32 protein-coding genes and 1 pseudogene are annotated in these 41,855 nt (G+C 72.4%); 23 read left to right on the forward strand and 10 right to left on the reverse strand.

What is annotated here, in order from left to right:
- A pseudogene (locus IEY71_RS00040) lies at positions 1-418 on the forward strand (hypothetical protein); the annotation flags it as partial.
- Entirely contained in the window at positions 415-2,676 is a 2,262-nt protein-coding gene (locus IEY71_RS00045; protein WP_189083283.1) for a glycoside hydrolase family 31 protein, read from the forward strand. The pseudogene IEY71_RS00040 and the gene IEY71_RS00045, both read left to right, overlap by 4 nt.
- 13 nt (positions 2,677-2,689) lie before the next feature.
- On the opposite strand, the gene IEY71_RS00050 is transcribed toward IEY71_RS00045, so the two are convergent.
- Entirely contained in the window at positions 2,690-3,124 is a 435-nt protein-coding gene (locus IEY71_RS00050; protein WP_189083284.1) for a PaaI family thioesterase, read from the reverse strand.
- A gap of 370 nt (positions 3,125-3,494) precedes the next feature.
- Here IEY71_RS00050 and IEY71_RS00055 point away from each other — a divergent pair, with 370 nt between their 5' ends.
- The 3 genes from IEY71_RS00055 to IEY71_RS00065 all read left to right on the forward strand — a co-directional run bounded on the left by IEY71_RS00055 (position 3,495) and on the right by IEY71_RS00065 (position 13,611).
- The gene (locus IEY71_RS00055) at positions 3,495-6,497 is read left to right on the forward strand and encodes a LamG-like jellyroll fold domain-containing protein (protein WP_189083285.1); all 3,003 of its coding nucleotides are present in this window, start codon (positions 3,495-3,497) and stop codon (positions 6,495-6,497) included.
- A gap of 62 nt (positions 6,498-6,559) precedes the next feature.
- Complete coding sequence (locus tag IEY71_RS00060; protein WP_189083286.1) at positions 6,560-13,162, forward strand: RHS repeat-associated core domain-containing protein; 6,603 nt, start codon at positions 6,560-6,562, stop codon at positions 13,160-13,162.
- 17 nt (positions 13,163-13,179) lie between these two features.
- The gene (locus IEY71_RS00065; RefSeq protein WP_189083287.1) at positions 13,180-13,611 is read left to right on the forward strand and encodes a type 2 periplasmic-binding domain-containing protein; all 432 of its coding nucleotides are present in this window, start codon (positions 13,180-13,182) and stop codon (positions 13,609-13,611) included.
- Between the two features lie 86 nt (positions 13,612-13,697).
- Here the strand turns inward: IEY71_RS00065 and IEY71_RS00070 are convergent, their stop codons facing one another.
- Positions 13,698-14,024 (reverse strand): hypothetical protein, encoded by a 327-nt coding sequence (locus tag IEY71_RS00070; protein WP_189083288.1) that lies wholly within the window; start codon positions 14,022-14,024, stop codon positions 13,698-13,700.
- A 797-nt stretch (positions 14,025-14,821) separates the two neighbouring features.
- A complete protein-coding gene (locus IEY71_RS00075) occupies positions 14,822-15,427 on the reverse strand; it encodes a zinc-binding alcohol dehydrogenase (RefSeq protein WP_189083289.1) in 606 nt (201 codons plus the stop codon).
- A gap of 40 nt (positions 15,428-15,467) precedes the next feature.
- Here IEY71_RS00075 and purM point away from each other — a divergent pair, with 40 nt between their 5' ends.
- The 7 genes from purM (at position 15,468) to IEY71_RS00110 (ending at position 25,745) form a co-directional block, all read left to right on the forward strand.
- Positions 15,468-16,571, forward strand: a complete 1,104-nt coding sequence (gene purM, locus IEY71_RS00080) for a phosphoribosylformylglycinamidine cyclo-ligase (RefSeq protein ID WP_189083290.1) — start codon at positions 15,468-15,470, stop codon at positions 16,569-16,571.
- Positions 16,572-16,578: 7 nt separating this feature from the next.
- On the forward strand, positions 16,579-17,337 hold the full coding sequence (locus IEY71_RS00085; RefSeq protein ID WP_189083291.1) for an LLM class flavin-dependent oxidoreductase: 759 nt from the start codon (positions 16,579-16,581) through the stop codon (positions 17,335-17,337).
- The gene (locus tag IEY71_RS00090; RefSeq protein WP_189085006.1) at positions 17,334-18,818 is read left to right on the forward strand and encodes an SDR family oxidoreductase; all 1,485 of its coding nucleotides are present in this window, start codon (positions 17,334-17,336) and stop codon (positions 18,816-18,818) included. The genes IEY71_RS00085 and IEY71_RS00090 overlap by 4 nt, the downstream gene beginning before the upstream one ends.
- A complete protein-coding gene (locus tag IEY71_RS00095) occupies positions 18,815-20,149 on the forward strand; it encodes a cryptochrome/photolyase family protein (RefSeq protein WP_189083292.1) in 1,335 nt (444 codons plus the stop codon). Before IEY71_RS00090 ends, IEY71_RS00095 begins: the two co-directional genes overlap by 4 nt.
- Before the next feature lie 237 nt (positions 20,150-20,386).
- Positions 20,387-23,776 (forward strand): fibronectin type III domain-containing protein, encoded by a 3,390-nt coding sequence (locus tag IEY71_RS00100; protein ID WP_189083293.1) that lies wholly within the window; start codon positions 20,387-20,389, stop codon positions 23,774-23,776.
- 86 nt (positions 23,777-23,862) lie between these two features.
- Positions 23,863-24,537 (forward strand): response regulator, encoded by a 675-nt coding sequence (locus IEY71_RS00105; RefSeq protein WP_189083294.1) that lies wholly within the window; start codon positions 23,863-23,865, stop codon positions 24,535-24,537.
- Complete coding sequence (locus IEY71_RS00110; protein ID WP_189083295.1) at positions 24,534-25,745, forward strand: sensor histidine kinase; 1,212 nt, start codon at positions 24,534-24,536, stop codon at positions 25,743-25,745. The genes IEY71_RS00105 and IEY71_RS00110 overlap by 4 nt, the downstream gene beginning before the upstream one ends.
- Here the strand turns inward: IEY71_RS00110 and IEY71_RS00115 are convergent.
- The 6 genes from IEY71_RS00115 to IEY71_RS00140 all read right to left on the reverse strand — a co-directional run bounded on the left by IEY71_RS00115 (position 25,735) and on the right by IEY71_RS00140 (position 29,778).
- Positions 25,735-26,115 (reverse strand): META domain-containing protein, encoded by a 381-nt coding sequence (locus tag IEY71_RS00115; RefSeq protein WP_189083296.1) that lies wholly within the window; start codon positions 26,113-26,115, stop codon positions 25,735-25,737. The genes IEY71_RS00110 and IEY71_RS00115 overlap by 11 nt on opposite strands.
- 103 nt (positions 26,116-26,218) lie before the next feature.
- A complete protein-coding gene (locus IEY71_RS00120) occupies positions 26,219-26,653 on the reverse strand; it encodes a GbsR/MarR family transcriptional regulator (protein ID WP_189083297.1) in 435 nt (144 codons plus the stop codon).
- Positions 26,650-27,492, reverse strand: a complete 843-nt coding sequence (locus IEY71_RS00125; protein ID WP_189083298.1) for an alpha/beta fold hydrolase — start codon at positions 27,490-27,492, stop codon at positions 26,650-26,652. The genes IEY71_RS00120 and IEY71_RS00125 overlap by 4 nt, the downstream gene beginning before the upstream one ends.
- Before the next feature lie 62 nt (positions 27,493-27,554).
- Entirely contained in the window at positions 27,555-28,541 is a 987-nt protein-coding gene (locus IEY71_RS00130) for a carbohydrate kinase family protein (protein WP_189083299.1), read from the reverse strand.
- On the reverse strand, positions 28,523-28,870 hold the full coding sequence (locus IEY71_RS00135; RefSeq protein WP_189083300.1) for a hypothetical protein: 348 nt from the start codon (positions 28,868-28,870) through the stop codon (positions 28,523-28,525). The genes IEY71_RS00130 and IEY71_RS00135 overlap by 19 nt, the downstream gene beginning before the upstream one ends.
- Positions 28,870-29,778, reverse strand: a complete 909-nt coding sequence (locus IEY71_RS00140) for an SIS domain-containing protein (protein WP_189083301.1) — start codon at positions 29,776-29,778, stop codon at positions 28,870-28,872. The genes IEY71_RS00135 and IEY71_RS00140 overlap by 1 nt, the downstream gene beginning before the upstream one ends.
- Before the next feature lie 232 nt (positions 29,779-30,010).
- Here IEY71_RS00140 and IEY71_RS00145 point away from each other — a divergent pair, with 232 nt between their 5' ends.
- Genes IEY71_RS00145 through IEY71_RS00180 form a run of 8 tightly spaced genes read left to right on the forward strand, consistent with a single transcriptional unit; the run spans position 30,011 to position 36,831 of the window.
- Positions 30,011-31,309 carry an ABC transporter substrate-binding protein gene (locus IEY71_RS00145; RefSeq protein WP_189083302.1) on the forward strand — a complete coding sequence of 433 codons (1,299 nt, stop codon included), beginning with the start codon at positions 30,011-30,013 and terminating at the stop codon, positions 31,307-31,309.
- Positions 31,309-32,250, forward strand: a complete 942-nt coding sequence (locus IEY71_RS00150) for a carbohydrate ABC transporter permease (protein WP_189083303.1) — start codon at positions 31,309-31,311, stop codon at positions 32,248-32,250. The genes IEY71_RS00145 and IEY71_RS00150 overlap by 1 nt, the downstream gene beginning before the upstream one ends.
- A gap of 9 nt (positions 32,251-32,259) precedes the next feature.
- Positions 32,260-33,168, forward strand: coding sequence for a carbohydrate ABC transporter permease (locus IEY71_RS00155; RefSeq protein ID WP_229781462.1), 909 nt, complete (start codon positions 32,260-32,262; stop codon positions 33,166-33,168).
- Complete coding sequence (locus IEY71_RS00160; RefSeq protein WP_189083304.1) at positions 33,165-34,172, forward strand: D-2-hydroxyacid dehydrogenase; 1,008 nt, start codon at positions 33,165-33,167, stop codon at positions 34,170-34,172. Before IEY71_RS00155 ends, IEY71_RS00160 begins: the two co-directional genes overlap by 4 nt.
- The gene (locus tag IEY71_RS00165) at positions 34,156-34,935 is read left to right on the forward strand and encodes a DeoR/GlpR family DNA-binding transcription regulator (protein WP_189083305.1); all 780 of its coding nucleotides are present in this window, start codon (positions 34,156-34,158) and stop codon (positions 34,933-34,935) included. Before IEY71_RS00160 ends, IEY71_RS00165 begins: the two co-directional genes overlap by 17 nt.
- Positions 34,929-35,768 carry a class II fructose-bisphosphate aldolase gene (locus tag IEY71_RS00170; protein WP_189083306.1) on the forward strand — a complete coding sequence of 280 codons (840 nt, stop codon included), beginning with the start codon at positions 34,929-34,931 and terminating at the stop codon, positions 35,766-35,768. Before IEY71_RS00165 ends, IEY71_RS00170 begins: the two co-directional genes overlap by 7 nt.
- 8 nt (positions 35,769-35,776) lie before the next feature.
- Positions 35,777-36,154 (forward strand): hypothetical protein, encoded by a 378-nt coding sequence (locus IEY71_RS00175; protein ID WP_189083307.1) that lies wholly within the window; start codon positions 35,777-35,779, stop codon positions 36,152-36,154.
- On the forward strand, positions 36,151-36,831 hold the full coding sequence (locus tag IEY71_RS00180) for a polysaccharide deacetylase family protein (RefSeq protein ID WP_189083308.1): 681 nt from the start codon (positions 36,151-36,153) through the stop codon (positions 36,829-36,831). Before IEY71_RS00175 ends, IEY71_RS00180 begins: the two co-directional genes overlap by 4 nt.
- A gap of 99 nt (positions 36,832-36,930) precedes the next feature.
- Here the strand turns inward: IEY71_RS00180 and IEY71_RS00185 are convergent, their stop codons facing one another.
- The gene (locus IEY71_RS00185; RefSeq protein ID WP_189083309.1) at positions 36,931-37,608 is read right to left on the reverse strand and encodes a hypothetical protein; all 678 of its coding nucleotides are present in this window, start codon (positions 37,606-37,608) and stop codon (positions 36,931-36,933) included.
- An 80-nt stretch (positions 37,609-37,688) separates the two neighbouring features.
- Between IEY71_RS00185 and IEY71_RS00190 the strand changes: the two genes are divergently transcribed.
- The 3 genes from IEY71_RS00190 to IEY71_RS00200 are packed head-to-tail and all read left to right on the forward strand — an operon-like array spanning position 37,689 to position 41,777.
- Positions 37,689-38,528 carry a fumarylacetoacetate hydrolase family protein gene (locus tag IEY71_RS00190; RefSeq protein WP_189083310.1) on the forward strand — a complete coding sequence of 280 codons (840 nt, stop codon included), beginning with the start codon at positions 37,689-37,691 and terminating at the stop codon, positions 38,526-38,528.
- A 28-nt stretch (positions 38,529-38,556) separates the two neighbouring features.
- Complete coding sequence (locus IEY71_RS00195; RefSeq protein WP_189083311.1) at positions 38,557-39,924, forward strand: family 4 glycosyl hydrolase; 1,368 nt, start codon at positions 38,557-38,559, stop codon at positions 39,922-39,924.
- Positions 39,921-41,777 carry an IlvD/Edd family dehydratase gene (locus IEY71_RS00200; RefSeq protein ID WP_189083312.1) on the forward strand — a complete coding sequence of 619 codons (1,857 nt, stop codon included), beginning with the start codon at positions 39,921-39,923 and terminating at the stop codon, positions 41,775-41,777. The genes IEY71_RS00195 and IEY71_RS00200 overlap by 4 nt, the downstream gene beginning before the upstream one ends.
- Positions 41,778-41,855: the final 78 nt, after the last annotated feature.

Genomic DNA, 41,855 nt, shown 5'->3' on the forward strand with positions numbered 1-41,855 from the left:
TGCGAGCCTCGGCGCGGTCGTGGGCCTGCTCGACGTGGTGCCGGCGGGCTCCCCGCTCGGCCGGGCCACGATCGAGCGCCTCGAACGGGAGCTCACGGTCGGCGACGGCGTGCACCGCTATCTCGACGACACCTTCTACGGCGGCGGGCAGTGGCCGCTGCTGTCGTGCTTCCTCGGGATCGCGCATGCCCGTGCGGGCGAGCTCGCGCGGGCCCGCGAGCTGCTCGCCTGGGCCGCTTCGACGGCGGACGCCGACGGCGCGATGCCCGAGCAGGTGGGGCAGCACCTGCTCGCCCCCGAGCGGGTGGCCGAGTGGGTCGAACGCTGGGGGCCGGTGGCGCGGCCCCTGCTGTGGAGCCACGCGATGCTGCTGCGGCTCGCGGTCGAGCTCGGCGACGACGAGGGGGTGCGCGCGTGATCCGGCACCGCCCGTTCGGCTCGGGGCATCCGTACTCCGAGGACACCGAGCAGCGCCGCCCGGCGCTGCCGCTCGCGGGCGAGCCGCTCGCCCTGGGCGTGCGCGCGAGCGCCGAGATCGAGTCGGTCGAGCTCGAGCTCGTCGTGACCGACGCCGACGGCGTCGAGTCCGCCGAGGCCATCGCCCTCGGCCGGGTGCCGCGGAGCTCGCGCGGCCAGCTCGTCGACGGCGGCCACCTCGCCTCCGCCCAGGCCCGGCTCGCCCGCGCGGCCGGCGGCTGGGCGACGACGATCGCGGCGCCGCCGGCCGGTTCGCGCCTGCGCTACCGCTTCACCGGGCTGGATGCCGCGGGGCGGGCGCAGCGCACCCGCTGGTTCGACGTCGCCCCGGCGAGCTGGCGGGCCGCCCCCGACGCACTCGTCCGGGTGCTCGGCCACGACCGGCTCGTGCCCGGCAGCGTGCGCCTCCTCGCCGACGGCGAACGGGTGCACCGGGTGCGCTTCGACCTGCCGCTGGAACCGGGCGAGCACGTCACCGGCTTCGGCGAGCGCTTCGACGCGCTCGACCACCGCGGGCGCAGCCTCGACGCGGTCGTCTTCGAGCAGTACAAGAGCCAGGGCGCCGAGCGGAAGACGTATCTGCCGATGCCGTTCGCGCACGTCGTGGGCGGCGCCGGCTGGGGCTTCCACGTGCGCACCTCGCGGCGCAGCTGGTACGACCTCGGCGAGTCCCGGGCCGATCGCCTCGTCGTCGAGGTCGAGGTGGACGCGGCGGACGCCCCGGCCGGGAGTGCGCAGGAGCCGGTCGTCGAGCTCGCCGTGTACGACGGCGCGCCCGCCGAGGTGCTGGGCGCGTTCCTCGACGAGGTCGGCCGCCCGGAGGAGCTGCCCGACTGGGTGTTCCGGCTCTGGGCGAGCGGCAACGAGTGGAACACGCAGGCCGAGGTGATGCGCCAGCTCGATCTGCACCGCGAGCACGACGTGCCCGTCGGCTCCGTGGTCATCGAGGCGTGGAGCGACGAGCGCACCTTCACCGCGTTCCGCGACGCGCGCTACGAGGTGCGCGCCGACGGTGCGCCGCACCGGCTCGCGGACTTCGAGTTCCCCGCCGAGGGCGCCTGGCCCGACCCGAAGGGCATGGTCGACGAGCTGCACGCCCGAGGCATCCGGGTGCACCTCTGGCAGATCCCGCTGATGAAGCTGCGCCCGCACCCCGAGGGGCAGGCGAAGGCCGACGCCGAGGCGGCGATCCGCGAGGGCGTGCTGCTGCGCGAGCCCGACGGGCGCGGCGGACTGCGTCCGTACCGCAACCGGGGCTGGTGGTTCCCGCTGTCGCTGATGCCCGACCTCGCCGATCCGCGCGCCGCCCGCTGGTGGACCGAGAAACGCCGCTACCTCGTCGAAGAGCTCGGCATCGACGGCTTCAAGACCGACGGCGGCGAGCACGCCTGGGGTCGCGAGCTCGTCTCCCTCGACGGCAGCCGCGGCGACGAGGCGAACAACCGCTTCCCCGTCGCCTACGCGGCGGCGTACGGGGAGCTGCTGCGCTCGGCCGGCAAGTCGCCGGTGACCTTCAGCCGCGCCGGCTTCACGGGCTCGCAGGCGCACGGCGCGTTCTGGGCGGGCGACGAGAACTCGACGTGGGAGGCGTTCCGCTGGTCGATGTTCGCGGGGCTGTCCTCGGCGGCGAGCGGCATCCTCTACTGGGGCTGGGACCTCGCGGGCTTCTCGGGCCCGGTGCCGGGCGCGGAGCTGTACCTGCGGGCGACGGCCGCCTCGGTGTTCGTGCCGATCATGCAATACCACTCGGAGTTCAACCACCATCGGGCGCCGTCGCGCGACCGCACGCCGTGGAACATCGCCGAGCAGTCCGGCGACGAGCGGGTCCTGCCCGTGTTCCGCGAGCTCGCGCAGCTGCGCGAGCGGCTGGTGCCATACCTCGCCGCGGAGGCGCGCGAGTCGATCCGCAGCTCGGTGCCGCTCATGCGGCCGGTGTACTTCGACCACCCCGGGCTCGAGAGCGCGTGGACGCATCCGCTGCAGTGGTTCCTCGGTCGTGAGCTGTTCGTCTCGCCGGTCGTGACGGAGGGCGAGTCGCGCCACGAGGTGGCGCTGCCGCCGGGGGACTGGGTGGATGCCTGGACAGGCGAACCGGTGGCCGGCGACCGGGTGTTCGAGGTCGAGGTGCCGATCGACCGGGTGCCGGTCTACGTGCGCGCCGCCGCCTGGCCCGGACTGCGGGAGGTCTTCGCCGGCTGAGGCCGGCCTCGGATCAGTACTTCGACGGAATGGGCAGCACCGCCATGGTGCAGCGCGAGATGCAGACCGGCCGGCCCTGCTCGTCGGTGATGCGGATATCCCAGACCTGGGTGGTGCGGCCGCGCGTGAGCGGCCGCGCTTCCCCGTAGACCCAGCCGTCGGCGACGGGGCGCACGTGGTTCGCATTGATCTCCATGCCGACGCAGTAGAACTGCTCGGGGTCGACGGTCATGCTGGCGCCCCAGCTCGCGAGCGTCTCGGCGAGGGCGACGGATGCCCCGCCGTGCAGCACCCCGCCGGGCTGGCGCGTGCGGCCGTCGACCGGCATGCGCCCCTTCAGCGAGTCCTCGGTGAGCTCGGTCATCTCGATGCCGAGGCTCCTGATCGCGGTGCCGTCGCTGCGGGAGTTGGCCCACTCAAGGGAGGGCTCGCCGAACCAGATGCTCATGCGTTCGAGTCTCGCACGGGCTGGTGACTGGATGGGATTCATGCATTGCCGCCGGAGAACTGGAATCCCATCTGGGCCGCTCGAATGTGCGACGCCCGCGTCCGGGGCGCCGGGGCGGGGATGCGCTCGCGAAACGCGGGCCGGAATGGTCGCCTATGCCGATTCGATCGGAGAAGCGGAGAGGTGACCCCCCTTTCGGGGGTCTTGTTTGCGTACCGCGCGTTCTGGTTCGGTTGCGCGTACATGCTCAGCATCGGGGGACCTACCGGGTGGATGTGAAGGTGTGGGGCCGCGGGCACCGCGGTTCGTTCCATCTCGACTCGGAGGGGCAACGCGTTTGCGTGCTGGGGGGCGCCGTCGTGCACGGCGGATGAAGTGGTGGGTCGCGGGCGCGACCGCGTTCGCGGTCGTCGTGTCCGGGACGGTCGTCGTCTCGCTGGGCCTGCAGCGCGGGACGGACGATGAGGCCGGCGGCGCCGATTGCTCGGTGCCGTCGGCCGAGACCGTCGACGCGGCGGCGGCACTCGCCGACGCCTGCGGCATCGACGTCGAGGTCGCCGACGCGCGGACGCCGTGGGAGCGCACCTGGGCGACGGCGGACGGGGCCGCCCGGACCGACTTCTCGGTCATGCCGAACCAGGTGCAGCGCGACGGCGAGTGGGTCGACCTCGACCGCACCCTCGTCGTCGCGGAGGGCGGCGAGTCGATCGAGGTCGCCGCGCCCGTCTACGATCTCTCGCTGAGCGCGGGCGACGAGCCGGCGCGCGAGCCTCGACCGCTCGGCGTCATCGAGTACGGCGGCGAACGCCTCGAGGTGTGGTTCCCGCTCGAGCTGCCCGAGCCGGAGCTCGATGGGGCCCGGGCGACGTACCAGCTCGAAGCGGGTGTCCGACTCGAGGTGACGGTCAGCCCGGACGCCACGGGCTTCACCCCGATCGTCGTGCTCGACTCCCCGGCGGCAGCCGCGCGGTTCGAGGCGGCGCTCGTCGCCGCTCGCGAGGCGAGCGGCGACGCCGGCGAGGGGATCGACGTCGCGTTCCGAACGGTCGTCTCCGAGGGGCTCCGCGTCGCCACCACCGCGGAGGGCGGGATCGAGGTGCTCGACGAGCGCGACGAGGTGCGATTCTCGTCGCCGCCCTCGGTGATGTGGGATGCCTCGGGCGACGAGCCGGCCGACGGCGGCGCCGCCGCGACGAACGGGCCCGACCGTGAGAGCGGGCTCGGCGACCCGGAGCTCGCAGCGGCCGAGCGCGGCCTGAACCCCATGCCGGGCGATCGCGTCGCGACCATGCCGGTCACCGCCGTCGACGGGCGGGTCATCGTAAGCCCCGACCCGGTGATGCTCGCCGATCCGGCGACCGTGTGGCCCGTGCGGATCGACCCCAGCTTCAGCGGGAAGGGGCCGGCCGACTGGATCCTGGTGCGGACCGGCGGCTTCTCGAGCTCGATCTACAAGTGGACCGATCCGATCGACGGAGGCAACGGGCGTTGCACCGACTCGTCGTGCAACGCGAACTTCACCGCTCGACTGGCCTGGCAGTTCACCGGCATGGAGACGATCGGCGCGATGGTCGGCGGCGACGTGATCAATGCGCAGTTCCGTGTGAACGGGGTGCACTCGTACAACTGCAACGCGGCGACGACGGACCTGTTCGTGTCCGGGTGGATCAACTCCTCGACCACGTGGGGGTCGCTCGGTGTCGGCCTGTACTCCGGCTCGGTCACCGGCTCGCAGCGGAGCAGCTGCGGAACCGCGGGGTGGAAGGAGTTCGACGCCACGGCGGCGATCCGGCAACTCGCCGACCAGAACTGGACCGCGATCACGCTGGGACTCAAGGCGAGCGACGAGTCGTCCATGGCGGGGTGGAAGCGCTTCGCGCACGATGCCACGCTCGCGGTGAGCTACAACCGGGCACCGAACAAAGCGACGAACGTGAAGCTCGCCTCGCCCGCGAGCGCGTGCGTGGCCGGAGCCGGCCGACCGATGATCGCCACGACGACGCCGACCATCTCGGCGGTGGCGACCGATCCTGACGGCGGCAACGTGCAAGCCGAGTTCTCGGTGGTGGATCAGGGCACCACGAACGAGGTCTGGAACAGCCGCCCGATCGCGGCGAAGGCCTCGGGGTCGACGTTCACGATGGCGGTCCCCACCGGCAAGCTTCTGAACGGGAAGGCCTACCAGTATCGCGTCACCGTGACGGACGGCTCGAAATGGTCGGGATGGTCGACCGCGGTGTGCGAGTTCTCCATCGACACGAGCAAGCCGGCGGCGCCAAAGGTAGTGCCGGTGGCGACGGGGCAGCCCGCCGTCTACGCGAGCGGGGTGGAACGCGGCGGTGTCGGCATCGGCGGCGCGTTCACCCTCAGCTCGACGGCGAGCGACGTGGCGTCCTACAAGTACGGCTTCGGCACCAATCCGCCGACGACGGCTGTGACCGGGGCGACCGCCACGGTGACGTACACGCCGACGAAGACCGGACCCGTCTCGCTCTACGTCGTCGCGATCGACCGCGCGGGCAACGTGTCGGCGACGACGACGTACACCTTCGACGTCGCCTTCCCGGAGGAGGACGGCGTCTGGACCTTCGACGACGCCACGCAGGACGGCACGGCCACCGACTCGTCGGGGGTCGCGAAGAAGAACCCGCTCCTGCTCGCCGGTGAAGCGCAGTGGACGACCGGGCCGCGGGAGCTGTTCGGCTCACGTGCCGGCGATGGCGCCCTCGTCTTCGACGGGGTGAACGACTTCGCGGCGACGGCGGGACCCGTCGTCGACACCCGCAAGTCGTTCACGGTCTCGGCGTTCGTGCGGCTGGATGCTGCGGCGCTCAACTCGGGGAAGGCCTATACGGCGCTCGGGCAAGACGGGCTGAAGAACTCCGGCTTCCACGTGCAGTACCACCCCTCGTCGTGCCCCACGCCGAACGGCATCGACGGCAGGGGATGCTGGCGCTTCAGCATGATGAACGCCGACGTCCTCGCGAATCCGGGGAGCGTCGTCGTGTCCTCGTCGGAGGCCGTGCGTGTCGACGAATGGGTGCTGCTCGTCGCCGAGCACAATGCGACGACGAAGAAGACGGCGATCTGGTCCTGTCCGGTCGGAACCCCGGAACGCCCCACTACCGCGGTGCCGAAGAAGTCGCAGACCTCGCGGGCCGCGACCCCCTGGCAGGCGTCCGGGCCGTTCACTGTGGGGCGTTCTCAGTACAACGGCCAGCCGCTCGACTACTGGCCGGGCGCCATCGACGACGTCCGCGTGTTCTCGGGGCAGGTGCTCTCGGAGGCGAAGATCCGCCGCATGTGCCAGGGCGCCGAGCCGAGCGACTTCGGCGGCGACGTGAACGCGGTCGACCCGACGGTGGGCGAGTGATGCGCGGGGGAACGGGTGCGGGCGCCCGGCGACGGAATCTGCGGATGCGGAAGGCGGGTGTCATGGGCCAGCGCAACGGGGCGTCGAGGTCGCGGCAGGCGGTGCTGACCGTCGCGGCGGCGCTCGCGCTGGTCGTCGGCTTCGACCCGTCGATGGTGATGCCGCTCGCGCCATGGCTGGCGGCGGGCGCCGCACCCTCCGCGGCGGGCGAGACGCGCGAGGAGAACCTGCAGGCCGCGTTCGAGCGGCTGCAGCAGTCCGCGCCGGTCGACGGCGCCGAGCTCGGCGGCGACTGGGGCGAGCCGGAGGCGCCGGCGCTCGCCGTCGGGCCGACGACACTGCCCGAGGCCGACGAGGAGACGGTGCAGCTCACCGGCGTGAGCGCATTCTCGGCGGCGAACGCCGGGGTGGAGATCGACCTGGGCGGCATGAGCGCGATCGTCGCGCCGGCCGAGGACGGCAGCTCGCCAGATTCGGTCACGGTGCGCGTCGCGGACGCCGCGGGCGCGGCGGCCGCCGGGGTCGACGGGCTCCTGCTCGAGATCGAGGATGCGGCGGGCGGAGCCGCCTCGGCGGATGCCTCGGTATCGCTGAAGCTCTCCTACGCCGCGTTCGGCGGAGCCGGCGGCGGCGACTGGGCCTCGCGGCTGCAGTTCCTGCAGCTGCCGGACTGTCCGCCCGAGGCGGCGGAGGCGCCGGAGTGCGCGCCGATCCCGCTGAAAACGGTGAACGACCCGGTGACCCAGACGATCTCGGCCGAGGTCCCGGTCGTGGGACCCGCCGTCGTCGCGCCGCCGAGCGAGCCCGCGCCGGAGTCGCCGGCCACGGAGGCGCCCGGCACGGAGACGCCGGCCACGGACGCTCCCGCGACGGAGGCCCCGGCCACCGACGCGCCCGCCACCGAGACGCCCGAGGCGCCGGCCAGCGACGCTCCCGGGAGCGACGCCCCGACGAGCGAGGCCCCCGACGGCGGCGGGGAGCTCGCCGCCCGCGCGGCCGAGCGCGGCGAAGCATCCGCCGCCCGTTCTGCGACGCTCTCCGCGACGGGAGGGCCGGCACGGCTCGCGGTCGTGGCGGGCGTCGCCGGTCCGGGCGGCGACTGGTCGGCGACGAGCCTGTCGCCGACCTCGACGTGGAGCGCCTCCGGCTCGACCGGCGGCTTCGCCTGGTCGTACCCGATGCGGGTGCCCGCGGTGCCGGCCGGCCCGAGCCCGCAGCTCGCGATCGGGTACTCCTCGGCGACCTCCGACGGGCGCGTGCCCTCGGCCAACAACCAGTCCGGCTGGGTCGGCGAGGGCTTCGACGTGCCCGGCGGCTTCGTCGAGCGCGGCTACCGCGCCTGCACGAAGGACGACGGCGGCGCGGCGAACAACGCCGGCCGTGAGGGCGGTGACCTCTGCTGGGGTCCCGAGAACGCGACGCTCGTGTTCAAGGGCGCCGCGGTCGAGCTGATCAAGGGCGAGGGCGGCCGCTGGCTGCCGAAGCAGGACGACGGCACCCGGGTCGAGCTGCTCACCGGCGCGTGGAACGGCGGCGAGGCGAAGGAGTACTGGAAGGTCACCACGGTCGACGGCACGCAGTACTTCTTCGGCCGGGGCAAGCGCTCGGCCGACGACGTCGAGCTGAACTCCGCGTGGACGGTGCCGGTGTACGGCAACCACCCTGCCGACCGCTGCAACCAGGCCGCCTTCGCCGACTCGCGTTGCGATCAGGTCTGGCGGTGGAACCTCGACTACGTCGTCGATGCCTCCGGCAACTCGATGACCTACTTCTACTCCACCGAGACGAACCGCTACGTGTACGACTACACGGCGAACCCGACGGCGCAGACCGTCGCGTACACCTCGGGTGGCAGCCTCTCGCGCATCGAGTACGGCACCCGCGCGGGCGAGGAGCGCACGACTCCGGCGCCCGCGAAGGTCGAGTTCACGAACGCACCGCGCTGCGTGCTGGACGTGTCGAACCCCGCGGGCCTCTGCGCGCCCGGCCAGGCGGCCCCGGACTCGAAGACCTGGCCCGACACCCCGACCGACCTCGAGTGCGAGGTCGGCGAGGACTGCCGCACGCCCGCGCCGGTGTTCTTCGACCGGCACCGGCTCGCGAAGATCGCGACGTTCGCGCACGACGGCTCGGGCTACCGCCCGGTGGACTCTTGGGAGCTCGGCCAGCGCTTCGTCGCGCAGGGCGACGGCATCGGCATCGATTACGCGACGGGGGTCATGCTGCGGCTCGAGTCGATCCGGCACACCGGCCACGGCGGCACCGACAGCACGGCCGACGACGTGCAGCTGCCGCCGAACCGCTTCTCGTATACGGCGTTGAAGAACCGGGTGGATGCCGCGAACGACGGCTACCCGGCGATGGAACGCCACCGTATGACGAACGTGCGCACCGAGTCCGGTGCGTCGATCAGCGTCGACTACCGCACGAGCTGCGCGCCGGGCGATGTGCCCGGCACCGGTGAGACGGCGCAGCGCACGAACGACCGGCTGTGCTTCCCGGTGCGCTGGCACCCCGACGGCGAGGCGAACCCCCGCATCGACTACTTCCACAAGTACGTCGTGAACACGATCGTCGAGGACGGCGTGCCGCCGACGGGCGGGTCGCCGGGCGAGCTCATCACGGGGTCGCTCTCGAAGACGACCGCGTACGCCTACTCGGGCGGGGCGGGTTGGGCGAAGCCGAGCGGCGCGACGCTCATCGCCGAGGACCTGACGTACTCGGAGTTCCGCGGCTTCCCGACGGTGACGACCACGGTCGGCACCGGCGACGAGGCATCCGTCTCCCAGGCGAGCTACTACCGGGGCCTCGGCGGCACGCTCGCGGCCGGCCCGAGCGGCGCGCGGGTGACGACGGACGACCACGAGCGCTACCGCGGCGAGGTGTTCTCCTCGGTGTCGAAGGACGGCGAACGGCTCGTCTCGGAACAGGTGACGACGCACGGCGCGCCCGTCGTCGTCGCGACGGGCTCGGGCGGCCGCGAGGCGACGCGCGTGCCCTCGACCACGGTCGACGGCTTCGTCTACGACGCATCCGGCGCGCTCGATCGGCACACCCGAGTGGCGTCGACGTTCGACGCGAACTCGCAGCTGCGCACGGTCGACGACCGCGGCGATCTGGCACTCGCCACCGACGACGTGTGCACCACGACGGAGTACGCGCACGACACGAATCCGACGTTCGTGACGGCGCACCGGGTGGCGCTGCCGTCGAAGAGGGAGCGGGTCTCGGTCGCGTGCGGCCAGCCGGTGTCGCGGCCGGCCGACCTCGTCGGCAGCGAGCGCTTCGAGTACGACGGCGCCGGACGGCTGCTGCGCGCCTTCGCGCTCGATCCGGACGACGCGCAGGGCGCGACGTTCGAGCTCAAGAGCGAGGTGCGCTCCTACGACGAGCGCGGTCGCGCCCTCGTCGTAGCGGATGCCGCGGGGCAGCTCACGACGACCGCGTACCAGCATTCGCCCGGCGGGCTCCTCGCCCACACCTCGGTGACAACGCCCGACGTCGACGGGCCCGGCCCGCTGGGCGGGGCGACGACGGCGACGGCGCTGAACCCGCTGACGGGCACGGTCTCCTCCTCGACCGACGCGAACGGACGCATCACGAGCGCCAGCTACGACGCGCTCGGCCGGCGCACCGCGGTGCGGTACCCGCAGCATCCTGCTCCCGGCCCGGCGTCGGTCGTGTACGAGTACACGGTCGCGACGAACGGGCTGAACGCGGTGCTCACCCGCACCCTCGGCGCCGACGGCACGAGCCAGCATGCCGCGGTCGTGCTCTACGACGGGCTGCTGCGCCCGTTCCAGACGCAGGCCGAGGGGTCGGATGCCGGGGCGAACGACCGCGCCGATGCCGCCGCGCGCGGTCGCATGGTGACGCACACGTACTACGACTCCGCGGGCCGGGTGGACTCGTCGACCGGCCAGTGGCTCGCCACGGGTGTGCCCGCGGCGAAGGCGCTCGTGCCGATCGCCGTACCGCCGTCGAGCACGACGTTCGAGTACGACGGTGCCGGGCGCACGACCGACGAGATCTTCTGGGTCGGCACCTCCTCGAACCCCGACTACGAGAAGTGGCGCACCAGCACGGTATACGACGGCTCGCGCACCCTCGTCATCCCGCCGCTGGGCGCCGTGCCTACCGAGTCGCGGGTCGACGCCCGCGGCAAGACGGTGAGCCTCACCCAGTACGAGCGGGACCCCGAGACGAGCACCGCGACGAGCGCGGCGCAGGTCCGGGCGCTCACGCAGCAGACGACGACGTACGAGTACGACCCCGCGGGGCAGCTCGTGAAGATGACCGACGCCGAGGACAACGTCTGGACGTACGCCTACGACTGGGCCGGTCAGCGCACGGCCGCGAGCGACCCCGACAGCGGCACGACGACGAGCACGTACGACGCGCTCGGCCGGGTCGTGACCACGACGAACGGTGCCGGCGAGACCCTCGCGTACACCTACGACCCGCTCGGGCGGCGCACGAGCATGCGCGACGGCTCGGTCACTGGTGCGGTGCGGGCCGAGTGGCAGTACGACCAGGCCGTCGACGAGTCGGGGCGCGCCCTCATCGGGCCGGTGTCGTCGGCGACCCGCGTGACGCCCGCCGGGCTGCGGTTCACGAACGAGACCCGCGTGTACGACGCGGCGTACCGTCCGCTCGAGGTCGCGACGGTGCTGCCCGAGGTGGCGCCGTACACGAGCCTGGCGACGACGACGTTCACGACGAGCTACGCGTACACCGCCGACGGGCAGCCCGCGCAGACCCGGCTGCCGAGCGTGAGCGAGCAGGGCGTCGCGAAGCCCGTGCTCGGTTCCGAGATCGTCACGACCAACTTCGACGCTGCGTCGCGGCCGTCGTGGATGGGCGGCGGCTTCGGCTGGGGCGTGTACGTCGCGGACTCCCGCTACGGCTCGGACGGCCGCCTGCTGGCGACGGATCTGGGCAACACCTTCGGCACGGCGGTGACGTACGACTACGAGGACGGCACGAACCGGCTCGTGGGGGTCGCGCTCGATCGTGAGCGGGTGAACGGTACGGAGCTCGACCTCGAGTACCGGTACGACCCGGCGGGCAATGTCACGGCGATCCTGGATCGGCCGACGAACACCGCGCTGACGGGTGCGGCGAAGCATGACAATCAGTGCTTCGGCTACGACGGGCTGCGCCGCCTAGATCTGGCGTGGACGGCGGTGGACGCGAATTGCGACCGTCGGGCGGATCAGGTGGCCCCGAACCTGGTGGGTGGGGCTGCACCGTATTGGGTGGAGTACGAGTTCGATCCGGTGGGCAACCGTACGGGCAAGTCGGTGCATGCCGCGGATGGCTCATCGGGGGTCGTTGAGACGTCGTACACGCACGGTGGCGGTGGTGCCGGGGTGCATGCGGTGACCGGTGCGTCGGTGTCGGTTGATGGTGGTGTGGGGGTGTCGTCGTCGTACGGGTACGACGGGGCGGGCCGGATGGTGTCGCGCACTGAGGCTGGGGTGTCGTCGCAGTTGGGCTGGGATGCGGAGTCCGAGCTGGTGTCGTTGCAGTCGGGCGGGTCTGGTGCGTCGGGCGGGTCCGGGTCGTCGTTCGTGTATTCGGCGGATGGTGACCGGGTGGTGCGTTCGGATGCGTCGGGGGTGACGGTGTACCTGCCCGGTGGGCAGGAGGTGTCGATCAGCGCCTCGGGTGCGGTGTCGGCGGCCCGCTATTACGGGTTCGGTGGGGCGACGGTCGCGGTGCGCGTGGGTGTTGGCCTTGCTGGGGTGTCGTCGTTGGTGTCGGATGCGCATGGCACGCCGGTCGCGTCGGTGCCGAACACGAAGCGGCCGGATACGACGAAGGTTGATCGGATGTACACGGATCCGTTCGGTGCGGCCCGTGGCGGGTCGGGGGCGGGGACGGTGCCGGGGGATCGGCAGTTCCTCGGGTTGACGCGTGATGGGTCGGGGTTGACGTTGCTCGGCGCCCGCTATTACGACGAGACGTTGGGCCGGTTCTTGAGCGTGGACCCGTTGCTGGATCTCGCGGATCCGCAGCAGTGGAACGGGTACGCGTACGCGAACAACAACCCGACCAGCATGAGCGACCCAAGCGGGCTGCGGGTGTCCGAGCCCAGCGCTGATGCGGACTTCCACTCGCCCGGCTACCGAGCCAAGCAAGATCGGCAGAAGCAGGCAAAGGCAGCCGACCAAGCCGCGGTCACCGATGCGTATGTGGCGGCGCGTGGAATCGTGCCAACCGTTGATCTCCCAGCTGACGAGGGGGCTACGGCTCCACTCCCCCTTGACCAAGCGCTACGCGAATCCTCTCAGGACGCCATTGAGGTTGGCGTCTTGAGTCTCCTGGCCGGACTGGGCATGCGCGCGCTTGCGGGAAATCGAGGGATGACCGGTGGGGAGGCGACAGCACAGTCGATCCGTGCCGACCTCTATTCGTTGACCCCCGGTAGAACGACAGGGTATGTGGTGAACTCGGAGAAGGAACTCAAGGCGCTCTTTCTCCGTTGGACGCAAGGTGCGAAAAAGGACCGCGTTGTCGAAGGCCCGAAGTACAAGATCGAGCAGTATCGTCTGCCGGACGGGACTCGTGTGCAATGGCGAGAAGGTTCAAAATCAGGCGGCGAGACCATCGAGTTCACGTTCCCAGGAACGAAGGTCCAGGAGAAAGTCCACGTCGAGTGAGAGATGGAGGTGGTCGGATGGGTGAGGCGGAGCTTCGGCTCCCGCTCGTTGAGCAGGCGCTGCTCGAAGCGAGCGAGAGCTACGTCAGCATGGCTGGACTCACGAGAATCGCGATGTTGCGCACGGGGAGCGATGAAGACGAGCTGATGCGCATGATCGCGTTGGGGATCGCCTCTGAGCTCGTCTACTCGGGCTGGGTGGACGTCATTGACTACGTTCAGAACCGGGAGATCGACGGGACCGACCCCGCTGCGATGCACGCGATTTGGTCGGCGACCCGCGGAGCTTCGTTCGAACAGCTCCAATCTGACCCGTACCTCGAGTTCCCGCTGACCGTGAGCGGGTGGCAGCGAGCGATTGAAATCGGAGAGCGGGACGGGCAGTGGAAGTACGTGTGGCGCGGGGAGCCCTATGTGGGCCCTGGTGGATGGCGACGCAGGTCCATCTGAGGCCTCGCCGTGGGCGGGGGATTCCGCGCTGGCCTCAGGACCATGCCGCAGTCGACCAGTACCCTCATCCTGACTACTGAGGGGAATCAAAGGTTGAGCTCGCTGAGCTGTTTGCGGAGCGTCGTTCCACGACGATTCAGTACGACGGCGAACTGGTTCATGGCGTCTACGAGTTCGAACGGGTTCCGCGTTCGCTGGCAGTCACGTTCGTGCGCGCCGCGCAGGCACTCGTGCAGGGCCTTCGGCTGAAAATTCGTGGTGGCGCCTTCGATGTAGCTGAGGAGCAAGGCATCCACGGCCTGGTGTTGTGCACCGATACGGCACCGCGCAACGTGGTTGTCTCCCTCCGGAGTGTCAGGCCGAATGCGTCGCTCAAAGTGTGGAACGTGTGGCGGCGTCAGGTTGACGGCCATTCAGTCACCCAGGCATGGCTGGGCAACGCCGGGATGCGCGTGAGTGGTGCCGAGAATCGACTACTGCTGCGCTGCAGCGAAAGCCTCAGAGCTTGACGATTTTGGAACGGCCCAGGGATGGTCAAGGTCGCAGGCCCAGAACGGGCCAGTGAAATTCACTGATTCCAATGGAGTCGTGCGTCTTACGATCAAGAGAGGGAGTGAGAGGACCCCAGGCAGCGAACTGCCCCACGTCGAGATGCGCAACCCGCTCGGATTTCGAGTTGACGTGCATGGCAACCTCGTGACGCGGCGTAGCCCGGGCAATCACACTCCGATCGTCTGGGACTGGTGAGGAATATGCAATTGGACTATTCGGAGCTCCCGCAACTCCAAGGTCTCTACCTGGAGGACAGTTGGGTCCTGAAAATATGTCGGATAGGTGATCGACTCGTAGTCCACATCGACGCAGTTCTCACTCAAGCTCATCCGGGCTACGAGGCACCGAACGCGGACGAACAACACTGCTACCGGCGAGGCGAAATCGTGTTTGAACTCGTCCGTTCCCTTCGATGGGAGAGTGATCGCTTGGTCCGAGCAGCGTTCGACGCCACCGGCGAACCAGACCTCGGGTCGGTTGATCAATTCGCGCAGGTCGATGGGTCGTACGTGCTTGCGGGCGATTTTGGCAAGATCAGCGTCAAATCGGAACCTCCCTACTTTTCACTCAGAACGTGATCCAGATTGTTGGCGATCTGGGAGGTGACCGCTCCAGCACATCGAGCCATACTTGAAGCCGCTGAGCGGGCAAAGCCGCGCTACGCCAGCTCGGCGATGATCGGGTGGATGGCGTCGTCGAAGGCGGCGGCGTCGCTGCGCAGCGAGTCGGTGACGGCGACGGTCTTGCGGCCGATCCACCAGACGCCGACCTCGGCGAGCGGCAGCACCTCGACGTTCAGCTCGAAGGAGTGCGCGCGGCGGCCGACCTCGCGCTCGTGCTCGGCGATGGTGCCGGCGTAGGCCCGGTACGAGTCGCCGCGGCGCGACTTCGAGGCGGTGCGGTAGCTCTCCTCGGCCCACTCCACCCACGCGAGCGCCGCGCCCGCGTGCGGCACGACGGCACGCGCCAGTTCCTCGGCGCCGCTGCGGGGCAGGGCGATGGCGGTGCCGTAGGCCTCGACGAGTTCGAGCGGCACGGGAGACGGATGCTCCTCCGGCTCGACGGTCATGTCCCACCACGAGCGCCACTGGCGTTCGAGCCGGCCGTCGTCGGGGGCTCGGTTGCCGACCGCGCCGATGTCGCGCAGCCGGGGCAGCTCGGCGGGCGCCCCGACCGCGAGCACCTCGCGGAGATAGAGCGCGAGCAGGATTCCGCGACCCGCATTCTCACGGATCACCCACGACGGCGTCGCCCCCGCATGCATGACTGAATTCTAGTCGCCCAACCGCCGCTACCCTTGGAGGGTGAGCGCCAACTCGTCCTACGCCGCGGCTGGAGTCGACACCGCCGCCGGCGACCTCGCCGTCGAACTGATGAAGGCGCAGGTCGCCGCCACCCACGGGCCGCAGGTGCTCGGCGGGGTGGGCGGCTTCGCCGGCCTCTTCGACCTCTCCTTCGCGAAGGACTACGCCCGCCCGCTGCTGGCGACCTCGACCGACGGCGTCGGCACGAAGATCGCCATCGCCCAGGCGCTCGACAAGCACGACACCATCGGGCAAGACCTCGTCGGCATGGTCGTCGACGACATCGTCGTGGTCGGCGCGAAGCCGCTCTTCATGACCGACTACATCGCCTGCGGCAAGGTCGTGCCCGAGCGCATCGCCACCATCGTCACCGGCATCGCCCGCGCCTGCGCCGACACCGGCACCGCCCTCGTCGGCGGCGAGACCGCCGAGCACCCGGGCCTCATGGGTGCCGACGACTACGACGTCGCGGGCGCCGCGGTCGGCATCGTCGAGGCCGACCGCGCCCTCGGCGCCGAGAAGGTGCGCGACGGCGACGCCGTCATCGCGATCTCCTCGAGCGGCCTGCACTCCAACGGCTTCTCACTCGTTCGCGCCATCCTCCGCGACGCCGGCATCGGCTACGGCGATCACGCCGCCGAGCTCGGCACGAGCTGGGGCGAGGCCCTGCTCGAACCCACCCGCCTCTACTCGGGCCAGCTCGTCGAGCTGCTCGAGGGCGAGCACGGCGACGCGGTGCACGCCCTCTCGCACGTCACCGGCGGCGGCCTCGCCGCGAACCTCGCCCGGGTGCTGCCGAAGGGCTCCTATGCCGAGCTCGACCGCACCACCTGGTCGCCGGCCCCCGTGTTCCGGGTGCTGAACGAGCTCGCCGGCACCACGCTCGAATCGACCGAGGGCACCTGGAACCTCGGTGTCGGCTTCTTCGCCGTCGTCGCCGAGCAGGCCGCCGACGCGGTCGTCGCCGAGCTCGACCGGCTGGGCCTGCCGTCCTGGCGACTCGGCACCGTCGCCCACGGCACGCCCCCGGGCGACGGCTGGGAGCAGGGCGCCAAGGGCGTCGACGGCGGCGCCGTGCGCCTCGTGGGTGGCTACGCGAGCTGAGACCGACATGGCCACCGCGTACTCGATCGGACTCATCGGCACCACGCCGGCCGAGCACGTGCGGGCCCTCGCGCCGCGCATCGAACGGCTCGGCTTCCACGCCCTCTGGCTGAACGACGTGCCCGGCGGCGACTCGCTCGCCGGCCTCCGCGAAGCGGCCGCCGTCACGAGCGGGCTCGGCCTCGCGACGGGCGTCATCCCGCTCGACCGCCGGCCCGCGGCCTCCCTCGACCTCGACGGCCTGCCCGCCGAGCGCACCGTCGTCGGCATCGGCTCGGGGCGCGCGGACAAGCCGCTCGGGCTCGTGCGCGACGGCCTCGCCGAGCTCCGCGCCCGCACCTCGGCCTCGCTCGCGGTCGGCGCGCTCGGCCCGAAGATGCGCGAGCTCGCCGCGCACGAGGCCGACGCCGTGCTGCTGAACTGGCTCACCCCCGACGCGGGCGAGGCCGCCCGCGAGGAGCTGCACCGGCAGGCCGCCGGCCGCGAGGTGCGCGCCGTGCTCTACGCCCGCACCATCGTCGAGCCCGCCGCCCGCCCGCCGCTCGAAGAGGAGTCCGCGCGCTACCAGTCGTTCCCCGCCTACGCGGCGAACTTCGCCCGGCTCGGCTTCGGCGCCCTCGACACGACCATCGCGGATGCCGAGCGGCTCGCCGCCTACGACGGCCACGTCGACGAGCTCGTGCTGCGCGCGATCACCCCGAGCGGGTCCCTCGACGAGCTCGAACGCTTCGTCGAGCGCACCGCGGAGTGGCTGCCGACGCCATGAAGGTGCTCGTGACCGGCGCGACCGGCTACCTCGGGGGACGGCTCGTCCCGAGGCTGCTCGCGGCCGGCCACGAGGTGCGGCTCATCGCGAGGCATCCCTCCCGGCTCGCCGAGGCCCCCTGGGCCGGCGACGTCGAGATCGTCGAGGGCGACCTCACCGACCGCCGGGCGGTGGACGAGGCGATGACCGGTGCGGATGCCGCGTACTGGCTCGTGCACTCCATGGGCGCGCCCGGCGATTTCGAGGCCAGCGAGCGCGCCATGACCGAGCAGTTCGCCGCCTCGGCGCGCGAGCACGGCGTGCGCCGCATCGTCTACCTCGGCGGCCTGCACCCGCCGGGCGTGCCGCTGTCGCGCCACCTGCGCTCGCGGGCGGAGGTCGGCGAGATCCTGCTGCGCTCGGGCGTGCCGACGATCGTGCTGCAGGCGGGCGTCGTGATCGGCTCCGGCTCGACCTCCTTCGAGATGATCCGCCACCTCACCGAGGTGCTGCCCTACATGCCCGCGCCGCGCTGGGTGCGCTCCTTCATCCAGCCGATCGCGGTGCGCGACGTGCTGCACTACCTGATCGGGGCGCTCGACGCGCCGCCCGAGGTGAATCGCGCCTTCGACATCGGCGGGCCCGACGTGCTGCGCTACGGGCAGCTCATGAACGGCTACGCGGTCGAGGCGGGCCTGCCGCAGCGGCCCATCGCCGCACTGCCCGTGCTGACCCCGTGGCTCGCGGGGCAGTGGGTGAACCTCGTCACCCCCATCCCGCGCCGGCTCGCCGTGCCCATCATCGAGTCGCTGCAGTACGACTGCGTCATGCACGACCACGACATCGACGCGGTCATCCCGCCGCCCGCCGAGGGCCTGCTGCCCTACCGCACCGCCGTGCGCCTCGCCCTCGAACGGGAGCGCGCAGGCGAGGTCGAGACGAGCTGGCGCAACGCCGCCGCCCCCGGCGCGCCGAGCGACCCGCTGCCGAGCGACCCGGACTGGGCGGGCCACACCGTCTTCACCGACGAGCGCACCCGCGCCTGCGCGGCCCCCGCCGCCGAGCTGTGGCGCGTCATCGAGGGCGTCGGCGGCGAGAACGGCTGGTACTCGTTCCCGCTCGCCTGGGCGGTGCGCGGCTGGATCGACAAGCTCGTCGGCGGCGTCGGCCTCGTGCGTGGTCGCCGCGACCCGCACGAGCTGCACGAGGGCGAGGTCGTCGACTTCTGGCGGGTCGAGTCGCTGGAGCGCGGGCGCTCGCTGCGGCTGCGCGCCGAGATGCGGGTGCCGGGCCGGGCCTGGCTCGAGCTCTCGGCGGAGGAGGCGCCCGGCGGCGGCTCCCGCTACCACCAGCGCGCCGTGTACTTCCCGAAGGGGCTCGCGGGACGGCTGTACTGGTGGGCCATTCTCCCCTTCCACGGCATCATCTTCGCCGGCATGGCGAACCGCATCACCGCCGAGGCCGAGGCCGGCGCGCGCGAGCACGCGGGAGCGAGCTCGTGACCACCGTCGTCTGGTTCCGCGACGACCTGCGGATCGCCGACCACCCCGCGCTCGCGGCCGCCGCCGACGACCCGGGCGGCGTCGTCTGCGTGTACGTGCTCGACGAGGCATCCGCCGGCATCCGCCCGCTCGGCGGTGCCGCCCGCTGGTGGCTCCACCACTCGCTCACCGCGCTCGCCGCCTCGCTCGCCGAGCTCGGCGCGACCCTCGTGCTGCGCCGCGGCCCGGCCGGCGAGGAGGTGCCGCGCGTCGTCGCCGAGGCGGGCGCCGACCGCGTGCTCTGGAACCGCCGCTACGGCGGCGCGGAACGCGAGGTGGATGCCGCGCTGAAACGCGAGCTGCGCGAGGCGGGCCTGGCCGCCGACTCCCTGCCGGGCGGCCTGCTGCACGAGCCGTGGACGATCACCACGAAAGAGGGCGGCCCGTACCGCGTCTACTCGCCGTTCTGGCGCGCGTGCCTCGCCGCCCCGCCGCCCGCGCGCCCGCTCGAGGCGCCCGACTCGCTCCGCGACGCGGCCGGCGAGGTGCGCTCCGACCGCCTCGACGACTGGGAGCTGCTGCCCACCCGTCCGGACTGGGCCGGCGGGCTCGCCGAGACCTGGCAGCCGGGGGAGGCCGCCGCCCTCGAGCGGCTCGAGACCTTCCTCGACGAGCGCGTCGACGACTACGCCGACGACCGTGACGTGCCCGCCATCGACGCCACCTCGAACCTCTCGCCGCACCTGCGCTGGGGCGAGCTCAGCCCGCGCACCGTGTGGCACCGCGCCACCGAGCCCGGCCGCGCCTCCGCCGCGTTCCTCGGCGAGCTCGGCTGGCGCGAGTTCGCCTGGCACACGCTGTTCCACGCCCCGGATCTCGCCGAGCGCAACCTCGACCGCCGCTTCGACGCCTTCGAGTGGGCCGAGCCCGACGCGGAGCTCGTCGGCGCGTGGCAGCGCGGCGAGACCGGCTTCCCGCTCGTCGACGCCGGCATGCGCGAGCTCTGGCGCACCGGAGCCATGCACAACCGCGTGCGGATGGTGACCGCCTCGTTCCTCACGAAGAACCTGCTCACCGACTGGCGCGTCGGCGAGCGCTGGTTCTGGGACACCCTCGTCGACGCCGACCAGGCGAGCAACCCGTTCAACTGGCAGTGGGTGGCGGGCTGCGGGGCCGACGCCGCGCCCTACTTCCGCATCTTCAACCCGCTGCTGCAGGAGAAGAAGTTCGACCCCGAGGGCCGCTACGTCGGCCGCTGGGCGCCCGACAGCGCCGGCCGGATGCCGATCGTCGAGCTGCCCTTCACCCGGGAGCGCGCGCTCGCCGCGTACGCCCGCATCCGCGGGAGCTGAGCGAGCCGAGTGAGCTGAGCGGCCCGAGCGAGCCGAGCGGGCGCAGCGAGCGCCTCGGCTTGGGGCCCGAATCCACCCGAGCTGGGGGTGCGCGCGAGGAGTTTTCTCCCTGTGGCCCGCGCGGGGCCCGTTCCTAGGCTGATCGCGTCCTGCCGCCTGTGCGCGTCCGCGCACCAGACGTTCCGGCTCAACCGGGGCGCCGCCGAGGCAGGGCGCCAGACCCGAAGGCGTCCCTACATGACTTCGCAGGCTGCTGCCGCCACCCCGACCGCGCGCCCGGCGCGCTCCCGCCACCTCATCCGATTCGCCGCCTGCGGCGTCGCCGCCTCGCTCGCGCTCGCCGCGCAGCCGATGGCCGCGGTCGCCGCGCCGCCGAGCGTCACCGGCCCGAGCGAGCCCGTCGCCTACGTCGAGCAGGCCCCGCCCGTCTCCGTCGGCGAGCAGGTCAGCTTCGCCGGCGGCTCGGGCTACGGCGGCGGCTACCTCGACTTCGCGGTCGACGGCGGCACCGCCGACGAGACCCTCTCGCTGCTCACCGCGGAGACGGCCGATACGACGGCCGGGGTCGTCAGCATCGCCGGCACGAGCGTGTACCTCGGCAACGGCACCGGTGCGGACCTGATCGGCGCCGTGGCATCCGACCGCGCCGGGGCGAACGGCGCGCTGCGCATCGTGTTCGCGAGCCCCTTCGACAACCCGAGCTTCGAGGACGACGACAGCATCGGCGGCTGGACCGTCATCCAGGACCGCGTCGACCTCGGCGTCACCACCATCGCCGGCGTCCGCACCATCGATCAGAGCACCTACGCGGGCCTCTCGGGCGGCGCCAACGCCCCGCTCGACGACGACGCGGCGCCCGTGTCGGCGAGCTACACGGTGCGACTCAGCACCGTGGACGCGAGCCACGGCGCCACGAGTCTCGAGCTCACGAGCGACATGCAGACGGCCGAGGGCTGCGATGTCGTGCACGGCCCGGCCGTGTACAGCAACCCCTTCGAGGCCGCGGCGAACGACAAGATCTCCTTCGACTGGCGCGCGTTCCAGGGCTCCGACGACTTCCACGTCTACGGCTACATCCTGAACACCGCGACCGGCGCGCAGACCCCGGTGCTCGACGCCACCGGCGGCAACGAGGTCAACGCCTTCGTCACCAAGGAGACGGTGATCCCCGCCTCGGGCGAGTACCGCTTCGTGTTCGTCGGCGGCACCCAGGACAAGACCTGCGGCCGGGCCGCGGGCGCGACCCTGCTCATCGACAACGTGCGCGTCTTCGGCACGAAGGTCACCGACGCGGTCGCCGCCTCGATCAGCGACAAGCTGCAGTACCACAACGCTTCGGACGACCCCGCGGCCAGCCGCACGATCAAGATCACCGCCGCCGACGCCGACGGCCAGGTCTCCGCGGCCGGCAGCGTCGCGATCGCGATCACCGCCGTCGACGACGAGCCCTCGTTCGGGCCGGTCGCGCCGATCACGCTCGTCAACCAGGACGGCGCGCAGAGCTACCCCACGACCACCGGCACGCTCGACGCCACCGACCCCGACAGCCCCATCACGAGCGCCATCGTCGGCGGCGAGCCGGCCACCACGACGATCGACGGCGTCACCTACACGCAGCGCAAGCGCGGCAGCTACGGCACGCTCTACCTCGACGGCGCGACCGGGGCGTACGCCTTCGTGCCGGATGCCGCGGCCGCCGACGCCCGCCAGCGCGACGACAGCGAGCGCTTCGAGTTCGAGATCTCGGCCGAGGACCGCTCGCCGGGCGGCCCGCACCCCGCCAAGACCGCGCGGCAGTCGCTCACCGTCAGCCTCGAGGTCGCCGCGACCGGCCCCGGCGCGGGCACCGCCACGAGCGCCGTCGCCGGGTTCGAGCGCGCCGTCGTCAGCTGGACCGCCCCGGTCTGGGAGGGCGGCGCCGCGATCACCGGCTACGCCGTGGAGTGGTCGACCGACGGCGGCGAGTCGTGGACGACCGCGACCGACGACACCGGCTCCGCCGCGACGAGCACCACCGTGCTCGGCCTGACCGCGGGCACGCCGCACGTGTTCCGCGTCGCCGGCCTGAACGCCAACGGACAGGGCCCGTGGGCGGCCATCAGCAACGAGGCCGTGCCGTACACGAAGCCGGCCGCGCCGGCCCCCGTCACCGCGACGCCCGGCGACACCACGGTCGAGCTCGCCTGGACCGCCCCCGTCGCCGACGGCTGGTCGCCGGTCACCGGCTACCGCATCGAGCGGTCCATCGACGGCGGCCTCACCTGGGCGACGATCGTCGCCGACACCGGCACCCCGCTGCCGACGCTGCTGCGCGGCCAGGCCCTGCGCCCGTCCGCCCTGCTCGCGCCGACCCCGGCCACGAGCTACACGGCCACCGGCCTGCGCAACGGCGAGCCGGTCGCGTTCCGGGTCTCGGCGATCAACGCCGCCGGCACCGGCGTGCACGCCGAGACGGCGCTGACGACGCCGCGCACCACGCCCGGCGCCCCCGCCCCGCTCGTCGCGACGCCCGACGACGCGCGCGTCGAGCTCAGCTGGACGGCCCCGGCCGACACCGGCGGCGCGCCCGTCACCGGCTACCGCGTCGAGCAGTCGCTCGACGGCGGCACCACGTGGACGACGGTCGTCGCCGACACCGGCAGCACCGCGACGAGCACCACCGTCACGGGGCTCGCGAACGGCACCCCGGTCGCGTTCCGGGTCTCGGCCCTGAACGAGGCCGGCAGCGGACCGGCGGCGGATGCCTCGGCCACGCCCCGCCGCCCCGCCGACGCCGTGACGATCGACTCGATCACGCCGGGCAACCGCACCCTCACCGTGGCGTTCACCCCGCCCGCGAGCGACGGCGGCTCGCCGATCAGCGACTACGAGTACTCGATCGACGGCGGCAAGACCTGGATCCCCGCCGGCACCACGACGAGCCCGATCGTCATCGAGGGGCTCGGCAACGGCGTGCCCCGCCAGGTGTCGGTGCGCGCGGTGACCGAGGCCGGGCCCGGCGCGGCATCCCCGGCCCAGACCGCCACGCCGGTGCTGCAGCCCGTCCGCAGCTCCTCGGGTGCCCTGCCGAAGCTCGCCGCGGGCAAGGCCGCCTCGAGCCTGAGCGGCGTCGACGAGCCCGTGACGACGCGCACCGACGGCGACGCCTTCGTGATCTCGGGCGACGGTTTCGCGGTGCGCGTGCAGGCGGTCGGGCCCGACGGCAAGCCTGTGGCGCTCGTGAACGGCACCCTCGCGGTGCCCGCGGGCGGCGCGCTGCGCATCAGCGGCTCCGGCTTCCAGGGCGGCAGCGCGCTCGACTTCTGGCTGCTGGGCGCGGAGCTCGGCCTCGGCGAGACCACCGCGGCCGCCGACGGCTCCTTCACCGCGACGCTGACCCTGCCCACGGGCCTGCGGCTCGGCGCCGAGACGCTGCAGATCAACGGCCTCTCGCCCGAGGGCGGCCTCCGCAGCATCGTGACCGGGCTCACCGTGGTGTCGGCGGACGACCTCGCCGCCACCGGCCGGGACGTGTCGATCGAGGCCGTCGCACTCACCGGCGGCGGGGCCCTGTTGCTCCTGCTCGCCGGCATCTGGATCAGCGTCATCACCCGAAGGCGCCGAGGCGAGGGTCGCGCGCAGCTCTGAGCCGACCACCCGTCTTGGCGATCGGGGCGGAGGTGCATCCTCCGCCCCGATCGCCATGCCCCGCCCCGCTAGACTCTCGACGAGTCATGAGCGCCGAACCAGCCATCCGAGTCATCCTCGTCGAGGACCAGGCGCTGTTCCGTTCCCTGCTGAGCGACCTCGTGCGTGCGGAGCCCGGGTTCGAGCTCGTCGCCGCGGCCGCCGGCATCGCCGAAGCGCGGGCTCTTGCGGCGGATGCCGAGGCCGACGTGGTGCTGCTCGACATCGAGCTGCCCGACGGCAACGGCTTCCAGTTCGGCCGCGAGCTGCGGCGCGCGCGCCCCGGGCTCGGCGTCGTGCTGCTCTCCAGCCACGACCTGATGGAGCTGCTGCTCGCCCTGCCCGACCGCGAACGCGCCGGCTGGAGCTACCTCTCGAAGGTCTCCTCCACCTCCCGGGAGACGCTGCTGCGGGCCCTGCGGGTGAGCGCCAGGGGCGCGAGCATGCTCGACCCGGAACTCCTGGGCCGCCTGCGCCCACGCCGCGGCAGCGCGCTCGCCGGCCTCACCCCGCGGCAGCTGCACGCGCTGCGCCTGCTCGCCGAGGGGCTGTCGAACGCGGCCATCGCCCGCGACATGGGCATCTCGAACCACTCCGTCGACAACCTGCTGAATGCCGTCTACTCGACGCTGGGCGTGCGCGACGACGGCGACCTCAACAGCCGGGTCGCCGCGGCCCTGCACCTCGTGCGCGACGGCGCCCCCGGCGGGGCCGGGGCATGAGCCCGCGCGCCCGCAGCGCGGCGCCGACGGCCTCGACGCCGACGGTCGCGAGCAGCGCGCTCGAGGCGCGCGACCGGGCGGACGACCGGCGGGTGCTGCTGTTCACGGCGGGCGTGCTGCTCACGGCGTTCGCGATCGGCTCGACGTTGCAGACGATCTTCATCTACCGCCCGGAGCGGGTCGCCACCTCGGAGCTCATCGCCGAGGCCCCGCAGCTGCCCGACCGGCTGATGACGAACCTCGTCACCGTCGCGATCGCGCTGCTGCTCGCCGCCTTCGTGCGGCTCGAAGAGCGGCGGCCCCTCGCCGCGGCGGGCGCGGTGCTCGCGATCGCCCTCCCGGTCGCCCTGGCCCGGCACGGGCTGCAGCTGCTGCTCGGCATCTACGTCGCCCCCGAGCTCGACGTCAGCCTCGTCGAGGTGTGCTCGGTCGCCGTGGTGATCGCGGTCGCGCTGGGCCTCGCGCTCGCGCAGGTGCGCACCCGCGTGCGGCTGCGCGAGCACGAGCGCGCCGAGGCCGAGCACCGGCTGCGGGCGTCGACGGCGCTCGCCGAGCTGGCCGCGGAGGAGATGCGGGTGCGCCGCGAGGTGGCCGACGGCTTGCACGGCACGTTGCAGGGGCGGCTGGTGCTGAGCCAGGCCGCGATCGACGCGATCCAGCGCCGCGGGGTCGAGGAGGGCTGGAGCGAGGCCGCGCTCGCGCAGCTCGCCGGGCTGCGCCGCGACCTCGAGCGGATGCGGGAGCACGACGTGCGCGAGCTCAGCAACCTGCTCTATCCGGTCGGCGTCGACGTGAGCCTCGCCCACGCCATCCGGGCGCTCGTGCGCCGGGTGCCGGCGGAGATCGACATCACCGCCGAGGTCGACCCCGAGGCGGACCTCGCGCTCGACCGCGGCGACGACGCCGTCGCGCAGCGCATCGCCGTCGTGCGCGGCATCGAGGAGGGCATCACGAACGCGCTCCGGCACGGTGCGGCGACGACGATCCGGGTGATGGTCGGCGTCAGCGACGTCGACGGCGCCGGCGCGCCGCGCGTCCGCGCGACGGTCGAGGACGACGGCGTCGGCCTGCCCGACTCGCCCCGCTGGAACGGGCTCGCCCGCACCTCCGAACGGCTCGGACTGCGCGGCGGCCGCGTCGAGCTCGCGCCGTCGTCGCTCGGCGGCGCGCGCCTCGAGGTCGAGGTCGCGGCACCCGTCAGGAGTTGACGGGGGCGCGATCGAGCGTCGCGATCTGCGCCTCGTCGTCGGCGTAGACCGTCATGGTGTCGCCCGACACGTTCGCCGTGTCGAGGCCTTCGAGCAGCGCCTCGGTGTCCGGACACGCCATGCGCGTCGAGGCGACGTCGTCGAAGGAGATGTTGTCGTCCTCCATCGTCCAGCTGCCGGTGAGGCGGTTGCAGCCGTCGCTGCCGGTGAAGGCCCCGCCGCTCTCGAGCTCCAGGTAGGCGCCGTCGGGATCGCCCCAGGTGCCCACCGGGTCGGGGCCGCCGCCTCCGGCGCAGCCGCCGAGCATCGTGACGAGCATGACGGCCGCGAGTGCGGCTCCGGCCGTGCGGCCGCCCCGGATCCCAGACATGAGCTTCCCCCCGTCCGACGCGTCGCAGTCGCGACGCCGGGCCCAGCATTCGTTGGCCGGCGCGCGTCGGTCCCCCTCTGCTTAGCGAAGCGCGCCGCCCGCGTCAACGGCGGGAGCGCAGCATCTGCTCGCCGGCGTCGACGTAGGCGCTGAAGAGGCCGGTGACCGCGCGCAGGCGTTCGGCGGCGTGCGCGTCGTCGGTGAGCGGCTCCGCCGCCTCGAGGGCGCGGATGAACGCCCGGGACCGCTCGTGGCTCGCGGCGAGGAGCTGTTCGAAGCCGCCCGCGGCCTCGACCAGGAGGCGGCGGCTGCCCGGCTGGGGGATCGTGCGGGCGAGCCCCCACGCGGCGAGCTCGCGGGTGGCCTGGCTCACGGCGCCGGCGCTGAGGCCGAGCGCCTCGCGCAGCTGCTCCGACGAGGAGGGCTCGGCCCGCAGCAGCAGATATCCGTAGACGCGGCCGGTGGCCCGGGCGAGCTGCCACGAGGCGAGCGTCTCGCCCATCACGTCGATGAAGCGCTGCTCCTCGGCATCGTTCATGCGGCGGTCCCTCCTGCGCTCGGCGGCCGGCCGTGCCATGCTGCCAGCAGCTGGAGCAGGAGCTCGTTCACCGCGTCGGGCGCGTCGAGCGTGACGATGTGCCCGGCCCGTGGGACGACGCGCTCGGCGACGCCCTCGGCCGCCGCCCAGCGGGGCATCGCGGTGGCGATGTTGCCGGTGCGGTCCTCGGCGCCGCGCACGAGCGCGAGTGGCACCAGGCTGCGGAAGCCGGGCTCGGGGGAGACGAGCGAGACGGTCGCGCGCCAGACGTCGAGGAACACCGCCTTCGGCATCCGGGCGAACATCGCCTTGGTGCGGGCGATCGCCTCCGGGGTGACCGCGGACGCCCGCGCCATCAGGCCGGGCAGCCGCTCGGCGGGGACGAGCCCGAGCATCGGCGCCGCGAGCCGCAGCGCGAACCGCTCGCCGGCGCTCAGCGGCCCGGCGTTCCAGGTGGAATCGAGCACGACGAGCCCGGCGGCGCGGTCGGGGTGCGCGCGCACGAAGGCCTGCGAGAGGTTGCCGCCGAGCGAGTGGCCGACGAGCGCGGGGCGGTCGAGCCGGAGCGCGTCGATGAGCGCGGCGAGGTCGTCGAGGGCGTCGGCCGCGGTGAAGCGCGTGCCGGCGTCGAGCCGGGATGCGCCGTGCCCGCGGAGGTCCCAGCGCACGGTACGGTGCCCGGCCGCCGCGAGCGCCGCGAACTGCGCGTCGTACATGCCGCGGTCCATGCCGGCGCCGTGGGTGAGCACGACGGGGATCCGGTCCGTGCCGTCGCCCTCGGCGAGCTCGTAGCCGAGCTCGGCACCCGGGCGGACGAGCGATCCCGTTATATTCACCATTCTCTGAATATAGCCCACGATTCCGACGTGCCCGACGTTCATGAACGTCGGGCACGTCGTGGCTAGGAGCGGGTGACCGCCACTCGTTCGGCGAGCGCGCTCGCCGTCGCGAAGTCGGGTTGCGCGCCGACCCCGCCCGCGCCCCGCGTGGACGCGGTGCCGCAGGCGACCGCGAGGGCGAGGGCGGGCTCGGGAGGGAGGCCGCGGAGCCGCGCGGCGAGGTAGCCCGCGGCGAGGGTGTCGCCCGCGCCGACCGTATCGACGAGCGGACCGTCGACGGCGGGCGTCGAGGCGACGATCCGTTCGGTCGCGCCGTCGCGACGGCGCGCGGCGACCGCGCCCTCGGCGCCGAGCTTGCCGATGACGACCCCGCCCGCCGGCATGACGTCGAGCACCCCCTCGACGGCGTCGTCGAAGCGGTCGCGGCCGGTGATGCTGCAGAGCTCCTCGGCGTTGCCGAAGTACACGTCGCAGTGCGCGAGGAGCGCGAGGATGCCCGAGTCCCACTCCTCGGCGGGGTCGAAGTTGCCGTCGACCGAGGTCTGCACGCCGAGCGCGCGGGCGCGGGCGAACAGCGCCGAGGCTCCCGGGTGCAGCGCGTGCTGCAGGAAATAGCTGCCGACGTGCAGGTGGCCGACGCCGGCGAGCAGCTCGTCGTCGACCTCCTCGGCGGCGACCGTGCCGATCGAGCCCATCGAGGTGAGGATAGCCCGGTCGCCGTCGGGCCGGGTGAGGTGCGTCGAAGCGCCGGTCGGCAGGCTCGGGTCCACGCGGACGCGATCGGTCGTCACGCCGCGCCGGCCGAGCTCCTCGTCGAGGAAGCGGCCGAAGGCGTCGTCGCCGCGCACGCTGAGCAGGGCGGTCGGGATGCCGAGCGCGGCCGCGCCGCACGCGGTGATCGCCGAGGAGCTGCCCATGGTGAGCGTCGTCGCGCGGACGAGCTGCTCGTGCTGGCCGAAGCGCAGCTCGCCGTCGACGTCGATGATGAGGTCGACGCACAGTTCGCCGACGACGAGCAGCCGCCCTCCGGTCACCTCGGCCGCTGCCATTCGCACCACACTCCTTCGAACTCGACGCCGGCGCTCCGGCTCCAGTCTGCGGCAGCCCGGGCCGCCGCGTCGCAGGCGCGCGTCGTCGCCGGCTCGCCACGGTCGGAGCCGTGCACGGTGACGACGGCCCAGCCGCCGCTCGGGCGGGGTCCGGATGCCTCCGTTGCGGAGGCCGTGTCGCCGCTCGCGACGGACAGCGGCGCGGGGGTCGCGAGCGCGATCACCTGGCCGGCGCCGAGCCCGAGCGCCCCGGCGACCGCGTCGGCGACCGCGAGGAGCAGCTCGCGCAGCCGCGGGTGCTCGCGGCTCGCGACGGTGACGACGGGCATCAGTCGGTGACCAGGACCGAGCGGTTGAGGAACGGGGGCGTGTCGGGGTTGCGCCCGCGCAGCGTTGCGAGCTCGACCGCGAGCCGGTGCACGAGCGGCAGGTTCCCCTGCGGGTCGAGGCCGTTCACGTAGCTCGTGGCGCCCGTCGCGCGCACGTCGTCGACGATGACCTCCGGGGCCTCGCCGAGGAACCAGACGAGGGTGTTCGGGCCGGCGCAGGAGATGGGCCCGTGCTGGTACTCCCACATCGAGTACGCCTCGGTCCAGAAGCCGGCCGACTCGCGCACCTTGAGGGCGGCCTCCTGCGCGATCCCGACGCTCCAGCGGTGGCCGAGGAAGACGATGTGCTCGATGTCGGCCGGCGCCATCGGCAGCTCGGCGGCGAGGGCGGCGCGGCCGTCGGCGACGAGCTGCTCGTCGGCGAGCCCGATCGAGGCGCGCAGGGCGGTGAGCCCGGTGGTCGCGAAGCGCGTCTGCACGATCGACTGCTCGTCGGCGAAGCCGAGGTGCACGGTGCGGTCGGCGCAGAGGCGCCCGAGCGGGGTGTCGGTGTCGCCGAGGATCGCGGTGATCGTGTGGGTGTCGCGGTAGCGCTCGACGAACTCGACGACGTCGGCCGTGGTGCCTGAGCGGGAGATCACGACGAGGTGCTCGTCGTCCTCGATCCAGGGGAGCTCGCTGGGGATCGCGGCGCGGGTGCGGGGCAGCCCCGCGTCGTTGCGGAGGTAGGCGTAGGCATCGCCGACGTAGTACGAGGTGCCGCAGCCGACGACGAGGACCTTCTCGTCGGGCCCGGGCAGCAGGGCTCGGTGCTGCGGGTCGAGTTCGATGGCGCGGGCCCACATCTCGGGCTGGCTCGTGAGCTCCGCCCGGGTGATCGCGGCCGGCTCGGCGATGGGTTCGTTCATCTCGCGTGCTTCCTGGTTCGTCGCCGTCGGTCGCGGCAATTCGAGCAAAGTCAATCAGAAATGAGCAAAGAATGAAAGCTATTGACGAATTGAGGCTATTGTTGAATACTGCCAGGACCGAGAGACGCAGCGCAGCATCGAGGCCGCGTCCGATCACAGATGGGCCAGCATTGAAGCTGCGCCGGGATGCCGCATCGACGAGGCATCCGATCACAACGAAGGAGATCGAAGCGTGAAACTGAGCTCAGGGCGCCTCTTCGGCGCAGTCGGCCTGGTGGCCGCGAGCACCCTGGTGCTGTCCGGATGCGCGGGCTTCGGCGGAGGCGGCTCCGGTGGCGGCGGCGATCAGACGCTGACCTTCACCACCTGGGGCAGCGAGTCCGAGGAGACCACGTTCAAGGACCTCATCGCCCAGTTCGAGGCCGAGCACGAGGGCACCGACATCAAGCTGAACGTCGTGCCCTACGACCAGATGTTCTCCAACATCGACGCGCAGCTCGCCTCCGGCGACGCCCCCGACATCTTCCGCGTCGACTACGGCAACCTCGGCGTCTACTCGAGCCAGGACCAGCTCCTCGACCTCAGCGATTCGTTCAGCGACGACGAGATCGCCGAGTTCACCCCGGCGATGTGGGAGGCCGTCTCCTACGAGGGCGTGCCCTACGGCGTACCGCACCAGACCGACGTCTCCGCCCTCCTCGTGAACACGCAGATGGTGAAGGATGCCGGCATCGACCCGGCCTCGCTGCCGACCACGCAGGACGACGCCTGGACCTGGGACGAGTTCGCGGCGGTCGCCGGCGAGCTGCGCTCCGCGCTGCCCGCCGACAAGTACCCCTTCGTCTACAACTGGCAGTTGGGCGGCGCGCCGCGCTGGCTGAGCTGGCTCTTCCAGGCCGACGGCACCTTCCTCGACGGCGACACCGCCACGATCGACTCGCCCGAGGGGGCCAAGGCGCTCGACTTCACGAAGAGCTTCTTCGAGCAGCAGTGGGTGCCGCCGACGAGCTCGACCAAGGGCACCGTCTACGCGGACTCGCTCTTCACCGAGGGCACCGCGGCGATGGCCTTCGTCGGCTCCTTCCTTGTGCCCGACATCGACAGCCTCGCGAAGTTCGACTGGACGGCCATCCCGATGCCCCGCGACGAGCGCGGCGCGACCGACCTCGGCGGCAACGCCCTCGTCGCGACGAAGGGCACGAAGAACCCCGAGCTCGCCGCCGAGTTCCTGAAGTTCATGGTCTCGGCCGACGCCATGTCGGAGTTCTGCGCCAACACGAACGAGCTGCCGACCCGCCTCGACCTCGAGGGCGACGCCGTGCAGTTCAAGATCCGCCCCGACGTCATGCCGGTCTTCGTCGACCAGGCCGCGACGATCGAGCCGGGCGACGTGAAGCAGCTCACCTCCCCGGCGATGGCGGCCATCAACACCGCCCTGCAGGACCAGCTCGAGGCGGCCTTCATCGGCGGTCAGTCGACGGCGGACACGCTCGCGAACCTCTCGGCCGCGATCGAGGAGGCGGCGAAGTAATGACCGCTCTGACCGCCCGTGGCCGGGAGCGCGCGAGCGCGTCGCCCCGGCCGCGGGCGGCGCGTCGCGCCGCCCGGTTCAAGGAGTCGCTCGTCGGCTGGGGGTTCGTCGCGCCGAACCTCGTGCTGATGTCGCTCTTCCTCTTCATCCCGATCGTCTGGGCGCTCATCCTCTCCTTCCAGGAGACGAAGGGCTTCGGCGATCCCGAGTGGGTCGGCGCCGCGAACTACGCGAAGCTGCTCGCCGACCCGGTGTTCTGGCAGAGCCTCGCGAACACGCTCGTCTTCACGGTCGCGACCGTGCCGATCGAGCTCGCCGGCGGGCTCGGCCTCGCCGTGCTGCTGAACTCGGTGATCCCGGCGCGGGGCCTCTTCCGCACGATCATCGTGCTGCCCATGGTGATCTCGGGCGTCGCATCGGGCATGATCGCGGTCATCCTGTTCTACGAGTCGAACGGCCTCGTGAACAAGGTGCTGCAGGCGCTCGGGCTCGACGCCATCGGCTGGCAGTCGCAGGGCACCCCGGCGATGGTCTCCGTCGTGATCGCCGCGATCTGGCTGCGGCTCGGCTTCAACATGATCATCTACCTGGCCGGACTCCAGTCCATCTCGCCCGAGCTCTACGAGGCCGCCCGTATCGACGGGGCGAGCAAGTGGCAGCAGTTCCGCTCGGTGACGGTGCCGCTCGTCGGCCCCTCCACCTTCTTCCTGCTGATCATGAACGTCATCGCCTCCTTCCAGGTCTTCGACCTCATCTTCGTGATGACCGGCGGCGGCCCCGGCAACGCGACCTCGGTGCTCGTCACCTACGCGTACCGGAACGGCTTCCAGATCCGCGAGCAGGGCTACGGTGCCGCGATCGGCATCGTCATCCTGCTCATCACCCTCGTCTTCACCTTCATCCAGTGGAAGACGAACCGCACCCGAGACCTCGTGGAATAGGAGCGCATCGTGGCACAGACCACCTCGGTGCTCGAGATCGCCGACGCCGAACTGCTCGGCCCGCGCGGCGCCGCCCGCGTGCAGCGCCGCCGCCGATACTCGAGCGAACGCAAGGGCATCGTGTGGCGCACGATCCTCGTCGCGCTCGTCGCCCTGATCGTCGTCTTCCCCCTGTACTGGATGCTCGTCGTGGCCTTCTCGCCGCGCGGCGAGGTCTTCGAGCCGGGCCTGCGGCTCTGGCCGAGCACGTTGACGCTCGAGAACTTCGCGAAGGTGTTCGACCGGGTGCCGGTGCTCGACTGGTTCGGCAACTCGGTCGTGATCGGCGCCTTCGTGACCGCGCTGACGGTCATCGTGAACCTGCTCGCCGGCTACGCCTTCGCCCGGCTCCGCTTCCGCGGTCGCAACGGCATCTTCCTGCTCGGGCTCGCGACCATGATGATCCCCGTGCAGGCGATCATGGTGGCGCAGTTCAAGCTCGTCTCCGGCCTCGGCATCTACGGCAGCTACTGGGGCGTCATCCTGCCCGGCGCGGCCGCCGCCTTCGGCATCTTCCTCGCCAGGCAGTTCTTCCTCTCCATCCCCGACGAGGTGATCGAGGCGGCCCGGATCGACGGCGCCGGCCAGCTGCGCATCTTCCTGCAGGTGGTGCTGCCGCTCTGCAAGCCGCTCATCGCGGTGCTGACCCTGCTCACCCTGCTCGGCAGCTGGAACGACTTCGCCTGGCCGCTCATCGCGCTGAAGGACAACGAGCTATTCACCCTGCCGATCGGTCTGCTGTACCTGAAGAACCAGACCTCGCCGGACTACAACGCGATCATGGCGCTCTCGCTCATCGCGGTGCTGCCGATGGTGCTGCTGTTCGTGTTCTTCCAGCGATACTTCGTCCAGGGCTTCGCGAGGAGTGGAATCAAGTGACCATCAGCTATCTCTGCACGCTGCCGCTGCCGGACCACTGGTTCGACGAGCTCGCCCGGCGCGTGCCCGGCATCGAGATCGTGCGGGCCGAGACCGGGGCCGAGGTGCCGGCCGAGACGCTCGGCCGCATCGAACTGCTGCACACGGGCGACTGGTTCCCCGAGCCCGCCGCCGTGCCGGCGCTGCGCGGCGTGCAGCTCGACACCTCGGGCGTCGATCACGTGCGCGGCACCCCGCTCTGGGCGAGCGGCGTGCCGATCGCGACGCTCGGCGGCATCGCGCCGGTGCCGATGGCGGAGTACGCGACGATGGCGATCCTCGAGCTCGCGCACCGGATGCCTCGCATCGAACGGCATCGCGCCGAGCGCAGCTGGCCGTCGAACGCCGAGCGGCTCGCGACGCTGACGCCGCGGCAGCTGGCCGGCGCCACGGTCGGCATCGTCGGCTACGGCCGCATCGGACGCGAGATCTCGCGCCTCGCGGAGGTGCTCGGCATGCGGGTGCTCGGCGTCAGCCGTTCGGGCGCGCGGCGGCAGGGCGGCGAGAAGTTCGACACCGGGCGCCGCGCGGCCGCCGACGATCCGGCCGAGCTGTTCCCGATCGGCCGGCTCGACGAGGTGCTCGCGCAGAGCGACTTCCTGGTCGTCGTCGTGCCCCTCACCGAGGAGACCCGCGGACTGATCGGCGAGCGCGAGCTCGCGCTGCTGCCGGAGGGGGCCTACGTCGTGAACATCGCCCGCGGCGGCATCGTCGACGAGACCGCGCTGCTCGCGGGCCTGCGTGCCGGGCGCATCGCCGGCGTCGCGCTCGACGTCTTCGACGAGGAGCCGCTCGGCCCCGACTCGCTCTGGTGGTCGGAACCCGGCGCGCTGATCACACCGCACGTCGCGGGACTCGCGCCGCAGTACCATGCACAAACGCTCGATCTCGTGGTCGAGAACGTGACTCGACTGGCCGAGCGACGGCCGCTGGTGAATGAGGTGGACCGTGCAGCCGGTTACTGAGCCCCTGATCGGGCCGAAGCGACAGCGCGAGCTGCTCAACTACATCCGCACCTACGGCGCGGGCTCCGTCAACGAGATGGCGAAGCTGCTCGGCGTCAGCACCTCCACGGTGCGGCGCGACCTGAACGAGCTGCAGGACCGCGGACTCATCGAGCGCGTCCACGGCGGCGCGGCGCAGGTCGAGGACGACGTGGAGCCGCTCCGGCCGCTCCGCGAGACCGCCTACGCGGAGGAGAAGCAGCGCATCGGCCGGGCCGCGGCCGCGCACGTGCAGCCGAACTCCACGGTCCTCATCACGGGCGGCACCACGACCGAGGCAATGCTGCCGTTCCTCGGCTCCGTGCCCGGGCTCACCGTGCTCACGAACAGCCTGACCGTGGTGAGCCGGCTCGCGCAGTTCCCCGACATCGACATCATCGTGCTCGGCGGGCTGCTGCGGCGGCAGGAGATGAGCCTCCTCGGTCACCTCACGATCTCGGGCCTCGACGAGTTCGGCATCGACCAGGCGTTCACCGGCGCGTTCGGCGTCGACCCGGAGATGGGCGTGACGGGCACGAACCTCTCGGAGACGCAGACCGACCGCTCCCTCGCCTCCTCGGCGGTGCGGCTCACGGTGCTCGCCGACCACTCGAAGCTCGCGAAGCGCGGGCCCGCGAAGCTCGTGCCGACGAGCGGCATCTCGCGTCTCATCGTCGACGACGGCGCGGATGCCGAGGTGCTGGAGCGTCTGCGCGAAGCCGGGGTGACCGTCGAGACATGCTGACCCCGACCTCCCGCCTGGTCGCGGGGCTGGGCGCGAGCCTGCCCTCGATCGCGGCCTTCAACGTCATCACCCTCGAGTACGCCGAGGGCATCGTCGCCGGCGCCGAGCGCGCGGGGTTGCCCGTGCTGCTCTCGGTGAGCCACAACGCGGTGCGCTTCCACGGCGGCCTCGCGCCGATCGCGGCGGCCTGCCGCCGGCTCGCCGAGGACGCCGAGGTGCCGGTGGCCCTGCACCTCGACCACTGCGAGTCGGAGGCGCTCGTGCGCGAGTCCGCGGAGCTCGGCTTCGGCTCGGCCATGTTCGACGCCTCCCGGCTGCCCTACGAGCAGAACGTCGCCGAGACCGCCCGGGTGGCCGAGTTCGGCCGCGGCGCCGGGCTGTGGGTCGAGGCCGAGCTCGGCGAGATCGGCGGCAAGGACGGCGCGCACGCCCCGGGCGTCCGCACCGACCCCGCCGAGGCGGCCGCCTTCGTCGCCGCGACCGGCGTCGACGGCCTCGCGGTCGCGGTCGGCACCTCGCACGCGATGACCGACCGCACGGCCCGCCCCGACGACGCGCTCATCGCCCGGCTCGCGGCGGCCGTGCCGGTGCCGCTCGTGCTGCACGGCTCCTCCGGCGTCGCCGACGCGGGCATCCGCTCGGCGGTGGCCGCCGGCATCCGCAAGGTCAACGTCGGCACGCAGCTGTCGGCCGCCTATTCCGATGCCCTCCGCGCGACGCTCGGCTCCAGCACCGACCCGCGGGCGGCGCTCGCCGCGGCCCGCGAGGCGATCGCCGAGCGGGTCGCCCAGCTGCTCGCCGTCGTCTCCTCCCCCATCGATCCCCAGAGTTAGGACCACCCATGTCAGCAACCGTGTCCGGGCCGAGCGCCCACGAGGGCGAGCCGAGCGCGGCCGAGCTCCTCGCGGCCGGCGACATCCTCGGCCTCATGCGGGCCTGCCACGACCGCCGGCTCGAGCGCGAGGGCATCCCCATGGTGCTCGGCCTCGCCGACGAGCGCGGCAGCATCCCCGAGGCGGCGACCCCGGCCCAGCTCGCCGAGGGCCGCGCCTTCGCCGAGGTCTTCGACCGCTACTCGGCCGAGCTCGTGCCGTGGGCGCGCGCCGACGACGAGGGCGCCGTCATCACCGCGATGCAGGTGCTCGCCTACACCCACTTCGCGCCCGGTGCGGCGCCGATCACGGACGCCGCGTCCGTCACGGAAGGACCCCACGCATGACCAGGCCCTCGTTCGACGCCCAGCGCGAGCAGCTGCAGCGCGGCCACTTCATCCGCGTCGTGAACTACCACTCGACCCCGCGCGGGGCCCGCGCGGAGCTCGCGAGCGAGCTCGCCGGCTTCGCCCGCGACTACGCCCCGGTGACCCTCGACGACCTCGACCGGCTGTTCGAGACCGGCACCTGGCACAAGGACAAGCCGGGCGTCATCCCCGTCTTCTACGAGGGCTACCGCAACTCGGTGACGGTCGCGGCCCCGCTCTGCGACGAGCTCGGCCTCACCGGCTGGTTCCCGATCGCCACCTCCTTCGTCGACTGCGATCCGGAGCACCAGGAGGCCTTCGCCCGGGCGCACTGGATCTCGCTCGTCGAGGAGGACACGAAGGGCGGTCGCATCGCGATGAACTGGGACGAGGTGGCCGAGATCTCGAAGCGGCACGTCGTCTTCCCGCACACGGCGCACCACGAGGGCTTCGACGGCGTCTTCTCCGACGCCGACCTCGAACGCGAGGTCGTCGAGTCGAAGCGCCAGCTGGAGGCGGTCACCGGGCAGGAGGCGCCGGCGTTCGTCTGGCTGCACGGCTCGTCGTATGGGCAGAGCCCGCGCCACGATCAGGTGGTGCGGGATGCCGGCTACCGCTACCAGTTCGCCAACACGATGATCCACCGCATCAACTAGCGGAGCGAGGGGCCGGGCCGGTGGCCGGCCCCTCGCTGTGCCCGCCGTTCGCGTCCGCCCGGGCGCCGCTCGGCCGCCCCTCGTGCGGCGCCCGCTCGGTCAGACCGGCACGCCGCGGTGGCGCAGCAGGCCGTCGTGCTCGCGCCAGACCAGCTCGACGGTGCCGCCGTGCCGGGTCGAGTCCGCCGAGCGCGCGGTGCCGGGCACGACCCGATGCAGAACGCCGAGTTCTCCGAGCCGGCGCACGGCCCGCTCGTCGTCGAGCGCCGGCCCCGCGCTCGCGGGGTGCCAGCTGCGCTCCGGGTAGGGGAGCGGGGCGGACGCGAACCCCCGGATGCGGCCGTCGCCGCCGAGGGTCGTCGCCCGGAGCGCCCCCTCGTCGTCCGGCTCGCCGAGGCGGAAGCGGGCGACGTCGCTCGCGGCATCCGTCCCGCGCCGGGTGAAGGCGGCCTCGGGCGACCAGTACCAGCTCTGCAGGCCCCCCTCGGCGTCGAGGGCGAGCACCTCCAGGTGGTTCGGGCCGAGCGGCGACTGCACGATCTGGGCGTCGACGTAGCGCGCACCCGCGGCGAAGTGCAGGCCCGCGCTCCAGCGGCCGGGCGGCACCTCGGGGGTCTGCAGCGGGTCGTCGTCGTGGTCCGCGTTGAACCAGAACACCCAGAGCCCGTCCACCGCGTCGCAGGCGAGGAGTTCGAGGTTTCCCCGGGCGCCGTACACGCCCTGCGCGATGGAAGCGGGTCCGGCGGTGGCACGGTCTGCCCCGACGATCTCGGTCATTTCTGAATGCATCTGCTTATTCTTGCTCATATGTGCCTATTTGTGACACGATGGGCGCAACGTCATCCCGAAGGAGAGCAATGAGAATCGCCCGCGTCCTCGTCGACGGACAGCCCCGCCTCGTCGTGCGTGACGAGCGCTCGACGCGCGTCGCCCCCGCCGGGCACGCCGACGACGCCCTCCAGGCCATCGCCGCCGCAGCCGCCGGCGGCACCGCCGACTGGGCCGAGCTCGACGTCGAGGGCCTCGAGTTCCTCGCCCCGGTCGCCGACGCCGGCAAGCTCATCGCCGTCGGCCTGAACTACGTCGACCACACCGCCGAGACCGGGCTCGCCCAGCCCGAGCGCCCGCTCACCTTCGCGAAGTACGCGACGTCGCTCACCGGCCCGGCGAGCGACGTGATCGTGCCCGACCACCTCACCCAGGGCGTCGACTTCGAGGCCGAGCTCACCCTCCTCATCGGCCGCCGCTGCGGCGGCGCGACCCCGGCGACGCTCGCTGACGTCGCCGCCTACACCGTCGCGAACGACGTCTCGGCGCGCGACGTGCAGTTCGGCGACGTGCAGTGGACCCGCGGCAAGTCCTTCGACACCTTCACCCCGCTCGGGCCCTGGCTCGTCACGCCCGACGAATTCGGCGAGCCCGGCGGCCACCGCATCTACGCCGAGGTCGACGGCGAGCTCCTGCAGGAGGACGACACCGCCGAGATGATCTTCGACGTGCCGACCATCCTCGCCTTCGTCAGCGACGGCGTCACGCTCGAGCCCGGCGACCTCATCCTCACCGGCACCCCCGCCGGGGCGGGCGGCTTCCGCACCCCGCCGCGCTACCTCCAGCACGGGCAGGTCGTCACCGCCGGCGTCGAGGGCATCGGCGAACTGCGCAACCGCTTCGTCTACCGCTCGCGGCTCGCCGCGTAGCACCCTGGAAGGACTGCGAAGGAGCACCATGAGCATCGACCGTCGAGTACTCGTCCTGATCGGCGCAGGATCCGCCGTGTTCACCCGCGGCCTGCTGGCCGACCTCATCGGCGCCGAGGACCTCGGCGCGTGGGAGATCCGCCTCGTCGACGTCGACCCGGTCGCGCTCGACGTCGCCGCCGACCTCGCCGAGTCGATGGTCGCGGCGCGCGGGGTGGGCGAGACGATCCGCGTGGTCCGCTCCACCGAGCGGCGGCAGGTGCTGCCCGGCGCCGACTTCATCGTCACCTGCGTCGGCGTCGGCGGCCGGCCCGCCTGGCAGCTCGACCACGAGATCGTGCAGAAGCACGGCGTCTTCCAGCCGGTCGGCGACTCGATCATGCCGGGCGGCATCTCGCGGCTGCTCCGCACCACCCCGGTGCTCGTCGACATCGCGCGCGACATCGCCGAGCTCGCGCCCGAGGCGTTCTTCTTCAACTACTCGAACCCGATGACCGCGAACGTGCAGGCCATCCACCAGCAGACCGGCCTCGACGTCGTCGGGCTCTGCCACGGCATGCACCACATCCAGCGCGAGCTCGCCCAGCTCATCGACGCCCCCTTCGAGGAGACGTCGACGCTCTACGCCGGCATCAACCACCTCACCTTCATCTACGACTTCCGCTGGAACGGCCGCGACGCCTGGCCGCTGATCCGCGAGCGGGTGCGCCGCGAGCTCGCCGAGGCACCCGACCCGGCCGACATCGGCAACATCTTCTACGAGACGCCGACCGCCTGGCACAACCCGTTCGCCTGGGAGCTGTTCGAGCGCTACGGGGCCTTCGCCGCCGCGGGCGACCGGCACGTCGTCGAGTTCTTCCCCGAGCGCTTCGCCTCGGGCGACTACTACGGCAAGCAGCTCGGCATCGACGCGTTCAGCCTGCCGGAGATCCTGGAGTGGGGCGAGAACCGCTACCAGGGCATGAAGCGCCAGGCGCTCGGCGAGGAGCCGCTCGACCAGTCGATCTTCGAACGCTCGGGCGGCGAGCAGGAGCAGCTCATCGCGATCATCCGCTCGATCACCTTCGACCGCCGCGAGATGTTCAGCTGCAACGTCGTGAACCGAGGCATGGTGCCAGGCCTGCCCGAGTGGTCGGCCGTCGAGATCCCCGGCGTCGCGACGGCGCGAGGCATCCGCCCCGTCTCGGTGCCCGACCTCGGCAGGCCGCTCACCGCGATCCTCGCTCGCCGGCTCAGCTCCGTCGACCTCGCGGTCGAGGCCGCCCTCACCGGCGATCGCGGCCTCGTCGTCGAGGCGATGATCGCCGACGGCGCGGTGACCGACGCCGACCGCGCCGCGGCCCTCGCTGACGAGCTCATCGCGGCCCAGGCGGCGCACCTGCCGAGGTTCGCATGACCGCCCGCAACCTCGGTAAGGAGGAGCGCGAGGCCGCCGAGCTCGCCGCCGCCGAGGCGGCCGGCGCCGAGGCGGCCGGCGCCGCGGACGAGACCGCCTTCGCCGCGCGCGGCGGTGTGCCCACCCACGAGTGGGGCGACGGGCTGCGCAGCCAGCAGTGGTTCGGCGCCGAGGGCAAGACCGGGTTCATGCACCGCTCGTGGCTGCGCAGCGAAGGGCTGCCCGACGACAGCTTCCGCGGCCGGCCGATCATCGGCATCGCGAACTCCTGGAGCGAGCTCACGAGCTGCAATCTGCACCTGCGCGGCCTCGCCGAATACGTGAAGCGCGGCATCTGGCAGGCCGGCGGCGTGCCGTTCGAGTTCCCCACGACCTCGGCGGGGGAGCCGATCGTGCGCCCGACGGCGATGCTGCTGCGCAACCTCATGGCCATGGACCTCGAGGAGACGCTGCGCTCGAACCCCCTCGACGGCGTCGTGCTGCTCGCGGGCTGCGACAAGACCACCCCGGCCTACCTCATGGGCGCCGCCTCCGTCGACCTGCCGGCCCTGCTCATCACCGGCGGCGCCATGCTGAACGGCAAGCATCGCGGCACCGACATCGGCTCCGGCACCTCGGTGTGGAAGTTCACCGAGGCGCACCGTGCCGGGCTCATCGACGACACCGCGATCACCGAGGCCGAGGGCTGCATGGCCCGCAGCCAGGGGCACTGCCAGACCATGGGCACCGCTTCGACGATGGCCTGCGTCTCGGAGTTCATGGGGATGCAGCTTCCGGGCACGGCCTCGCTGCCCGCGAACGACTCGCGGCGGCAGGCCGCCGCGCACCTGGCCGGCCGGCGCATCGTCGAGATGGTCGCCGAGGACCTGCGGCCCTCGAAGATCCTCACCAGACGGGCCTTCGAGAACGGAGTTCGCGCGAACGCCGCGCTCGGCGGCTCGACGAACGCCGTCATCCACCTGCTCGCGCTCGCCCGCCGGGTCGGAGTCGAGCTCACCCTCGACGACTTCGACACGCTCGTGCGGGACGTGCCGGTGCTCGCCGACCTCATGCCGAGCGGGCGCTTCCTCATGGAGGACTTCGAGTACGCCGGCGGCACGGCGGGCTTCGCCGAAACGCTCGGCGAGCTGCTGCACCGCGACGCGCTCACCGTCACCGGCGCGACGCTCGGCGAGAACTACGCCGGCGCGGAGGTCTTCAACCGGGAGGTGATCCGCCCCCTCGACCACCCGGTCAAGCCCGTCGGCTCCGGCATCGCCGTGCTGCGCGGCAACCTGGCTCCCCGCGGCGCGGTCATCAAGCAGTCGGCCGCCGACCCGCGGCTGATGCAGCACACCGGGCGCGCGCTGGTCTGGGACACGCTGCAGGCCTACCTCGCCGACGCCGAGGACCCCGAGCTCGACGTCGCGCCCGACGACATCCTCGTCGTGCGCAACGTCGGGCCGAAGGGGTACCCGGGCATGCCGGAGGTCGGCAACCTCGCCCTGCCGCGGAAGATCCTCGAGACGGGCGTCACCGACATGGTGCGCATCTCCGACGCGCGGATGAGCGGCACCTCGTACGGCACCGTCGTGCTGCACGTCGTGCCCGAGGCCGCCGCGGGCGGACCGCTCGCCTTCGTGCGCACGGGCGACACGATCACCCTCGACGTGGCCGGGCGTTCGCTGCACGTGCACGTCTCCGACGAGGAGCTCGAGGCGCGCCGGGCGGACTGGCAGCCGCCGACGGTGCCGGGCAGCGAGCGCGGCTGGACCCGCCTCTACATCGAGCACGTCACCCAGGCCGACGAGGGGCTCGATCTCGACTTCCTGCAGGGGCGCTCCGGCGCCGCGGTCGGTCCGCAGGCGTTCTGATGACGGACGCGGGCGTGCTCGTCGTCGGCGCCTCCGGCATCCTGGCCCCGGCCGCCGCGCAGCTCGCGGCGGGCGGCG

The organism is Agromyces mediolanus (assembly GCF_014648575.1).
Taxonomy (GTDB): domain Bacteria; phylum Actinomycetota; class Actinomycetes; order Actinomycetales; family Microbacteriaceae; genus Agromyces; species Agromyces mediolanus.

What these genes read in the sequence shown, in the direction of transcription:
- IEY71_RS00070 (WP_189083288.1), bottom strand. Translation starts at nt 14,024, where the DNA reads ATGGCCGTCAACCTGACGCCGCCACACGTTCCACACTTTGAGCGACGC.
- IEY71_RS00175 (WP_189083307.1), top strand. Translation starts at nt 35,777, where the DNA reads ATGTCAGCAACCGTGTCCGGGCCGAGCGCCCACGAGGGCGAGCCGAGC.
- IEY71_RS00190 (WP_189083310.1), top strand. Translation starts at nt 37,689, where the DNA reads ATGAGAATCGCCCGCGTCCTCGTCGACGGACAGCCCCGCCTCGTCGTG.
- IEY71_RS00125 (WP_189083298.1), bottom strand. Translation starts at nt 27,492, where the DNA reads ATGGTGAATATAACGGGATCGCTCGTCCGCCCGGGTGCCGAGCTCGGC.
- IEY71_RS00110 (WP_189083295.1), top strand. Translation starts at nt 24,534, where the DNA reads ATGAGCCCGCGCGCCCGCAGCGCGGCGCCGACGGCCTCGACGCCGACG.
- IEY71_RS00150 (WP_189083303.1), top strand. Translation starts at nt 31,309, where the DNA reads ATGACCGCTCTGACCGCCCGTGGCCGGGAGCGCGCGAGCGCGTCGCCC.
- IEY71_RS00115 (WP_189083296.1), bottom strand. Translation starts at nt 26,115, where the DNA reads ATGTCTGGGATCCGGGGCGGCCGCACGGCCGGAGCCGCACTCGCGGCC.
- IEY71_RS00120 (WP_189083297.1), bottom strand. Translation starts at nt 26,653, where the DNA reads ATGAACGATGCCGAGGAGCAGCGCTTCATCGACGTGATGGGCGAGACG.
- IEY71_RS00085 (WP_189083291.1), top strand. Translation starts at nt 16,579, where the DNA reads ATGGCCACCGCGTACTCGATCGGACTCATCGGCACCACGCCGGCCGAG.
- IEY71_RS00050 (WP_189083284.1), bottom strand. Translation starts at nt 3,124, where the DNA reads ATGAGCATCTGGTTCGGCGAGCCCTCCCTTGAGTGGGCCAACTCCCGC.
- IEY71_RS00105 (WP_189083294.1), top strand. Translation starts at nt 23,863, where the DNA reads ATGAGCGCCGAACCAGCCATCCGAGTCATCCTCGTCGAGGACCAGGCG.
- IEY71_RS00065 (WP_189083287.1), top strand. Translation starts at nt 13,180, where the DNA reads ATGGGTGAGGCGGAGCTTCGGCTCCCGCTCGTTGAGCAGGCGCTGCTC.
- IEY71_RS00180 (WP_189083308.1), top strand. Translation starts at nt 36,151, where the DNA reads ATGACCAGGCCCTCGTTCGACGCCCAGCGCGAGCAGCTGCAGCGCGGC.
- IEY71_RS00135 (WP_189083300.1), bottom strand. Translation starts at nt 28,870, where the DNA reads ATGCCCGTCGTCACCGTCGCGAGCCGCGAGCACCCGCGGCTGCGCGAG.
- IEY71_RS00200 (WP_189083312.1), top strand. Translation starts at nt 39,921, where the DNA reads ATGACCGCCCGCAACCTCGGTAAGGAGGAGCGCGAGGCCGCCGAGCTC.
- IEY71_RS00100 (WP_189083293.1), top strand. Translation starts at nt 20,387, where the DNA reads ATGACTTCGCAGGCTGCTGCCGCCACCCCGACCGCGCGCCCGGCGCGC.
- IEY71_RS00075 (WP_189083289.1), bottom strand. Translation starts at nt 15,427, where the DNA reads ATGCATGCGGGGGCGACGCCGTCGTGGGTGATCCGTGAGAATGCGGGT.
- IEY71_RS00170 (WP_189083306.1), top strand. Translation starts at nt 34,929, where the DNA reads ATGCTGACCCCGACCTCCCGCCTGGTCGCGGGGCTGGGCGCGAGCCTG.
- IEY71_RS00195 (WP_189083311.1), top strand. Translation starts at nt 38,557, where the DNA reads ATGAGCATCGACCGTCGAGTACTCGTCCTGATCGGCGCAGGATCCGCC.
- IEY71_RS00185 (WP_189083309.1), bottom strand. Translation starts at nt 37,608, where the DNA reads ATGACCGAGATCGTCGGGGCAGACCGTGCCACCGCCGGACCCGCTTCC.
- IEY71_RS00090 (WP_189085006.1), top strand. Translation starts at nt 17,334, where the DNA reads ATGAAGGTGCTCGTGACCGGCGCGACCGGCTACCTCGGGGGACGGCTC.
- IEY71_RS00055 (WP_189083285.1), top strand. Translation starts at nt 3,495, where the DNA reads ATGAAGTGGTGGGTCGCGGGCGCGACCGCGTTCGCGGTCGTCGTGTCC.
- IEY71_RS00140 (WP_189083301.1), bottom strand. Translation starts at nt 29,778, where the DNA reads ATGAACGAACCCATCGCCGAGCCGGCCGCGATCACCCGGGCGGAGCTC.
- IEY71_RS00130 (WP_189083299.1), bottom strand. Translation starts at nt 28,541, where the DNA reads ATGGCAGCGGCCGAGGTGACCGGAGGGCGGCTGCTCGTCGTCGGCGAA.
- IEY71_RS00060 (WP_189083286.1), top strand. Translation starts at nt 6,560, where the DNA reads ATGGGCCAGCGCAACGGGGCGTCGAGGTCGCGGCAGGCGGTGCTGACC.